The sequence below is a fragment of the Streptomyces sp. CNZ287 genome, assembly GCF_007827615.1.
Genome location: NZ_VISV01000001.1, coordinates 112,704 through 168,884, shown reverse-complemented (window position 1 = coordinate 168,884; position 56,181 = coordinate 112,704). Strand labels below are relative to the sequence as shown.

At 72.6% G+C, this 56,181-nt stretch carries 53 protein-coding genes, 2 tRNA genes and 1 riboswitch (2 of these 56 running past the window's edge); of the genes, 30 read left to right on the top strand and 25 right to left on the bottom strand.

All coding sequences use genetic code 11. The annotated features are described in order from the left end of the window. Window positions 1-53 carry the end of an ATP-dependent DNA helicase gene (locus FB457_RS00770; protein ID WP_145780432.1) on the top strand. The gene continues 3,244 nt to the left of window position 1, outside the view, so only the last 53 of its 3,297 coding nucleotides appear in the window; its start codon lies off the left edge, out of view; it ends in the stop codon at window positions 51-53. Between the two features lie 105 nt (window positions 54-158). After that, complete coding sequence (gene nudC, locus FB457_RS00765) at window positions 159-1,109, top strand: NAD(+) diphosphatase (protein WP_047017928.1); 951 nt, start codon at window positions 159-161, stop codon at window positions 1,107-1,109. A 69-nt stretch (window positions 1,110-1,178) separates the two neighbouring features. Here the strand turns inward: nudC and FB457_RS00760 are convergent, their stop codons facing one another. Continuing rightward, a complete protein-coding gene (locus FB457_RS00760; protein ID WP_047017929.1) occupies window positions 1,179-1,436 on the bottom strand; it encodes a mycoredoxin in 258 nt (85 codons plus the stop codon). 180 nt (window positions 1,437-1,616) lie between these two features. On the opposite strand from FB457_RS00760, the gene FB457_RS00755 reads away from it, so the two are divergent. The 4 genes from FB457_RS00755 (at window position 1,617) to FB457_RS00740 (ending at window position 5,128) form a co-directional block, all read left to right on the top strand. Next, on the top strand, window positions 1,617-3,854 hold the full coding sequence (locus FB457_RS00755) for an ATP-dependent DNA helicase UvrD2 (RefSeq protein WP_486588886.1): 2,238 nt from the start codon (window positions 1,617-1,619) through the stop codon (window positions 3,852-3,854). A 169-nt stretch (window positions 3,855-4,023) separates the two neighbouring features. Then, window positions 4,024-4,338, top strand: coding sequence for a hypothetical protein (locus FB457_RS00750; protein WP_047017931.1), 315 nt, complete (start codon window positions 4,024-4,026; stop codon window positions 4,336-4,338). A 158-nt stretch (window positions 4,339-4,496) separates the two neighbouring features. Then, a complete protein-coding gene (locus FB457_RS00745) occupies window positions 4,497-4,820 on the top strand; it encodes a WhiB family transcriptional regulator (protein WP_276314995.1) in 324 nt (107 codons plus the stop codon). After that, the gene (locus FB457_RS00740; RefSeq protein WP_047017932.1) at window positions 4,817-5,128 is read left to right on the top strand and encodes a hypothetical protein; all 312 of its coding nucleotides are present in this window, start codon (window positions 4,817-4,819) and stop codon (window positions 5,126-5,128) included. Before FB457_RS00745 ends, FB457_RS00740 begins: the two co-directional genes overlap by 4 nt. A gap of 72 nt (window positions 5,129-5,200) precedes the next feature. Here the strand turns inward: FB457_RS00740 and FB457_RS00735 are convergent, their stop codons facing one another. Continuing rightward, complete coding sequence (locus FB457_RS00735; RefSeq protein WP_047020355.1) at window positions 5,201-6,601, bottom strand: ABC1 kinase family protein; 1,401 nt, start codon at window positions 6,599-6,601, stop codon at window positions 5,201-5,203. Further along, entirely contained in the window at window positions 6,594-7,889 is a 1,296-nt protein-coding gene (locus tag FB457_RS00730; protein ID WP_145780430.1) for a ThiF family adenylyltransferase, read from the bottom strand. The genes FB457_RS00735 and FB457_RS00730 overlap by 8 nt, the downstream gene beginning before the upstream one ends. 168 nt (window positions 7,890-8,057) lie before the next feature. Between FB457_RS00730 and FB457_RS00725 the strand changes: the two genes are divergently transcribed. Then, window positions 8,058-8,642: a M48 metallopeptidase family protein gene (locus tag FB457_RS00725; protein ID WP_078898434.1), complete on the top strand. Its 585-nt coding sequence runs from the start codon at window positions 8,058-8,060 to the stop codon at window positions 8,640-8,642. A 306-nt stretch (window positions 8,643-8,948) separates the two neighbouring features. Here FB457_RS00725 and FB457_RS00715 read toward each other — a convergent pair whose 3' ends face one another. Continuing rightward, the gene (locus FB457_RS00715; protein ID WP_047017935.1) at window positions 8,949-9,479 is read right to left on the bottom strand and encodes an NUDIX hydrolase; all 531 of its coding nucleotides are present in this window, start codon (window positions 9,477-9,479) and stop codon (window positions 8,949-8,951) included. Then, window positions 9,476-11,011, bottom strand: coding sequence for a zinc-dependent metalloprotease (locus FB457_RS00710; protein WP_145780427.1), 1,536 nt, complete (start codon window positions 11,009-11,011; stop codon window positions 9,476-9,478). Before FB457_RS00710 ends, FB457_RS00715 begins: the two co-directional genes overlap by 4 nt. A 175-nt stretch (window positions 11,012-11,186) precedes the next feature. Here FB457_RS00710 and FB457_RS00705 point away from each other — a divergent pair, with 175 nt between their 5' ends. From FB457_RS00705 to FB457_RS00695, 3 genes are all read left to right on the top strand, one after another. Then, complete coding sequence (locus tag FB457_RS00705; protein ID WP_047017937.1) at window positions 11,187-12,332, top strand: SDR family oxidoreductase; 1,146 nt, start codon at window positions 11,187-11,189, stop codon at window positions 12,330-12,332. Between the two features lie 115 nt (window positions 12,333-12,447). After that, complete coding sequence (locus FB457_RS00700; protein WP_145780425.1) at window positions 12,448-12,927, top strand: molybdenum cofactor biosynthesis protein MoaE; 480 nt, start codon at window positions 12,448-12,450, stop codon at window positions 12,925-12,927. Window positions 12,928-13,197: 270 nt separating this feature from the next. After that, window positions 13,198-14,292 carry a YlbL family protein gene (locus tag FB457_RS00695; RefSeq protein WP_047017939.1) on the top strand — a complete coding sequence of 365 codons (1,095 nt, stop codon included), beginning with the start codon at window positions 13,198-13,200 and terminating at the stop codon, window positions 14,290-14,292. Between the two features lie 75 nt (window positions 14,293-14,367). Here the strand turns inward: FB457_RS00695 and FB457_RS00690 are convergent, their stop codons facing one another. Next, window positions 14,368-14,967, bottom strand: coding sequence for a PPA1309 family protein (locus FB457_RS00690; protein WP_047017940.1), 600 nt, complete (start codon window positions 14,965-14,967; stop codon window positions 14,368-14,370). Window positions 14,968-15,114: 147 nt separating this feature from the next. Here FB457_RS00690 and FB457_RS00685 point away from each other — a divergent pair, with 147 nt between their 5' ends. The 3 genes from FB457_RS00685 (at window position 15,115) to FB457_RS00675 (ending at window position 20,454) form a co-directional block, all read left to right on the top strand. Next, entirely contained in the window at window positions 15,115-18,102 is a 2,988-nt protein-coding gene (locus FB457_RS00685; protein WP_186461919.1) for a UPF0182 family protein, read from the top strand. 100 nt (window positions 18,103-18,202) lie between these two features. Beyond that, window positions 18,203-18,276: transfer RNA gene (locus tag FB457_RS00680), tRNA-Met, on the top strand. Window positions 18,277-18,651: 375 nt separating this feature from the next. Further along, on the top strand, window positions 18,652-20,454 hold the full coding sequence (locus FB457_RS00675) for a tetratricopeptide repeat protein (protein WP_047017942.1): 1,803 nt from the start codon (window positions 18,652-18,654) through the stop codon (window positions 20,452-20,454). Between the two features lie 182 nt (window positions 20,455-20,636). Here the strand turns inward: FB457_RS00675 and FB457_RS00670 are convergent. From FB457_RS00670 to hisN, 4 genes are all read right to left on the bottom strand, one after another. Then, a tRNA-Met gene (locus FB457_RS00670) sits at window positions 20,637-20,713 on the bottom strand. A 46-nt stretch (window positions 20,714-20,759) separates the two neighbouring features. Then, window positions 20,760-21,182 carry a Fur family transcriptional regulator gene (locus tag FB457_RS00665; RefSeq protein ID WP_047017943.1) on the bottom strand — a complete coding sequence of 141 codons (423 nt, stop codon included), beginning with the start codon at window positions 21,180-21,182 and terminating at the stop codon, window positions 20,760-20,762. Between the two features lie 220 nt (window positions 21,183-21,402). Further along, complete coding sequence (locus FB457_RS00660) at window positions 21,403-21,813, bottom strand: CBS domain-containing protein (protein ID WP_047017944.1); 411 nt, start codon at window positions 21,811-21,813, stop codon at window positions 21,403-21,405. A gap of 187 nt (window positions 21,814-22,000) precedes the next feature. After that, window positions 22,001-22,795: a histidinol-phosphatase gene (hisN, locus tag FB457_RS00655; protein ID WP_047017945.1), complete on the bottom strand. Its 795-nt coding sequence runs from the start codon at window positions 22,793-22,795 to the stop codon at window positions 22,001-22,003. Between the two features lie 139 nt (window positions 22,796-22,934). Between hisN and FB457_RS00650 the strand changes: the two genes are divergently transcribed. Further along, window positions 22,935-23,567: a TetR/AcrR family transcriptional regulator gene (locus FB457_RS00650; protein ID WP_078898435.1), complete on the top strand. Its 633-nt coding sequence runs from the start codon at window positions 22,935-22,937 to the stop codon at window positions 23,565-23,567. Here the strand turns inward: FB457_RS00650 and FB457_RS00645 are convergent. From FB457_RS00645 to FB457_RS00630, 4 genes are all read right to left on the bottom strand, one after another. Next, the gene (locus FB457_RS00645) at window positions 23,533-23,856 is read right to left on the bottom strand and encodes a DMT family transporter (protein ID WP_047017947.1); all 324 of its coding nucleotides are present in this window, start codon (window positions 23,854-23,856) and stop codon (window positions 23,533-23,535) included. The genes FB457_RS00650 and FB457_RS00645 overlap by 35 nt on opposite strands. Window positions 23,857-23,964: 108 nt before the next feature. After that, window positions 23,965-24,972 carry a ribosome small subunit-dependent GTPase A gene (rsgA, locus tag FB457_RS00640; protein WP_047017948.1) on the bottom strand — a complete coding sequence of 336 codons (1,008 nt, stop codon included), beginning with the start codon at window positions 24,970-24,972 and terminating at the stop codon, window positions 23,965-23,967. 8 nt (window positions 24,973-24,980) lie between these two features. Continuing rightward, entirely contained in the window at window positions 24,981-26,372 is a 1,392-nt protein-coding gene (gene aroA / locus FB457_RS00635) for a 3-phosphoshikimate 1-carboxyvinyltransferase (protein ID WP_047017949.1), read from the bottom strand. Window positions 26,373-26,492: 120 nt separating this feature from the next. Further along, complete coding sequence (locus FB457_RS00630; RefSeq protein ID WP_047017950.1) at window positions 26,493-27,206, bottom strand: M50 family metallopeptidase; 714 nt, start codon at window positions 27,204-27,206, stop codon at window positions 26,493-26,495. An 82-nt stretch (window positions 27,207-27,288) separates the two neighbouring features. On the opposite strand from FB457_RS00630, the gene FB457_RS00625 reads away from it, so the two are divergent. Continuing rightward, a complete protein-coding gene (locus tag FB457_RS00625) occupies window positions 27,289-28,110 on the top strand; it encodes an SOS response-associated peptidase (protein WP_047017951.1) in 822 nt (273 codons plus the stop codon). Window positions 28,111-28,191: 81 nt separating this feature from the next. On the opposite strand, the gene FB457_RS00620 is transcribed toward FB457_RS00625, so the two are convergent. Further along, window positions 28,192-28,824, bottom strand: coding sequence for an alpha/beta hydrolase family protein (locus tag FB457_RS00620; RefSeq protein ID WP_047020356.1), 633 nt, complete (start codon window positions 28,822-28,824; stop codon window positions 28,192-28,194). Window positions 28,825-29,171: 347 nt separating this feature from the next. Here FB457_RS00620 and FB457_RS00615 point away from each other — a divergent pair, with 347 nt between their 5' ends. The 7 genes from FB457_RS00615 (at window position 29,172) to FB457_RS00585 (ending at window position 35,779) form a co-directional block, all read left to right on the top strand. Continuing rightward, entirely contained in the window at window positions 29,172-29,855 is a 684-nt protein-coding gene (locus FB457_RS00615) for a sigma-70 family RNA polymerase sigma factor (protein WP_145780835.1), read from the top strand. Beyond that, on the top strand, window positions 29,852-30,193 hold the full coding sequence (gene rsrA, locus FB457_RS00610) for a mycothiol system anti-sigma-R factor (protein ID WP_047017952.1): 342 nt from the start codon (window positions 29,852-29,854) through the stop codon (window positions 30,191-30,193). Before FB457_RS00615 ends, rsrA begins: the two co-directional genes overlap by 4 nt. A 105-nt stretch (window positions 30,194-30,298) precedes the next feature. Beyond that, window positions 30,299-31,678: an HD-GYP domain-containing protein gene (locus FB457_RS00605; protein ID WP_486588918.1), complete on the top strand. Its 1,380-nt coding sequence runs from the start codon at window positions 30,299-30,301 to the stop codon at window positions 31,676-31,678. Continuing rightward, window positions 31,675-32,988: an HD domain-containing protein gene (locus FB457_RS00600; protein WP_047017953.1), complete on the top strand. Its 1,314-nt coding sequence runs from the start codon at window positions 31,675-31,677 to the stop codon at window positions 32,986-32,988. The genes FB457_RS00605 and FB457_RS00600 overlap by 4 nt, the downstream gene beginning before the upstream one ends. Window positions 32,989-33,152: 164 nt before the next feature. Then, on the top strand, window positions 33,153-34,145 hold the full coding sequence (locus FB457_RS00595; RefSeq protein WP_047017954.1) for a tetratricopeptide repeat protein: 993 nt from the start codon (window positions 33,153-33,155) through the stop codon (window positions 34,143-34,145). 85 nt (window positions 34,146-34,230) lie between these two features. Further along, a complete protein-coding gene (gene def, locus FB457_RS00590; protein WP_145780421.1) occupies window positions 34,231-34,878 on the top strand; it encodes a peptide deformylase in 648 nt (215 codons plus the stop codon). A 166-nt stretch (window positions 34,879-35,044) separates the two neighbouring features. Continuing rightward, a complete protein-coding gene (locus FB457_RS00585; protein WP_047017956.1) occupies window positions 35,045-35,779 on the top strand; it encodes a D-Ala-D-Ala carboxypeptidase family metallohydrolase in 735 nt (244 codons plus the stop codon). Between the two features lie 130 nt (window positions 35,780-35,909). On the opposite strand, the gene FB457_RS00580 is transcribed toward FB457_RS00585, so the two are convergent. From FB457_RS00580 to FB457_RS00555, 6 genes are all read right to left on the bottom strand, one after another. Then, a complete protein-coding gene (locus FB457_RS00580) occupies window positions 35,910-36,929 on the bottom strand; it encodes a ribonucleotide-diphosphate reductase subunit beta (RefSeq protein WP_047017957.1) in 1,020 nt (339 codons plus the stop codon). After that, window positions 36,926-39,349, bottom strand: coding sequence for a ribonucleoside-diphosphate reductase subunit alpha (locus tag FB457_RS00575; protein ID WP_145780420.1), 2,424 nt, complete (start codon window positions 39,347-39,349; stop codon window positions 36,926-36,928). Before FB457_RS00575 ends, FB457_RS00580 begins: the two co-directional genes overlap by 4 nt. A 124-nt stretch (window positions 39,350-39,473) precedes the next feature. Further along, window positions 39,474-39,620: riboswitch (cobalamin riboswitch) on the bottom strand. Between the two features lie 58 nt (window positions 39,621-39,678). Beyond that, complete coding sequence (locus FB457_RS00570) at window positions 39,679-40,197, bottom strand: GNAT family N-acetyltransferase (protein WP_047017959.1); 519 nt, start codon at window positions 40,195-40,197, stop codon at window positions 39,679-39,681. A gap of 94 nt (window positions 40,198-40,291) precedes the next feature. Then, window positions 40,292-40,495: a YbdD/YjiX family protein gene (locus FB457_RS00565; RefSeq protein ID WP_047017960.1), complete on the bottom strand. Its 204-nt coding sequence runs from the start codon at window positions 40,493-40,495 to the stop codon at window positions 40,292-40,294. Further along, window positions 40,492-42,714, bottom strand: coding sequence for a carbon starvation CstA family protein (locus FB457_RS00560; RefSeq protein ID WP_173534881.1), 2,223 nt, complete (start codon window positions 42,712-42,714; stop codon window positions 40,492-40,494). The genes FB457_RS00565 and FB457_RS00560 overlap by 4 nt, the downstream gene beginning before the upstream one ends. A 183-nt stretch (window positions 42,715-42,897) precedes the next feature. Next, window positions 42,898-43,704, bottom strand: a complete 807-nt coding sequence (locus FB457_RS00555) for a GntR family transcriptional regulator (protein WP_173534882.1) — start codon at window positions 43,702-43,704, stop codon at window positions 42,898-42,900. Between the two features lie 317 nt (window positions 43,705-44,021). Between FB457_RS00555 and FB457_RS00550 the strand changes: the two genes are divergently transcribed. The 5 genes from FB457_RS00550 (at window position 44,022) to FB457_RS00530 (ending at window position 50,001) form a co-directional block, all read left to right on the top strand. Continuing rightward, on the top strand, window positions 44,022-45,308 hold the full coding sequence (locus tag FB457_RS00550) for an extracellular solute-binding protein (RefSeq protein ID WP_047017962.1): 1,287 nt from the start codon (window positions 44,022-44,024) through the stop codon (window positions 45,306-45,308). Window positions 45,309-45,398: 90 nt separating this feature from the next. Beyond that, complete coding sequence (locus FB457_RS00545) at window positions 45,399-46,382, top strand: ABC transporter permease subunit (RefSeq protein ID WP_145780417.1); 984 nt, start codon at window positions 45,399-45,401, stop codon at window positions 46,380-46,382. After that, window positions 46,379-47,209 carry a carbohydrate ABC transporter permease gene (locus FB457_RS00540; protein ID WP_047017964.1) on the top strand — a complete coding sequence of 277 codons (831 nt, stop codon included), beginning with the start codon at window positions 46,379-46,381 and terminating at the stop codon, window positions 47,207-47,209. The genes FB457_RS00545 and FB457_RS00540 overlap by 4 nt, the downstream gene beginning before the upstream one ends. A 122-nt stretch (window positions 47,210-47,331) precedes the next feature. Beyond that, the gene (locus FB457_RS00535; RefSeq protein WP_145780414.1) at window positions 47,332-48,903 is read left to right on the top strand and encodes a glycoside hydrolase family 3 N-terminal domain-containing protein; all 1,572 of its coding nucleotides are present in this window, start codon (window positions 47,332-47,334) and stop codon (window positions 48,901-48,903) included. Between the two features lie 48 nt (window positions 48,904-48,951). After that, complete coding sequence (locus tag FB457_RS00530; RefSeq protein WP_047017966.1) at window positions 48,952-50,001, top strand: SIS domain-containing protein; 1,050 nt, start codon at window positions 48,952-48,954, stop codon at window positions 49,999-50,001. Window positions 50,002-50,070: 69 nt separating this feature from the next. On the opposite strand, the gene FB457_RS00525 is transcribed toward FB457_RS00530, so the two are convergent. After that, window positions 50,071-50,823: an SDR family oxidoreductase gene (locus tag FB457_RS00525; protein WP_047017967.1), complete on the bottom strand. Its 753-nt coding sequence runs from the start codon at window positions 50,821-50,823 to the stop codon at window positions 50,071-50,073. A 79-nt stretch (window positions 50,824-50,902) separates the two neighbouring features. Here FB457_RS00525 and FB457_RS00520 point away from each other — a divergent pair, with 79 nt between their 5' ends. Both FB457_RS00520 and FB457_RS00515 read left to right on the top strand, forming a co-directional pair. After that, window positions 50,903-51,535 carry a TetR/AcrR family transcriptional regulator gene (locus FB457_RS00520; protein ID WP_145780412.1) on the top strand — a complete coding sequence of 211 codons (633 nt, stop codon included), beginning with the start codon at window positions 50,903-50,905 and terminating at the stop codon, window positions 51,533-51,535. Between the two features lie 326 nt (window positions 51,536-51,861). Continuing rightward, on the top strand, window positions 51,862-53,343 hold the full coding sequence (locus FB457_RS00515; protein WP_047017969.1) for a PAS domain-containing sensor histidine kinase: 1,482 nt from the start codon (window positions 51,862-51,864) through the stop codon (window positions 53,341-53,343). Between the two features lie 208 nt (window positions 53,344-53,551). Here FB457_RS00515 and FB457_RS00510 read toward each other — a convergent pair whose 3' ends face one another. Together FB457_RS00510 and FB457_RS00505 are read right to left on the bottom strand one after the other, a co-directional pair. Further along, window positions 53,552-53,809, bottom strand: a complete 258-nt coding sequence (locus tag FB457_RS00510; RefSeq protein ID WP_018835069.1) for a WhiB family transcriptional regulator — start codon at window positions 53,807-53,809, stop codon at window positions 53,552-53,554. Window positions 53,810-54,126: 317 nt separating this feature from the next. Continuing rightward, the gene (locus FB457_RS00505; protein ID WP_047017970.1) at window positions 54,127-55,095 is read right to left on the bottom strand and encodes a diacylglycerol/lipid kinase family protein; all 969 of its coding nucleotides are present in this window, start codon (window positions 55,093-55,095) and stop codon (window positions 54,127-54,129) included. Between the two features lie 80 nt (window positions 55,096-55,175). Here FB457_RS00505 and FB457_RS00500 point away from each other — a divergent pair, with 80 nt between their 5' ends. Next, entirely contained in the window at window positions 55,176-55,841 is a 666-nt protein-coding gene (locus FB457_RS00500; RefSeq protein WP_047017971.1) for a hypothetical protein, read from the top strand. 172 nt (window positions 55,842-56,013) lie between these two features. On the opposite strand, the gene FB457_RS00495 is transcribed toward FB457_RS00500, so the two are convergent. Further along, window positions 56,014-56,181, bottom strand: the 3' portion of a protein-coding gene (locus tag FB457_RS00495; RefSeq protein WP_234380170.1) for a SigB/SigF/SigG family RNA polymerase sigma factor. 672 nt of this gene lie beyond the right edge of the window; 168 of the gene's 840 nt are visible here — the last part of the coding sequence; its start codon lies beyond the right edge, outside the window; it ends in the stop codon at window positions 56,014-56,016.

The following is a 56,181-nucleotide window of genomic DNA, read 5'->3' as shown; positions in this document are numbered from 1 at the left end:
CACTCCCGGGAAGAGCGGAGCTTGAGGCCCTGCTGTCCGGCCGGACGGATTAGGCTCGGGGGCATGAGCACCACCCCCGGCAGCGTCGCCGACCCTTCGGCGTGCGTGCGGGACGAGCGCGCGGGGGCCGTGTGCGGCGCGGCGGAAGGGAAGCAGCAGTGACCACGGGCATCGAGCGGGCGGCCTCCCGGCCGGTCTCCTTCACGGCGGACAGCGGCGTCGACCGCGCCGCCCACCACCGCATCGACGAGGCGTGGCTGGCCGCGGCCTGGAGCCACCCGACGACCCGGGTCTTCGTGGTCTGCGAGGGCCAGGTGCTCATCGACGACACCCCCGACGGCGGCACGGCGCTGGTCACGACGCCCGCCTTCGAGGCCCCGCCGACCGAGCAGCACCGCTACTTCCTCGGCACCGACGCCCGCGGCGTGCGCTACTTCGCGCTGCAGAAGGACTCGCTGCCCGGCCGCATGGACGACACCGCGCGCCCCGCGGGGCTGCGCGAGGCGGGGCTGCTGCTGTCGGAGCAGGACGCCGGGCTGATGGTCCACGCCGTCGCGCTGGAGAACTGGCAGCGGCTGCACCGCTTCTGCTCGCGCTGCGGCGAGCGCACGGTCATCGCCGCCGCGGGCCACATCCGCCGCTGCCCGGCGTGCGGCGCGGAGCACTACCCCCGGACGGACCCCGCCGTGATCATGGCCGTGACGGACCCGGAGGACCGGATCCTGCTGGGCCGCCAGGTGCACTGGCCGGAGGGGCGCTTCTCGACGCTCGCGGGCTTCGTCGAGCCCGGCGAGTCGCTGGAGCACGCCGTGCGGCGGGAGGTCTTCGAGGAGGCGGGGGTGGTGGTCGGCGACGTGGAGTACGTGGCCAGCCAGCCGTGGCCGTTCCCCTCGAGCCTCATGGTGGGCTTTCTCGCGCGGGCGGCGGACGCCAAGGGCGCGGAGATCCGGGTGGACGGCGAGGAACTGCACGAGGCGCGCTGGTTCTCCCGCGACGAGTTGGGCGCGGCCTACGAGTCGGGCGAGGTGCTGCCGCCGTACGGCATCTCGATCGCGGGGCGGCTGATCGAGCTGTGGTACGGCTCGGACCTGCCGCGGCGGCCGGGCTGACGGCCGCCGCTGCGGGACCCGCGGGTGCTGCCGGGTGCCGGGCTCCCCGCCCGGCGCCGGCGGCCGCGGTCAGGCGCCGAGGGCGGCCTTGACCTGGGCCAGCGAAGGGTTCGGCATGGCGACGGACTCGCCGCCCTGCCGCGGCACCACGACGACGGTCGGCACGAGCTGATTGCCGTTGTTCACGCTCTCGACGTAGGCGGCGGAGTCCGGGTCCTGCTCGATGTTGACCTCCTCGAACGGGATGCCCTCGCGGTCCATCTGGCTCTTCAGCCGACGGCAGTAGCCGCACCAGGTGGTGCTGTACATCGTGACGGTGCCCGCCATGTCGCTGCGCTCCTTTGGGGGGTCGGCCGGGTCGCGGCGTGATCTGTTCCGGAAGGTGAACGTACCCGGGGACGCCGCCATTCCCGTAGTCCCGGCCGCCGTCTGTGGATAACCGGGCCCTCAACAGGGGCCTGTGGACAACCGGCACACCGGTCCCTGCGGACCTGGCAGCATGGCGGGGTGACAGCAGCACCGCAGCCCCCGTCGTCCCCGCAGCCCTCCCTCTCCCCGGAGCCCACGGAGTTCCCCGCCGTCCCGGGCTCGGCGGACGCGGTGCTGGCGGGGCTCGACCCGGAGCAGCGCGAGGTGGCGACGGCGCTGCGCGGCCCGGTGTGCGTGCTGGCCGGCGCGGGCACGGGCAAGACCCGCGCGATCACCCACCGCATCGCGTACGGGGTGCGGGCTGGCGTGCTCCAGCCGGCCAGCGTGCTGGCCGTCACGTTCACGAACCGGGCGGCCGGCGAGATGCGCGGCCGGCTGCGCCAGCTCGGCGCCCCGGGCGTGCAGGCGCGGACGTTCCACTCCGCCGCCCTGCGGCAGTTGCAGTACTTCTGGCCGCGCGCCGTCGGCGGCGAGCTGCCGCGGCTGCTGGAGCGCAAGGTCCAGTTGGTGGCGGAGGCCGCGGCGCGCACCCGCGTCCGCCTCGATCGCAACGAGCTGCGGGACGTCACCGGCGAGCTGGAGTGGGCGAAGGTCACCCAGACCGCCCCCGAGGACTACGCCGCGGCGCTCGCCAAGACCGGCCGCGACGCCCCGCGCGACCCGGCCGAGATCACCGGGATCTACCGGGGGTACGAGCAGTTGAAGCGCGACCGCGGCGTCATCGACTTCGAGGACGTGCTGCTGCTCACCGTGGGCGTGCTCCAGGACCGTCCGGACATCGCCGAGCAGGTGCACCGGCAGTACCAGCACTTCGTCGTCGACGAGTACCAGGACGTCAGCCCCCTCCAGCAGCGGCTCCTCGAACTGTGGCTCGGCGGCCGTGACAACCTGTGCGTCGTCGGCGACGCCAGCCAGACGATCTACTCCTTCACCGGCGCCACCCCCGACCACCTGCTGGACTTCCGCACCAGGCACCCGGACGCCACCGTCGTCAAGCTCGTCAGGGACTACCGCTCCACACCCCAGGTCGTCCACCTGGCCAACGGCGTGCTCTCCCAGGCCACGGGACGGGCCGCCGCCGCCCGGCTGGAGCTGGTCGCGCAGCGCGACGCGGGCCCGGAGCCGGCGTTCGCGGAGTACGCGGACGAGCCCGCCGAGGCCGAGGGCACCGCCCGGCACGTCCGCCGGCTCATCGACGCGGGCGTGGCGCCCAGCTCCATCGCCGTGCTCTACCGGATCAACGCCCAGTCGGAGGTCTACGAGCAGGCGCTCGCCGACCGCTCCGTGCCGTACCAGATGCGGGGCGCCGAGCGGTTCTTCGAGCGCCCCGAGGTGCGCGAGGCGGGGGTCAAGCTGCGCGGGGCGGCGGTGGCCGGCAAGAACGACGCGATGCTCGACGAGGCCGGCCGGGACGGCGACCTGGCAGCGCAGGTGCGGGCCGTGCTGGGGACGATGGGCTGGTCCCCGGAGGCGCCGGCCGGCTCGGGCGCGGCGCGGGACCGCTGGGAGTCGCTGGCCGCGCTGGTGCGGCTGGCCGAGGACTTCGCGCGGGCCCGGCCGGGAGCGGCGCTGGGGGATCTGGTCGAGGAAGTGGCGGAGCGCGCGGCGGCGCAGCACGCGCCGACGGTCGAGGGTGTGACGCTCGCCTCACTGCACGCCGCGAAGGGCCTGGAGTGGGACGCGGTGTTCCTGGTGGGGCTCACCGAGGGCATGCTGCCGATCACGTACGCCAAGACGCCCGAGCAGATCGAGGAGGAGCGCCGGCTGCTCTACGTCGGCATCACCCGGGCCCGGGTACACCTGTCGCTGTCCTGGGCGCTGTCCCGCTCGCCGGGCGGGCGGGCCTCGCGGGGCCCGAGCCGCTTCCTCACCGGGCTGCGGCCGGGCTCGGGGCGCGGGGGCGCCGCCGGGACGGTGTCGCAGGGCGGCGTGGAGCGCGGCCGTGCGGAGCGGGGCGCGGCAGCCCGGCGCCGGCGCCGCGGCCCGGTGCGCTGCCGGGTCTGCGGGCGGACGCTGACGGACGCCGGCGAGATCAAGCTGATGCGCTGCGAGGACTGCCCCTCGGACATGGACGAGGGGCTGTACGAGCGGCTGCGCGACTGGCGCGCGGTCCAGGCGCAGCGACTGGGACAGCCCGCGTACTGCGTCTTCACCGACAAGACCCTGATCGCCATCGCCGAGGCCGCACCGGTCAACGAGCAGGAACTGTCGGTCATTTCGGGTGTGGGCAAGCGCAAGCTCGACCGATATGGCACCGATGTCCTGGATCTCTGTGCCGGCCGGGAGCCTTCGGGTGAGCCCGCCGAGGAGCCCTGACGGGACCCGGCAAAAAAGTCCCCGAAAAATGGTTTGCGATCGCCGGGAGTAGCCTCATAGCCTTCCGGCACGGAAGAACAGCTCTTCACGGAGCCGGTGATTCCGTGTTGTACTAGGAGACCTTGGACCGGCTCGCCGGTCCGACGAGACCAGAGAGGAGGAGAAACCCATGATCAGCATCACGAAACTTGACGGTCGTGCTGCCGACGGTCGCGAGGTCGTCTCCTCCTGCCTGCTCGCCCTCTCCAAGTTCCAGGTCCCCGCCACCGGTGTGTCCGGTGTCCGTGGCGGTCTGGGTGTCCGTGACGAGCGACCGACCAAGGCACTCCTGGTAGCAGCGGCGCAGGCTCCGGCCTATGCGGCGGCGGCAGCGGGTGCCGACCTCCAGCAGGAGTGGGCCAATGGCGCCTTCGCAGGCGGCATTGCGGCCACGACGCACATGCGGGCCTTCCGCGGGCCTGAACCCTGGAAAGAACCATCTTGATCGACTCGATCGAGACGGCACCTTCCAGGGCCGCGGAACCCGAACCGGGATCCGCGGCCCTTTTGATTTGCCCAACGCAGAAGTTGATCAAGACGACGAGCAAGGACGGAACCGTGTCCCTCCCCGTGCACACCCCGCACAGGCCCACGCCCGACCCCGTGCCCGGCACCACCGACCTGGAGGTCCCCTTGACCACCCAGCTCACCGCTCTCACCGAGCTCGACGAGCGCATCGACGCGCTCGGCGACCTCGTACCCTGCCGCAGCTACGACCCCGAAGTGTTCTTCGCGGAGACTCCGGCGGACGTCGAGTACGCCAAGTCCCTCTGCCAGACCTGTCCCGTCCGTGAGGCCTGCCTCGCGGGTGCGAAGGAGCGCCGCGAGCCGTGGGGCGTCTGGGGCGGCGAGCTGTTCGTCCAGGGCGTGGTGGTGCCGCGCAAGCGGCCGCGTGGGCGTCCGCGGAAGAACCCGGTCGTGGCATGAACGCCCACGGCACGATCGACCGTCCACGCGCACACGCACCGGCAGAGCAGGAAACGACGATGAGCCCGTCCACCGACCACCCCGCAGCACGTCACGAAGCAGGCGCCTACGACGAGCGCCAGAACAGGAACCTTCAGATGCAACTCATGCCAGAAGCCCTTGCCCGGGCCCAGTATCGGGACCGGGTAGAGGCCGCCGAGCAGGAACGCAGGGCCCTGCGCCTCATCGCCGCCCGGCGGATGCAGCGCCGGGCCGAGCGCGCACACATGCGCGCCCGGCGCGCGCTGGCCATGGCGGTCATGCAGTAACGGCCGCGGACAGGGCCCGGGTCGCGGCCGGCCGGCGGCGACCACGGCTCCGGCCGCCGGCGGCCGGCCCGGTCAGGCGGTCGCCGTCGCCGGGTCCTCCGTCGCCGAACCCTCGTGGGGGTCGTCCTCCGGACGACCCCCTTCGGCGTACTCGGCGAAGCCCGGCAGCCACTCCGTCAGCTCCTCGCGCATGCGCACCTGCGCACCGAGCTGGCAGAGCACGCCGATGGTGCTGAGCGTCACCCGGTGTATGAGCAGATACGACGGCGGCAGGTTGAGCTGCCGGCCCAACTGGTGCGCGGGGTTGCGGGGATCGGCGATCCGGGCCGCCTGCGTCCGCATCCACTCGCGGCTGAAGGCGAACTCCGCGACCGCGGCCGGCTCGATGATCGGCAGCAGGTAGTCGATCACCGCTTCCGGGTCGAGAGCGACGTCCGGCTTCACGAACCCCTGCTCGCGCAGCAGCTCGTAGACCTCGTCCGCCTCGCCTTCGAGCGTCATCCCGAGCGCGATGCCGATCTCCTCCGGCAGTCCGCCCGGCAGCCGGTCCACCGTGCCGAAGTCCATCACCCCGAGCCGCCACTCCTCCGGCTCGCCCTCCTTCACCAGCCGGAAGTTGCCCGGGTGCGGATCCGCGTGCAGCAGACCCGTGCGCGCCGTACCGGCGAAGAGGAACCGCGCCAGCAACTGGCCCACCCGGTCCCGCTCCGCCCGCGAGCCGTTCGCTATCAGCTCCGAGACCGGCACCCCGTCCAGCCACTCGGTGACCAGCACCTGGTCCGCCTGGTGCACCACGTCCGGCACCAGCACATCCGGGTCGTCCGCGAACTCCTCCGCGTACGCGCTCTGGGCCCGGGCCTCCAGCCCGTAGTCCAGTTCCTCCGACACCCGGTCCCGCAGCTCCTGGATGAGCGGCTTGATGTCCAGCCCCGGCACCAGCGGCCCCAACAGCCGGGCGAAGCGGCCCAACTGCGCCAGGTCGGACAGCAACGCCTTGCCCGCGCCCGGATACTGCACCTTGACCGCCACCTCGCGGCCGTCGTGCCACACCGCCCGGTGCACCTGCCCGATCGACGCCGCCGCCGCGGGCGTGTCCTCGAACTCCAGGAAGAGATCGCGCCAGTCCGGGCCCAGCCGCTCCGCCAGCGCACCGTGCACCGTGCGCACCGGCATCGGCGGCGCCGCCTCCTGCAGCTTGGTGAGGGCCGCGCGGTACGGCCCCGCGATCTCCTCCGGCAGCGCGGACTCGAAGACGGACAGCGCCTGCCCGAACTTCATCGCCCCGCCCTTCAGCTCTCCCAGCGTCTTGAACAACTGCTCGGCGGTGCGCTGCTGGAGCTCCCGGGCGACCAGCTCCGCCGGCCGGCCGCCGAGCCGCTTGCCCAGCCCCCAGGTGGCCCGCCCGGCGAAGCCCACCGGCAGCGAGGCCAACCTGGCCGTACGCGTGATCGCCTTGCGCGGAAGGTCAGACATGGGCCACTCCCGTATCCCGGTCAGCGGCTGCCGCCGCACCGCACCCGCACCTCGGGTGTGGATCGAGCTTCGTCAACTCCCAGGCCAGGCCCGGCAGCGCGAACTCCAGCCGGGCCCCCGTACAGACCGGCAGGCGCCCGTCGAGAAAAGTAAGCGCGTGGGCCGCCGTCAGCCCTGCCACCATTGTCGCCAACGCCACATCGCACGCGGCAACCCCCTCCCGATCACCTCCGGCCCGCCACTGGGCGAGCATCCGCGGCCACTCCGGCTCCGCCTCCGTCCGGGCCGCCGCGAGGCAGCCCGCGCACGCAGAACCACCCGGCAGCACGAGCGGTCCCACCACCCCCGTGCCCTCCAGCACCCCCGCGTACACGTACGGAATGCCCGCTTCGCGGTACCGCCGCGCGACCTCCGGATCCGGCGCGTACGCCGCCAGCCCGTCCCGCGGCGCCAGCACCACGAGCGACACCGCACCGCCCGGTCGCCCGCCCCGCGCCGCCGGCCACGGCCCGGCCCGCCGCACCGCGCCCACGGCCGCGTCACCGCGCCGCCGGCCGACGTCCCCCGCACCCGCACCGCCCGGCGCCACGTCCCAGGGCTCGACGCAGCCGCCGTCGACCACCTCCACCCCGCCGACGCCCGCGGCGGAGAGCAGCGCCGCCACCGAAGCCCCCACCCGCCCGGCACCGCGCACCACCACCCGCAGCCCCCGCCGCGCCCTCAGCCGCGCCTCCGCGGCCCCGGGCTCCGGATGCACCACGGACAGCGACGCCTGGTCCGCCCGCAACCGCGCCGGTATCACCCCGCCCCGCCGCCGGCCCCCGGGCGGCGACACCCGGCCGGCCCGGGAAGCGGACGCCGGAGGGCCGGACGGCGACGGGCCGGACGACGGCGGGCGGTCCCGCGGCAGCACGACCGCCGGTGCGGCGTGCACTACCGGCGGACCGGCGTCCGCGGAACGGTGGATGCGACGTGGACGGCCCGTGGAGGTCGGGTGGTCGTCCCGGGGAGTTCCCGTGTCATTCGGCGGGGGCGGACCGTCGTCGATCAGCCCGGCCCGCGTCAATCGGGCGACCAGCGTGTCGACCGACCGGGGGGAGAGGCCGAACCTGTGTGCCTCACGGCGCAGCGCGTCCAGTCCGCGCGTGCCGTCCAGCCTGCGCAGGAACAGCCCCGTCGCCGAGTCGACCGGGTGGATCGACACCGCATGTGCCCTGGTCACGCCCATCTGCATGGTGTGCCTGTCGCGCCAGCTCCGCCGCAGCGCCGGCTTGATCATCGGATGCATCGCGCCCCCTCGTTCCTCCGTCACTCTGCCAGCAGCCCGCCCCACTGCGTCATGAGTTATCCACAGGTGCCGGAAAAAGTATTACGAATTGGCCGCGACCTCTGCGGCGGCGCCGCACGCCTGCTCCTGGTCGGGACTTTCTCCGCCCTGACCAGGTAACGTCATGCCGTGCCCGCTGACCCAGAGCACATCCCGGGACGGCCGAAACCGTCGAGAGCGGTCGAGGTCAGACGCAGCACGCGCAGGCGCAGGACCGTTTCCGCATATCGCGAGGGCGACCGCACCGTCGTGCTGATCCCCGCCCGCATGAGCGAGGCGGAGGAGCAGCGCTGGGTCACGGTCATGCTCGACAAGCTGCAGGCCCAGGAGAACCGGCGGATGCCGGGCGACGCCGAGCTGGCCGACCGGGCCCAGCGGCTCTCCGCGCAGTACCTCGAAGGACGGGCCCGGCCCAGCAGCGTGCGCTGGGTCACCAACCAGAACACCCGCTGGGGCTCCTGCACCCCCGCCGAGGGCACGATCCGCCTCTCGCACCGGCTGAAGGGCATGCCGGAGTACGTCATCGACTACGTGCTGATCCACGAGCTGGCCCACCTGCTCGTGCCGGGACACGGCCCCCGCTTCTGGGACCTCGTCGGCGCCTACCCCCGCACCGAGCGGGCCCGTGGCTACCTGGAGGGCGTCGTCGCCGGCGAGAGCCTGCCGTTCATCCCGCGCCCCACACCGACCACCCCGCCACCGGCCAGGGACTAGATGAATGAGTCCGATCTCCCGCCTGCGGCTGGGGGTACCGCCCACGTGCGCGCAGCGCGCTGTGGGGGAGGAGCCCGGCACGCACGCTCGCCGCGTTGTCGGGATCGGCCGAAGAGGCCCCCTATGCGGTCGGCCCTCCGCCTTGCGATCGCACGCACCAGACTCCCCCTACGCCCCGGGGGGGGGCGTGGGCGGTGCCCCCGCCCCGCCCGCCCTCCGGGCGAACGACGCGAGATCGGACTCATTCATCTAGCCGGCCCGGCCCTCGGGCCCGCAGCTCCCCGGCCCTCCGCTCTGCCCCCGCCGTCAGGCCAGCCGCGCCCGGGTGCGTTCCATCAGCAGCGCCACCGACTCGTCGGCGACGCCGGCCACCGCGTCGTACCCGTACCAGCGCAGATCCAGCGACTCCTCGCTGATCGCCGGCACCGCCCCCTCGGGGGCCAGCGCCACGTACTGCACGTCCAGGTGCCAGGCGCACGGCGTGTGGTGCAGGTCGAGGCCGACGGGGCCGCCGGGCAGCAGCGTGAGTCCCGCCACGCCCGACTCCTCGTGCGCCTCCCGCAGCGCCGCCGCGGCCAGCGTCGCGTCCTCGGGCTCGCAGTGGCCGCCCGTCTGCAGCCACATGTTCAGCTTGCGGTGAAGAGTCAGCAGCACCCGCTCATGCGCCGTGTCGACGATCAGCGCGCTGGCCGTCATATGCCCATCCGCGCACGGCTTCCACATCCCGTCGGGATGCGCCGCCAGAAACTCCAGATACCTGAGGCGGAGCGCGTCCTGATCGCCGTCAGGCGCGCTCCACTCCTTCAGTACGCGCTCGGCGTCGTCCCGCAGCGTCACTTGCCCCCGTCGCCCTTGTCGTCGCCCTTGCCGTTGCCGTTGCCGCTGCCGCCGTCCTGCCCGTCCGGGCCGCCCTTCCCGTCCGGCGCGTCCTTCCCGCCGGAGTCACCGGATTCGGCGTCGCCCCCCGAGCCCAGCAGCTTCTCCAGCTCCGAGAAGTCAGCCTGCTCGCTGTGCACGAACCCGTCCGGGTCGTCCAGGTCGCCCGCCGTCGGCAGCATGTCGGGGTGCGCCCACAGCGCGTCCCGCCCGTCGACCCCGCGCGCGTCCGCCAGCGACGCCCACAGCCGCGAGGCGTCCCGCAGCCGCCGCGGCCGCAGCTCCAGGCCGATGAGCGTCGCGAACGTCTGCTCCGCCGGGCCGCCCGTGGCGCGCCTGCGGCGCAGCGCCTCGCGCAGCGAGTTCAGCGACGGGGCGTCCAGGTGCGGCTCCGCGGCCGCGTGCACGACCGCGTCCACCCAGCCCTCGACCAGCGCGAGCGCCGTCTCCAGCCGGGCCAGCGCCGCCTTCTGCTCCGGCGTGTCCTCCGGCTGGAACATGCCCTGCTGCAGCGCCTCCTGCAACTGCTCGGGCCGCTCGATGTCGACCTGGCCGACCAGGTCCTCCAGCTTGGACGTGTCGACCTTGATGCCGCGCGCGTAGCCCTCGACGGCGCCGAAGAGGTGCGAGCGCAGCCACGGCACGTGCGCGAAGAGCCGCTGGTGCGCCGCCTCGCGCAGTGCCAGGTACAGCCGGACCTCGTCCTGCGGCACGCCCAGGCCCTCGCTGAACCGCTTGATGTTCACCGGCAGCAGGGCCGCCTTGCCCGCGGGACCGAGCGGCAGCCCGATGTCGGTGGAGCCGACGACCTCGCCGGCCAGCACCCCCACCGCGTGCCCGATCTGGGTGCCGAACATGGCTCCCCCCATCGAGCGCATCATGCCGATGAGCGGGCCGGCCATGGCCTGCATCTCCTCCGGCAGCACACCGCCCATCGCGGCGCCCACGCGCTCGGCGACCGGGTCGACCAGTTCCTTCCACACCGGAAGCGTCGCCTCGACCCACTCCGCGCGGCTCCAGGCCAGCGCTGCGCCCGAGCCGGAGGGCAGCGACGTCGCGCCGTCCAGCCACAGGTCGGCAAGGCGCACGGACTCCTCGACCGCCTTCCGCTCGGCGGCCCCGACGCTGGCGTCCTTGGACTCTCCCCCAGAGCCTCCGGCCTGGGAGGTGCCCTCAGCGGCGCCCTGGGCGACGGTCTGCCGGGCGATGTCCTTGGCCATGTCCCAGTTGACCGGCCCGCCCTCGTAGCTCAGCATCTGGCCGAGCTGCTGGAAGGCCGCGCCCAGATCCTGCGGGCCCATGGCGCCGCCCTGGCCGCCGAGGGAGCCGAAGATGGCCGCGAACGGGTTCTGCGGGTCGCTCCCGGCGCCCCCGAAGCCGAACGGGTCCCGGCCGCTCCGGTCGCCGTCCCCCTTGCGGGCACCCTTGTCGTCGCCCTCGCCGTCGTCGTCCGGCTCCTTCGGGGGGCCGAATCCGAATGGGGTGTCACTCACGGTTTCCTCGGCTCGTCGGGCCGCCTGCACCGGGCCGGCGGCGTACGCCCTCCACTACCTCCACCCTATGCCGCTTCGTATGCCTGCACGATGTCCTGGCGCCCGCCGCCACCGCCGCGGGTGCGGCTGGGGCAGGATGGATGGAACTACTGCACACAACCACTGGAGCCGCTCGGTGAGTTCCCCGGAACCGAACGTTCGCGCAGCGCGAAAGGCCGCCGATGGGGGCGCGGCCGACGAGCCCGCCCCGGGCGCGTGGCGCCCCGTCGTCGCCGTCACCGGGGCGGCGGCCGGCATCGGCGCCCTTGTCACGGAGCGGCTGGCGGCCTCCGACGAGGTCAAGCAGGTCGTCGCCATCGACGAACGCCGCGGCGAGCTGCCCGAGGCCCATTGGCACGTGCTGGACGTGCGGGACCCCGCGATCGCCGACAAGCTGCGGGGCACGGACGTCGTCGTGCACCTCGCCCTCGACCTGGACCTGGAGACCGACGCCACCGCCCGGACGGCGTACAACGTACGCGGTACGCAGACGGTGCTCACCGCCGCCGCCGCGGCGGGCGTGCGCCGGGTCGTCCTGTGCACCTCCGCCATGGTCTACGGGGCGCTGCCCGACAACCCCGTCCCGCTCGCCGAGGACGCCGAACTGCGCGCCACCGAGGAGGCCACCGGCGTCGGCGACCTGCTGGAGATGGAGCGCCTGGGCCGCCGCGCGCCCCGCGCGCACCCCGGGCTCAACGTCACGGTCGTGCGCCCGGCGGCCGTCGTCGGCGGCGTCGACACCCCGCTGACCAGGTACTTCGAGTCGCCCCGGCTGCTGGTCGTCAAGGGCACCCGGCCGTGCTGGCAGTTCTGCCACATCGACGATCTGGCCGCCGCGCTGGAGTTCGCGGCGCTGGAGAAGGCCGAGGGGGAGCTGGCGGTCGGCTGCGACGGCTGGCTGGAGCAGGAGGAGGTCGAGGAGCTGACCGGCATCCGGCGCATGGAGCTGCCGTCCGCCGTCGCGCTCGGCGCCGCCTCCCGGCTGCACCGCCTCGGGCTCACCCCGTCGCCGGCCGGTGACCTGGCGTACACGATGTACCCGTGGGTCGTCAGCGGCAGCAGGCTGCACGACGCGGGCTGGCGCCCGCAGCACACCAACGAGGAGGTCCTCGCCGAGCTGCTGGCGGAGGTCTCCGGCCGGCACACCGTCGCGGGCCGCCGGCTGGGCCGCAAGGACGCCGCCGCGGCGGGCGCCGCGGGTGCGGCCGGGGCGACGGTCGCGCTGCTGGGCACGGCCGCGGTCGTGCGCCGGGTGCGCAAGGCGCGGCGCGGCAAGATCTGAGCCGGCGCGGCGGCGGAGCGTCGCGTACGGACCGCGCCCCGGCCCTTACGCGCGCCGGCCGCCGCCGACCGTCGTGCGGGGGCGCGCCGGCGGTCCCGTGCGGCAGGATGGACGGATGGCAGACACCCCGCAGCACCCGGGCGAGCAGGCCGCAGCAGACCCCGTACGGCTCGTCGCGATCCGTGAGCAGCCGCTCTCGCTCGACGAGGTCTTCGCCGCCGTGGGCGACCCCGCCGCGGGCGGCACGGCGCTCTTCGTCGGCACGGTCCGTGACCACGACCGGCAGGCGGCGTCCGAGCGCGTCCAGGACGTGACCGCGCTCGGGTACTCGTCCCATCCGACCGCCGAGGCCGAGATGCGCCGGATCGCGGAGAAGGTCGCGGCCGACTATCCGGTGCGGGCGCTGGCCGTCGTCCACCGCGTGGGGGAACTGGCCGTGGGAGATCTCGCCGTCGTCGTCGCCGTCTCCTGCCCGCACCGCGGGGAGGCGTTCGACGCCTGCCGTAGCCTGGTCGACACCCTGAAGCGCGAAGTTCCCATCTGGAAACACCAGAAGTTCACAGACGGGACGGAGGAATGGGTAGGCGCTGGCTGAGGTTGTCGAGTTGCGTAACTTTCGGGCCCGCGTGAGCGTTGGCTTAACGGAAAGACCTCACGTCAGCTAGGAGCACGGGATGGCAGCGATAGCCTGGTTGGTCATACCCCTCGCATCGGCCGGGGGAGCCGCGATATGGGCAAGCTGGGCAACGCGCACCCGCAGGGTGGGCGACAGCACGGAGCTCGCGGGGTACGCCCGCTTCCGGGAAGCCATGGAGCGTAGCCACTCACGTTCCGGGGCCGCTTGAGCGTCCCGTACTGTCGTTCTATGCCACGCCGCACGGCGACGCTGCTCGCCTCCACCGTGACGCTGCTCGCCATCCTCGTCGCCGGGGTCTTCATCCCCGTTCCGTACGCAGAGATGTCGCCCGGGCCCACGGTGAACACCCTCGGGGGCCACGACGGCGAGCCCGTCCTGCAGATAGAGGACCGCAAGACGTATCCGACGAGCGGCAACCTCAACATGACGACGGTCCGCGTCACCGGCGCCGACTACAAGATGAACCTCGTCGAGGCGGTCTACGGCTGGCTCTCGCCCGACGACGCGGTGGTGCCGCACGAGTCGCTGTACCCCGACGACAGCACCGCCGAGGAAGTCGACCAGCAGAACGCCGAGCAGTTCACCGCCTCGCAGGAGAGCGCCAAGGTCGCCGCGCTCGACGAGTTGGGCATCCCCTTCACCACGCGCGTGATCGTGGCCTCCGTGGTAGCGGGCGGTGCCGCGCAGGGCACCCTGCACGCCGGTGACGTGATCAAGGCCGTCGACGGCGAGCCCGTCGACGGGCCGAGCGATGTGGTCAAGCTGGTCACCAGCCGCAAGCCGGGGGAGAAGGTCACGTTCCGCATCGTCCCCGCGGACAAGGCCGAGAAGGCCGAGAAGAACGGCGAGGACCCCCGCAGGCTGCCGGGTGAGGAGATCACCGTCACCACCAGGGAGTCCGAACAGGAGCCCGGCAAGGCCATGGTGGGCATCACGGCGGGCACCGCGCACACCTTCCCGTTCGAGATCGACATCAAGCTCGCCGACGTCGGCGGCCCCAGCGCGGGGCTGATGTTCGCGCTCGGCATCGTCGACAAGCTCACCAAGGGCGACCTCACGGGCGGCGAGTTCGTCGCCGGCACCGGCACGATCGACACCGAGAGCCGGGTCGGGCCGATCGGCGGCATCCACATGAAGACCGTCGGCGCCCGCGACCAGGGTGCGAAGTTCTTCCTCACGCCCGCGGCGAACTGCGCCACGGCCGCGCGGGACGTCCCCGACGGGCTCACGCTCATCGAGATCCGGACGATGTCCGACGCGATGGACGCGCTGAAGGACATCCGCGACGGCAATCTGGACCAGCTCGACGAGTGCAAGGAGTAGTTGGGCGCGTACGGAGCGCGCGGAACGGGTAACGGCAGGCCACCCCGGAGGAGGCGGCCGGCCGTCACGGCGGGGTCAGTCGAACGTCGCCGCCAGCGCCCGGGCGAGCCCCGGCACCAGATCCGGCCCCGTGAGCACCTCCGTGGGCGCGTCCTTGGAGCGCAGCCGCACCGCGGCCTCCCGGCTGCCGTCGCGCAGTACGCCGACCGTCATCCGGACCTCCTCGCGCCGCGGATGCCCGGCGACCCAGGCGGCGAGCCCCTCCTCGTCGAGATCGTCCGGGACTTCGGCCTCCGCCGCCGGCGGGAGCATCAGCCGCTCGACCGTGAGCGCGCAGCCACCGACCGCGTCGGGCCAGGCGATGGTGCCGAGGAACTCGTCGAGCGGCTGCCCGGTGGGCAGTTCCTGCTGCTCGATCGGCGTGTACGAGACCTGCGCGGCCGGCCCCGCGGCGGACTCGGCGGCGGTGCCGTCGCCGGCGCCCTGACCTGCGTCGAGGTTCAGCCGCTCGGCGAGGTCCGGCTCCTGCGCGCGCAGCCGCGCGGTGTCGACGAGGGCGAAGAGCCGGGGCGGCCGGTCCCAGCCGAAACCGGCCGCGTACTCGTCAAGCTCCAGGACCGCGCGAGTCAGCGGGTCGGCTGCCAGGGGTGGACCGCCGGTGGGAGAGTTGGACATGTTTGCAATCCTGCCTCATCGGTCTCTGCCACCCCCCGGCGGGAACTGAGTAAAGCTTTAGTAAGTTGCCACATTGGGCCCCTGTGCCGCGGGGGCCGTATGACATGACGTTCACGTCTCGATCGAGGTGCCACCTTGGCTTTCCAGATGCCGGACCGCGGCGGGGGCCCCACCGGGCCACGGATCAGTGTGGGCAGGCCGTCCCGGCGAGTACGAACACTGCTGATGACCCTGGGTGCGCTCGCCATCCTGGGGATCATCTTCGTCATGTTCGCCGGCTTCTGGACGGACTGGCTCTGGTACCGCTCCGTCGGTTATTCGTCGGTCTTCACCACCCGGTTGTGGACCAAGGTGGGGCTGTTCTTCGTCTTCGGCCTGCTGATGGCGTTCGCCGTGGGCTTCAACATCTGGCTGGCCCACCGGCTCAGGCCGCCGCTCAGCGCGATGTCGCTGGAGCAGGAGAGCCTCGACCGTTACCGGATGAACCTGGCGCCGTACAAGAAGTGGGTGCTGCTCGGCATCGCCACGCTGGTGGGCCTCATCGCCGGCGCCTCCGCGACCGGGCAGTGGCGCACCTGGCTGCTGTGGGTCAACGGCCAGTCGTTCGGCGAGAAGGACCCGCAGTTCCACAAGGACATCTCCTTCTTCGCGTTCGACCTGCCGTGGTACCGCTTCCTGCTCGGCTTCGGCTTCGCCACGGTCGTGCTGTGCACCATCGCCGCCGCGCTCACGCACTACCTCTACGGCGGCCTGCGGATCTCCAGCCCGGGCGCGCGCGCGACGTCCGCGGCGACCGGCCATCTCGCGGTGCTGCTCGGCACCTTCGTGGCGCTGAAGGCGGTGGCCTACTGGTTCGACCGCTACAGCCTGGCGACCAAGACCAGCGGCCTGAAAACCACCGACGGCTGGACAGGGCTGCGCTACGTCGACGCGAACGCGTATCTGCCCGCGAAGACGATCCTCTTCGTCATCGCGATCATCTGCGCGGTGCTCTTCTTCGCCACGCTGTGGCGGCGCACCTGGCAGTTGCCGCTCATCGGCCTCGGCCTGATGGTGCTCTCGGCGATCCTGATCGGCGGGCTGTACCCGGCGATCGTGCAGAAGTTCCAGGTGCAGCCGAACGAGCAGGCCAAGGAGACGCCGTTCATCAAGAAGAACATCGACGCGACGCGCAAGGCGTACGACATCGATGGCTCCCAGGTGACGGAGTACTCGGGCCAGGCGCCCAAGGACATCACCAACGAGCAGCTGCGCAGCGCCGTCGACAGCACGGCGAGCGTCCGGCTGCTCGACCCGAGCGTGGTCTCGCCGACGTACCAGCAGCAGCAGCAGGTCCGCGGCTACTACCAGTTCCCGGGCACGCTGGACGTCGACCGGTACGAGGACGAGGACGGCGACTCGCAGGACACCGTCGTCGGCCTGCGTGAGATCAACGTGAACGGCATCCCGGAGAAGGGCTGGATCAACAGCCACTTCCGGTACACCCACGGCTACGGCGTCGTCGCGGCCAAGGGCACCGAGGTCACCGAGGACGGCGACCCGGCGTACACGGAGAAGGACCTGCCGCCCGAGGGCGAGCTGGGCGACTACGAGCCCCGCATCTACTACGGCGAGCAGACCCGCGACTACTCGATCGTGGGCGGCCCGCAGGACGAGGTCGACTACGCCGACGAATCCGGCGAGAAGACGTACCGCTACAAGGGCGACAGCGGCGTCGACCTGTCCAACCCGATCAACAGGGCCGCGTACGCGCTGACGTTCAGCGAGCCGCAGATCATGTACTCCGGTGCGATCGGCGACGGCTCGCAGATCATCTACAACCGCACCCCGAAGGAGCGGGTGGAGGCCGTCGCGCCGTGGCTGACGATCGACGGCGACCCGTATCCGGCGGTGGTCGACGGCCGGATCACCTGGATCGTCGACGCCTACACCACCAGCAACGGCTACCCGTACTCGACCAGGACCACCCTGGGCGACACGACGGCCGACTCGCTGACGGACGACCAGCGTTCGGTGGTCGCGCAGCAGAACCAGGTCAACTACATCCGCAACTCGGTGAAGGCCACCGTCGACGCGTACGACGGCAGCGTGGACCTCTACGAGTGGGACACCGAGGACCCCGTCCTCAAGACCTGGATGAAGGCGTTCCCCGACACGGTCAAGCCGCGTGGGGAGATCAGCGACGCGCTCATGGACCACCTGCGCTACCCGCAGGACCTGTTCAAGGTCCAGCGCGAACTGCTGACGCAGTACCACGTCACCGGCTCCAAGCAGTTCTACTCCGGCAGTGAGCAGTGGGAGATCCCGGACGACCCGACCACCAAGGTCGAGTCCTCGGTGCCGCCCTACTACCTGAGCATGAAGATGCCGGACCAGGACTCGCGGTCGTTCTCGCTGACGACCACGTTCACGCCGCGCAACCGGAACAACCTGGGCGCGTACATGGCCGTGGGCGCGGACGCGCGCAGCGACGACTTCGGGCAGATCAGAATCCTGAAGCTGCCACCCAACAGTCCGGTGCCGGGGCCGAAGCTCGTGCAGTCCAGATTCAACTCCAACGCCACGATCGCCGACCAGATCAACATCCTTCAGAGAGGCGATTCGGAAGTCATCTACGGCAACCTGCTGACGGTGCCGTTGGAGGGCGGACTGATCTACATCGAGCCGGTGTACGTGCAAGGCACCGGCACCGGCTACCCGTTGCTGCGCAAGGTGCTGGTCACGTACGGCGATCAGACGGCCTTCGAGGACACGCTGCCCAAGGCGCTGAACGTCGTCTTCGGGGTGGAGGAAGCGACACCACCCGAGGACACGGGCGAGGAGCCGCCACCGGAGGAGCCACCACCGGCCGGCGGTAGCCTCCAGGACGCCGTGGAGGACGCTCAGAAGGCCTACGAGGACGGTCAGCAGGCGCTCCAGGACCAGGACTGGGAGGCGTACGGCAAGGCCCAGGACGACCTGGAGGAGGCGCTCCAGCGGATCGAGGACGCCGAGCAGCAGGCCGGCGCGAACGGCGACGGAGCCGGTGAGGGAGCCGGTGAGGGAGCCGGCGACGGCGGAGCCGACGGAGCCGGTGACGGCGGAGGCGGCAGCGATGCCGGTGATGCCGGTGACGGCGGCGGCAGCGGGGCCTAGCGCGGCCGTGGCCCGCCGGACGTGACGTCCGGCGGGCCACGGGCCGCGAGGACAGGCGGCGTTGGGACCCCCGGCAGCGTGATAGCCTTACGGCACACGACGCGGGGTGGAGCAGCTCGGTAGCTCGCTGGGCTCATAACCCAGAGGTCGCAGGTTCAAATCCTGTCCCCGCTACGCGAGATCGAGGCCCGGAGTCCATCGGACTCCGGGCCTCGACGTGTTCCTGCCGCGTGATCCGTGTGCACCGTGGGGGCGGTGTGGTGAGGGGGACGGATGCATCGTGTGTGTGTTTCTGAGGTCATTGTTTTGAGGGGTGTCGGCGTGACAAGGTTTGTTCAGTCGTTGTGTCGGGAAGTCGACAAACCGCTGAAGTGACCTTCCTGGCTGCGGTATACCAGGTGTACGCGGGTTGCAGGTGGTGCGACGATGGACCTCATGGGGGACGAGGCAAGGGTGTTGGACGCCCGTAAGACAGGGGGCACCGGCGGACAGGAGCGCAAGGCTCCCGCCGCCGGTGAGCCGAGCGCTGCGCGCGGCCAGGATCCGGCCGTGGCGCGGCTCAGCGCGGAGGGCGCCGCCCTGCTGCGCAAGGGGGACCTGGACGGCGCGGAGCCGGTGCTGCGCGCGGCGACCGCCGAGGGCGACCGGGCCGCGGCGAACAACCTGGGCGTGCTGCTCTACCAGCGCGGCCAGGTGCACGAGGCGGCCGGCTGGTGGCGCATCGCCGCGGTCGGCGGCTCGCCCGCCGCCGCGCACGCGCTGGGGCGCTACTACCGGGAGAACGGCGACGAGCCCGGCGCCGAGTACTGGCTGCGCCAGTCCGCCGAGGCCGGCCATGCGCTGGGCGCCTACGCCCTCGCCGACCTGCTGGAGCACCGCAGCGACGTGGGCGCGGAGCGCTGGTTCCGGATCGCCGCCGACAAGGGGCACCGCGAGGCGGCGTACCGCCTCGCGCGCATCCTGGACACCGGCACCCGGGCCAGGTCCGGCAGCGGCGTCGAGACCGGTACGCGGCTGACGCCCCCGGCGGCGCCGGGCGCGGTGAGCCTCGTCCGCGGCGGGCCCGGGGCCGGCGACGACCCGGTCGCCGAGGCCGAGCAGTGGTACCGGCAGGCCGCCGCGCGCGGGCACGTGCGCGCCGCCCTGCACCTCGGCACGCTCCTGGAGGAGCGCGGCGAGTCGCAGGAGGCCGGCCGGTGGTACGTGATCTCCGCGCGGGGCGGCGAGCCGCGGGCGGCCTGCGCGCTGGGCTTCCTGCTGCGCGACGCGGGGGACGACGCCAGCGCGGCCGTGTGGTGGCGCCAGGCGGCCAGGGACGGCGACGGCAACGCGGCGAACGCGCTCGGCGCGCTCTACGCCGACCGCGGCGAGCCGCAGGAGGCGGAGCGGTGGTACCGGGCGGCGCTCGGTGCGGGCGACGTCAACGGCGCGTACAACCTGGCGCTGCTGTGCGCCGGGGAGAACCGGGTCGAGCAGGCCGAGCAGTGGTACCGGCAGGCCGCGTACACGGGTCACTGCGAGGCGGCCAACGCGCTGGCCGTGCTGCTGCTGCAGCGCGGCGACGCCGCGGGCGCCGAGCCGTGGTTCTCGAAGGCCGCGGAGGCGGGCAGCGTCGACGCGGCGTTCAACCTCGGGATCATCCACGCGGGCCGGGACGACGAGACGGGCGCGCGGCAGTGGTACGAGCGTGCCGCGTCGGCCGGGCACGTGGAGGCCGCGCTGCAGGTCGGCATCGCGCTGCTGCGCGAGGGCGAGGAGAAGGACGCCGAGCACCGGCTGCGGACGGCCGCCGAGGGCGGCAGCGCCGAGGGGGCGTTCCGGCTGGCGGCGCTGCTGGACGACCGGCGGCCAGGGGCCGGAGCGGGGCCGGGGCCGGACGCCGCGGGCTCGCGCGGTGCGCGGGCGTGGGGCGGCCCGGGCCCCGCGGGTACGGCGGGCGGCTCGGACGCCGACGCAGCCGAGTGCGAGCGGTGGTACGAGCAGGCCGCGCGGCAGGGGCACCGGCGTGCCCAGGTGCGGCTGGGCATGCGCGCGGCCGCCCGGGGCGACACGGAGGCCGCGGGCCGGTGGTACCGGGCCGCGGCGGAGGCCGGCAGCCGCAACGGCGCGTTCAACCTGGGCCTGCTGCTGGCCCGGGAGGGCAGCGTGCCGGAGGCGGCGATCTGGTGGCGCCGGGCGGCGGAGCACGGCCACGGCCGCGCGGCGCTGCGGCTGGCGCTGCTGGCGGCCCGGCGGGGCGACCTGCCGGAGAGCCAGCACTGGTCGTCGCGCGCGGTGGAGCTGGGCCCCGCGGAGGTCGCGGAGCGCGCCGCCCGGCTGCGGGACGCGCTCGCGCAGGAGCTGACCGCCTGAGGAGCGGCCCGGGTGGTCCCCGGCCGCCGCCGAGGGGCGCGTAACGCCGCGGGTCGGCCCGGCAGGGCCTCGTACGGTCGGAAGCGGCCGGTGGCACACAGCCGCCGGCCGCTTCTGCGTGGTGTTCGCCCGCGCACAGACAACGACGGAGGCCCGGACCATGTGGTCCGGGCCTCCGTCAGTGGTAGCGGGGACAGGATTTGAACCTGCGACCTCTGGGTTATGAGCCCAGCGAGCTACCGAGCTGCTCCACCCCGCGTCGGTGAAACCAACACTACCCCTGGCGCATCGACCAGTGCAAATTACTAAGCGCTGCGCTCCGCGCAGTCCGGGCAGACGCCGCGATACGTGACCTCCGCGCCGGAGACCCGGAAGCCGAAACGCTCGGCCTCGGGCAGCGTCGACAGCAGGTCGCCCTCCGGGCGCACGTCGCGGATCGAGCCGCAGCGGCTGCAGACCAGGTGCTGGTGCGCACTGTGGGCGTTCGGGTCGTACCGCTTGGCGCGGCCGTCCGTGCTGACCTCGAGCACTTCACCGAGGGCGACCAGCTCGCCCAGCGTGTTGTAGACGGTCGCCCGCGAGATCTCCGGGAGCCGGGCGGTGGCACGCGCGAGTACTTCGTCGGCCGTGTAGTGCACGTGGTCGCCGTCCAGAACCTCGGCCACGACTCGCCGCTGTGCGGTGAGCCGGAAGCCACGGCCGCGCAGTCGCTCCAGGAGGTCGCTCATGCATTCAGGGTAGCAGCGCACCGCTCTATGGCCAGAACCCATACGAACTTCATAGGGATCTTGACTTGGACTATGTCTAATGTAGGCTCGCTGCCAGACTGCGGTGATCGGTTCCGGGTTCGTGCTCCAGGCCCTGCGCGGGCGCGGACCGGTTGCCGTGCACGGACAGAGGGGTCGGGATGCCGGTCGGGCTCCCGGCCCCTCTGACGCGTCGGGTGCGCTACGCGAGGGCTGTCTCGCGGCGCTCCGATGCCTGCCGCGCGGGGGTCCAGCAGCGGATGATGTCGCGTACCGACACGACGCCCACCGGCTCCGCGTCGTCGAGGACGATGAGATGGCGGAAGTTGCCGTGCGTCATGGCGTCGGCGGCGTCGTCGAGGGTCCAGCCGGGTGCGGCGAAGACGACGTCCGTGGTCGTGTGATCGTCGGCTTTCTCGGTGTCCGGGTCCTGGCCCGCGCCGACGGAGTTGAGGATGTCGCGCTCGGTCAGGATGCCGAGCCCGCTGGTGTCGGGGTCGAAGACGATCGCCGCGCCGACGCGCCGCGCCGACATCAGCCGGGCGGCCTGGCGGAGTGTGTGTGCGGGGCCGATGGTGAGGACCACCGTGCTCATGGCGTCGCGGACGAGCATGGGGTGGAGCCACCTCCTAGGCGTACGAACGGGCCCTTGCGCGACCTGTGAAGGGTTTCACAAGTTCACAAGGTCTGTCAGTGCCCAGACTGGCACGCTCAGGAGAGCGCAACAAGGGGCGGGAGATGCCCGGCCGCCGGCCCTCGCGCCTCCGGGCGCGGGTTTGGCCGGCGGTCCCGATGTGCGGCTACGGGCCGAGATACTTCAGCAGTTCCTGGTGGAGCAGCCCGTTGGACGCCGCGGCGTTGCCGCTGTGCGGTCCGGGCTCACCGTCGAGACCGGTGAACGAGCCGCCCGCCTCCGCCACGATCGCCGCGCACGCCGCCATGTCCCACAGCGACAGCTCCGGCTCCGCGCAGATGTCCACCGTCCCCTCGGCGACCATCATGTACGGCCAGAAGTCCCCGTACCCCCGGCTGCGCCAGCAGTCGCGGGTGAGGTGCAGGAAGCCGTCGAGCCGGCCGCGCTCGTCCCAGCCGTGCAGCGAGGAGTACGCGAACGAGGCGTCCTCGATGCGCTGGACGCCCGACACCCGCAGCGGGCTCGCCTTCGCCAGGCTGCGGCCGGTGTACGCGCCCCCGCCCTGCACCGCCCACCACCGGCGGCCGAGGGCCGGCGCCGACACCACGCCGACGACCGGCTGGTTGCCCTCGGGGCCCGGCGCCATCAGCGCGATGAGCGTCGCCCAGACGGGCACGCCGCGGACGTAGTTCTTCGTGCCGTCGATGGGGTCGATGATCCAGCGCCGCGGGCCCGTGCCCTCGGTGCCGTACTCCTCGCCCATCACGGCATCGCGTGGCCGGGCGCGGCGCAGTGAGGAGCGGATCAGCTCCTCCGCCGATCTGTCCGCCTCCGACACCGGAGTCAGGTCAGGCTTCGTCTCGACCTTCAGGTCGAGGGCCTTGAACCGCTCCATCGTGGTGGCGTCGGCGGCGTCCGCCAGGACGTGGGCGAGACGCAGATCATCATGAAAACCGGCCATGCAACGAACAGTAACCCCAAAGGTGCGCCGCCAACCTTCGCCCGCGCGCGTGGCGGGCCTCCGAGCCCCCCGTACGGACCCTTGACAGCACCTGGCGGTGCGTCAATTCTGAGCGCACGGTCGCCCTCTGGAGGCCAGGATGCCCACAGCGCGAGAGGCACTTCTCGACGCCGCCTTCGCGGCGCTCAGGAGCCGGCCCTGGGCGGCGGTGCGGATGGTCGACGTCGCCGCCGCGGCCGGGGTGTCCCGCCAGACCCTCTACAACGAGTTCGGCAGCAAGGAGGGCCTCGCGCAGGCCCTCGTCAGACGCGAGGTCGACGGCTATCTCGCGGGCGTGGAACGGACGCTGGCGGGCGCCCGCAGATCCGGTGCCGACGCCGGTGGCAGGCTGCTCGCCCTGGTGGCCTGGACCCTGCGCGCCGCGCGCGGCAACCCGCTGGTGCGCGCCGCGCTCACCGGCTGCTGGGGCGAGCAACTGCCGACCCCGGCGCGGCGCGTGCCCGCCAGGGGCGGGACGCCGGGCGCACGGCGCCGGGACCCGTCCGTGGAGACGCCGGCGGAGCTGGTCGAGGAGGTGCGCGACCGGGTACTGAAGGCGCTGGAGGAGCAGTTGCCGGGGACCCTCGGCGAACGCCGCCGGGTCTGCGAGGCGGTGACCCGGCTGACGCTGTCCTACGTGGTCGCGCCCGCGGCCCGGGGCGAGGACGTGGAGCGTACGGTGCGCGGGCTGCTGGCGCTCAGTGCGCCGAGCCGGACAACTGCAGGCCGATGACGCCGACGATCACCAGCGAGATGGAGACGAGCTTCAGCGTGGAGACCATGTCGCCGAGGAAGGCCATGCCGTAGATCGCGGTGCCCGCGGCACCGATGCCCGTCCACACCGCGTACGCCGGGCCGACGTCGAGCTTCTTCAGCGACAGCGTCAGCAGGCCGAAGCTGCCGAGCGCGAAGACGCAGAAGGCGACCGTCGGCCAGAGCCGGGTGAAGCCGTGGGAGAGCTTGAGGCAGACGGCGAAGCCGGTTTCGAGGATTCCGGCCACGACGACCAGCAGCCACGCCATCGTGTAGTGCCTCCCGTTCGGTTGACGCTCCTGCGATTATGCCCAACACGCCTCCGCGGGGGCGACGGACCTGCCGAAACGCTCCGGCGGCCCGCGGCCCGGCCGCGGTCAGTCCCCTTCCCGGCGCTCGCGGGTGGCGAGAAGGCGGCGCAGCGAGGCCAGCCGGGCGGGATCGGCGTGGCCCCCGGCGACCCAGGCGTCCAGCGCGCAGTCCGGCTCGTCGTGGCTGCAGTTGCGCGGGCAGTCCGCCGTCCCGGGCTCCAGGTCGGGGAAGGCGTGGATGACGCGCGAGGGATCCACGTGCGCCAGGCCGAACGACCGCACGCCCGGGGTGTCGATGACCCAGCCCTTGTCGTCGGGCAGCGGCAGGGCGAGCGCGGACGTGGTGGTGTGCCGGCCGCGGCCGGTGACGACGTTCACCTCGCCGGTGGCCCGCTGGCGCTCCGGCACGAGCGCGTTGACCAGGGTGGTCTTGCCGACGCCGCTGTGGCCGACGAAGGCGGTCACGCGGTCGGTGAGCAGGTCCAGCACGCGGGCGGCGCCCTCGCCGGTGGCCAGCTCGTCGCGGTTGCAGGCGACGGCCCGGACGCCCAGCGGCGCGTACGACTCCAGCAGCTCGTCCGCGGGCGCCAGGTCCGACTTCGTGAGCACGAGCAGCGGGTCGAGCCCGCCGTCGTACGCGGCGACCAGGCAGCGGTCCACCAGCCGCGGCCGCGGCGGCGGGTCGGCGAGTGCGGTCACGATGGCCAACTGGTCGGCGTTGGCGACGACCACGCGCTCGTACGGATCGTCGTCGTCCGCCGTGCGGCGCAGCACCGACCTGCGCTCCTCGACGCGGACGATGCGCGCCAGCGTCCCGGGGTCCCCGGAGACGTCCCCGACAACGGCGACGCGGTCCCCGACGACGATGCCCTTGCGGCCCAGCTCGCGGGCCTTCATGGCGGTGATGGTGCGCTCCCGGACGAGGCAGGTGATGCGGCCGCGGTCGACGGTGAGGACGAGGCCCTCGGCGGCGTCCTCGTGCTTGGGGCGGTTGCGGCTGCGGGGGCGGCTGCCCCGGCGGTCCGGGCGTACGCGGACGTCGTCCTCGTCGGGGTTCTTGCCGTAGCGCCGCATCGCGCGGGTCAGTCTCTCGGGTCCTGGGCGGCGGGCGCGCCGGCCGCGGGCCCGGTGTCCGTCCCGGCGAGCAGGCCGGCCCACATCCGGGGGAAGTCGGGCAGGGTCTTGGCGGTCGTCTCCACGTTCTCCACCTGCACCCCCTTCACCAGCAGGCCCAGGACCGCGCCCGCGGTGGCCATCCGGTGGTCGTCGTACGTGTGGAAGACGCCGCCGTGCAGCGCGCGGGGGCGGATCTCCAGGCCGTCCGCGGTCTCGGTGACGTCGCCCCCCAGCCCGTTGATCTCCCGGGTGAGGGCGGCGAGCCGGTCCGTCTCGTGCAGCCGCAGATGGCCGACGCCGCGCAGCCGGGACGGCGAGCCCGCGAGCGCCGCCACCGCGGCGATGCCGGGCGTCAGCTCGCCGACCTCGGAGAGGTCGATGTCGATGCCGCGGACGCCGCCCGCCGAGGAGGCACCGGTGAAGACGAGGTCCGTGCGGTCCCCCGTGGTCACCAGCTCGCAGGAGCCGCCCATCTCCGTGAAGATCTCGCGCAGCGCGTCCCCGGGCTGCGTGGTCCGCCGGGGCCAGTCGCGAATCGTCACCCGGCCGCCGGTGACGAGCGCGGCGGCCAGGAACGGCTGGGCGTTCGACAGGTCCGGCTCCACCGTCAGGTCCCGCCCGCGCAGGCCGCCCGGCGCCACCCGCCACACGTGCGGCTCGCCGCCGTCCTCCGGCGCGTCCACCTCGGCGCCGGCCCCCCGCAGCATCTCCACGGTCATCCGGATGTGCGGCAGCGAGGGCAGCCGGGCGCCCGTGTGCCGCAGCTCCACGCCCTTGTCGAAGCGCGGCGCGGACAGCAGCAGCGCGCTGACGAACTGGGAGGACGAGGAGGCGTCGACCTCGACAGGACCGCCCCGCAGCGTCCCCTCCCCGTACACCGTCAGCGGCAGGGCGCCGGGGCTGCCCTGCGCGGTGTCGTCGATCCTGGCGCCGAGGGCGCGCAGCGCGTCGATCACGCCGTGCAGCGGGCGCTCGTGGCTGCGCGGGTCGCCGTCGAAGCGGACCGGGCCGTCGGCCAGGGCGGCGACGGGCGGCAGGAAGCGCATGACCGTGCCCGCGTTGCCCACGTCCACCGCGGCGTCGCCCCGCAGGCCGCCGCCGGGGGTGACGCGCCACTCCTCGGTGCCGTCCGGGCCCACGCCCTCCTCCATGCCGACACCGAGGGCCCGCAGGCCGCCCGCCATCAGCGCGCTGTCGCGCGAACGCAGCGGCCGGCGCAGCCGGCCGGGCCCGGAGGCGAGCGCGGCGAGCACCAGCGCCCGGTTCGTGACCGACTTCGATCCGGGCACGGTGACGGCCGCCGTCACCGGACCTGCGGCGGTCGGCGCGGGCCAGGGGCTGCTCTGCGAAGCGGTCATGGCACTCACCCTATGCGGGCGGGACCGCCGCTCGCAGGGTTCGCCCGCCGCCTGTGGACAACCGGCGGGTTGCGGACGGCGGCGACGGGGTCGCGGACGGGAGCGGGGGCGCCGGGCGGATCAGAGGTCGAGCAGCCAGCGGGCGCCGCCGGCGAGGGCGCAGAGCGCGACGACGTAGAACAGGAAGACCCACAGCCCGGCGGGGGTGTGCGTCAGCCGCCCCAACTGGTCGGCGTCGGACTGCGGCGCCTCGCCGCGGCGCCGCTTGCGCTGCAGCTCGAAGACCGGCCGCACGCCGCCGAGCAGCAGGAACCACACGGCCCCGTACGCGAACGCCGCCTGCACGTCGGGCTCGGTCAGCCAGGAGACGAGGAAGAACGCGGCCCCGGTCAGGACGACGGTCACCACCCCGTACGCGTTCCTGATCATCAGCAGCATCGCCGCGAGCAGGGCGATCGCGCCCCACAGTGCCGCCGTGATGCGCCCGTCGGCCAGCAGCCAGGCACCGGCGAGGCCGAGCAGCGGCGGTGCGGTGTAGCCGGAGGCGGCGGTGAGGACCATGCCGAGTCCGGAGGGCTTGCCGCGGCTGACGGTCAGGCCCGAGGTGTCGGAGTGCAGGCGTATGCCCTCCAGGCGGCGGCCGGTCAGCACGGCGACGAGGCCGTGGCCGCCCTCGTGCGCGATGGTGACGGCGTTGCGCGCCACCCGCCATATGCCCCAGGGCAGCACGACGGAGAGCGCCACCAGCCCCGTCACCACGACCAGCCACTCCGAGGGGTCCGGCTGGGTGCCGACGACGCGGTCCCACAGCTCGCCGAGGCTGGTTCCTTCCATGTGCCCTCCAGGTGCTCGGACGAGCAGGGTAGCCAAGGCACCGTGTGCGGCCTGTCAGAGGGGCGTGGCAGTCTTGTCACCCATGTGCGGACGGTACGCGGCGAGCAGGAAACCCGAGGACCTCGTCCACCTCTTCGAGGTGGAGAAGTGGGACGCGGAGGAGACGCTCGCGCCCGACTACAACGTGGCGCCCACCAAGAACGTGTACGCGGTGCTGGAGCGCCCGGAGCGGGACTCGGACGACCCCCGGCCCGTGCGCCAGTTGCGGGCGCTGCGCTGGGGCCTCGTGCCGTCCTGGGCGAAGAACCCGGACCTGGGCGTGAAGATGATCAACGCCAGGGCCGAGACCGTGCACGAGAAGCCGGCCTACCGCCGCGCCTTCGCCTCCCGGCGCTGCCTGCTGCCGGCCGACGGCTACTTCGAGTGGCTGACGTTCAAGGGCGAGCGGCAGTTGGAGGAGCAGGGGAAGAAGAAGCGGCCCCGCAAGCAGCCGTACTTCGTCACCCCGGCCGACGGCTCGGTCTTCGCGATGGCGGGGCTCTTCGAGTTCTGGCGGGACAAGACGCTGCCGGACGACGACCCGCGCGCGTGGTGGGTGACGTGCACGGTGGTCACGACGGAGGCGGAGACCACGGAGCTGGCCGGCGGTTCCGCGGGGGAGTCGGGGCCGCACACCCTCGCCGAGATCCACCCGCGGATGCCGCTGATGCTCACCCCGGACCGCTGGGACGCCTGGCTCGACCCGGCCAACAAGGACCCGGAGGCCCTGCGCGAGCTGCTGACCCCGCCCCCGCCGGGGCTGCTGCGGGCGTTCCCGGTGTCGACGAAGGTGAGCGACGTGCGCAACAACGGCGCGGAGCTGGTGGAGGAGATAGCCGCGCCGGAGGAGGAGACCCTGTTCTAGGGTCCGCGTTCCGGGCCTCAGGGCCGGCTGACCGCCACGGCGCTCCGCGGGGCGGCGGTGGCGCGGGTACCGGGTGCGACTTCAGTGCAGGCCGGCGAGCCAGTCCGCCGCGGCGGCGGTGATCGTGGCGGCGGTCCCGGCCTCGTCGGGCGGCGCGCTCCTGGCCACGGCGAAGCCGTGGTCCGCGTACGGCACGGGCACCACGTCGACCTCGGCCGGGAACTCCGCGGGCACGCCGAACGGGTCGCGCTCGCCCTGCACCACGCGCGTCGGCACCCCGGCGTCCAGCAGCTCCGCCAGCCGCGACTTCTCCGGCTTGCCCGGCGGGTGCAGCGGGAAGGCCAGGGCGAGCACCGCCAGGGCGCCGAGGTCCCGGGCGGTACGGCACGCGACCCGGGCGCCGGCGCTCCGGCCGCCCGCGACGACCGGCAGCCCGGGCTTCTCCAGGGCGGGCCAGAGCGCCGTCCAGCCGGCGTCGAGGGTCTTGGGCGCGGGCGCCAGCTTGCGTCCCGCGACCCGCCACGGCTGCTCGACGAGCGCGACGGTGACCCCCTCGGCGGGCAGCGCGCCGGCCAGCGCCCGCAGATCACGGGCCTCGATGCCGCCGCCGGCGCCGTGGCTCAGCGCGAGCACGAGGCGCGGCCGGGCGGCCCGGTGCCAGGTGATCCGGGCGTCACCGGGCGGGGTGGCGACGGTCTGGGTGGTGGGCTTCACCCGCCACAATCTAGGCGAGCGGCCCGCGCCCCCGGTGCTCCGGCACAGGCGACGCCGCAGATCCGTGCCCTCCCGCGCCCGCGGCACTTCGTACGCGTCCGGGCAGGCCCGGGCCCGTACCCGGCGGATGTCACGCGGTCCGCCCGGGGAATGCGGCATCGGCGGCGAGCGTTCTCAGCGGTATACGTCACGCGATCGTCGAAGGGAAACGCATGACCGGGGTCGCATGCCCGTCGCGTCCGCAGCCGGAGGCAGCGGAGAAGTACTGGGCGGCGGATGTGCACGTACGTCGTCTATCCTCCGAACCGTACGGGGCCACGGGAGGCTCCACCACGGTGCTGGAGGAGGTGGGTCTCGTCACTGGGACCGACACGGGGAAGGGCGGGGCGGCCGAGGAGCCGGAGACGCCCGAGGAGACGTCCGCCGAGCGGAACGCACGCTTCGAGCGTGACGCGCTCCAGTTCCTCGACCAGATGTACTCGGCCGCGCTGCGCATGACGCGCAATCCCGCCGACGCGGAGGACCTGGTGCAGGAGACCTATGCCAAGGCGTACGCGTCCTTCCACCAGTTCCGCGAGGGCACGAACCTGAAGGCGTGGCTCTACCGCATCCTGACCAACACGTTCATCAACTCGTACCGCAAGAAGCAGCGTGAGCCGCAGCGCAGTGCCGCCGAGGAGATCGAGGACTGGCAGCTCGCCCGGGCCGAGTCGCACATGTCGACCGGCCTGCGCTCCGCCGAGGCCCAGGCGCTGGACCACCTGCCGGACTCGGACGTGAAGGAGGCCCTCCAGGCGATTCCGGAGGAGTTCCGGATCGCGGTCTATCTGGCGGACGTCGAGGGCTTTGCCTACAAGGAGATCGCGGACATCATGGGGACACCGATCGGTACGGTCATGTCCCGGCTGCACCGCGGTCGCCGCCAGCTGCGCGGTCTCCTGGAGGACTACGCGCAGGAGCGCGGCCTGATGCCGGCGGGTGCCGGTCCTGAGTCGGCCGGGTCGCACACGGGAAAGGGTTCGGGATCATGAGCTGCGGAGAGCCGCACGAGACGGATTGCTCAGAGGTCCTCGACCACCTCTACGAGTACCTCGACAAGGAGATGCCGGAAGGCGACTGCGCGAAGTTCCAGGTGCACTTCGACGAATGCAGCCCTTGTCTGGAGAAGTACGGCCTGGAGCAGGCCGTGAAGAAGCTCGTCAAGCGCTGCTGCGGGCAGGACGACGTACCGGCGGATCTGCGCGCGAAGGTGATGGGCCGCATCGACACCATCAGGTCCGGCGACGAGGTACCGGATCAGCCGGTGCTCGACGGCGGGGACGAGGGCCGCCCCACGTCACTCGAAGGTGCGAATCCACCCGCCTCGTAGTGTTCTTTTACGGAACTGCGCCCCCTTCGGCCGTAGGTGCCGTCCTATGCTCCCCAACTCGTACGGAGTACAGCCGGGACGAGGAGCGTGGGGCGCATGGGGCAGGTGGCGCAGGTCTCTGCGGCCGGGCGCGGCTGTCTGCTGTGCGCACTCCTCGCCACCGCTGCGTGCGCCGCTCCCGCGCTGCTGCCCGGGGCCGCGACCCCCTGGGCGGCGCTGGCCCTGCTGGCCGTCGTCTACGCGGCCGGTGAACACCTCTGGCGCGTCCCGCCGCTGGCCGGACGGGTGCCCGACGGTATCGGCGCGTTCTTCCCGATCCTCCTTGCAGGAGCGTTTCTGCTGCCGCCCTCCGCGGCGGCCCTCGTCCCCCTTCCGGGCGCGCTGACCGCCCGGATCGCCGAGCAGCCCGCCGCCCCGCGGCGGCTGTGGCGGGCCGCGGAACTCGCGCTCGCCGGCTGGGCGGCCGCGTACGCCGCCGGGCGCATGCCCGGGGACGCCAGACTCGGCGAGGCCGGGATCCCCGAGCTGCTGCCCGCCGCGCTCGCCGCGGTCGCGGCCTTCTGGACCGTCCTCACCTGCCTGGCCGCCCTGATGCAGGCCGCCGCCGAGCGCCGTTCCCCCCGCGCCGCGCTCGCCGGCGCGCCCGCGGCGGCGGGCACGTACCTCGTGCACGGGCTCGCCGGACTGATGATGGCCATGCTCTGGCACAGCCCGCACGGGCCCGCCAGCGGGCTGCTCGTGCTGCTGCCGATGGCCATCTCCTGCTGGGCGTTCGCCCAGGCCAACCGCGAACGGGCGGCGCACCAGGCGACGATCCGCGCGCTGGTGCAGGCCGTCGACATCAAGGACCGCTACACCCGCGGGCACAGCGAGCGGGTCGGCCGCGCGTCGGTGCTCATCGCGCGCGAGCTGGGCATGGACGAGCGGCGGCAGGAGGTCCTGCGGTTCGCCGGGATCCTGCACGACGTGGGCAAGCTCGGTGTGCCGACGCGCATCCTGCGCAAGGACGGGCCGCTGACGCCGGAGGAGCGGCGGGTCATCGAGCTGCACCCGGAGTACGGGCACGAGATCGTCCGCGGCATCGGCTTCCTGGAGGAGGTGCGCTCGGCGATCCTCCACCACCACGAGCGGATGGACGGCGGCGGTTACCCGTACGGGCTCACCGGCGAGGCGATTCCGGAATACGCCCGGGTGGTGGCGGTCGCCGACGCCTTCGACGCCATGACGTCGACCCGCTCCTACCGGCGCGCCCGCGAGGTGCCCGCCGCGCTCGCGGAGCTGCGGCGGTGTGCGGGTGCGCAGTTCGACCCCCGGATGGTGCGCGCGCTGGCCGGTGCGATCGGGCGCCGCGGCTGGCACGCCGAGGTCACCGCGGACGAGCCGGCCGCCGTCCCCGCGCCGCTGCGCGGCGGGGCCGGGGAGCGGCGCGGGGACGGCGCGGCGGGCGGTACGGCGGACGTCGTACGCAGTGGTGGCGCCCCGTGAGCGGATCGGTTCGCCGCGCCCGGCACCGGACCCCGCCGGAGGTGCGCGTGGCGGTCGGGGCCGCGGGGGCGGCGACCGCGGCCGGGTTCTGCTGGACGCTCACGCACGGGCTCGCCCAGCCCGAGGCCGCGCTCGCCTTCGGCCTCCTCATCGTGCTCGGCGAGGTGGCGGGCGACCACCGCGCGTGCGCCCCCGCGCGCATCCCCGCGCCGTTGGCGACCGCCGGCGCGCTCGGGTACGCGCTGCTCTGCATTCCGGCGGACGCGGCGGGCGGCGCGGTCCTGGAGATCGCCGCCGTGTCCTTCACCGCCACCGTCGTCGGCGCCGTCCCGCACGTCGCCCGGGGCCGCGGCCCCACCGCCGAACACCTGGTCCGCCGGGTCCTCGGCACCGCCTTCGCCGCCGCCTGCTGCCGCCCCCTGTGCGCCGGCGCCCCCCGCGACGGCGACGGCGGCCCCGTCGCGGGCCTCGCCGCGGGCCCCGGCTACGTCCTGGCGCTGCTCGGCGTCCTCGCCCTCACCGCGCTCTGCGACGCCGTGCTCGCGGCCTGCCTCGCCCGGGCCCGCACCGGCTGGCCGTACGGCCCTCTGCTCCGCGACGAGCTGCGCGCCCTGCCCGGCGTCGGCTCCGCGATGTGCGCGACCGGCGTCGTCATCGCGCTGGCCGCGCAGGTGGCCGGGCCCTGGGCGCTGCCCGTGCTGAGCCTGCCCCTGCTGCTCACCCAGGTCTCGTTCCGCCGCTACGCCGCGGTACGCCGCACGTACCGCCAGACCATCGCCTCCCTGGCCCGCGCGACCGAGGTGGCCGGCTACCACAGCCAGGGCCATGCCCACCGCGTCGCCGCCCTCAGCCGGGCGATCGGCCGGGTACGGGGGCTCTCCGAGCGGGAGCTGGACGTGCTGGAGCAGGCCGCGCTCATGCACGACCTCGGCAAGCTCTCCCTGGCCGACCCGGTGCCGCCCGGCGGCGACGGGACCGTGCCGCCCGGCGCCGAGAGTCTCGCCGACCGGCGGCGCGTCGCCCTGCTCGGCGGCGCGGTGGTGCGGCAGACCGGGGTGGCCGCCGAGGTCGCCGTCGTCGTGGAGCGGCAGGCGGAGCCGTACCGTGACCAGCCGGTCGCGGCCCGTATCGTGCGCGTGGCGGCCGCATACGACGTGCTGGTGGCGGGGAACGCGAAGGGTGAGGGCGCGGTCGCCGCCGGGCCGCTGGCGGCCCTGGAGCGGCTCCGGCTGGCCACTGCGGACGAGTACGACCCGGTGGTGGTGGACGCGCTGCGGGAGGTGCTGGCAAGTGGCGTGTGCGCGAACTGACCGGTAAGAAGCGGGTGTACGGCACCGCGTGGTTGGATGCGGGCATAGCCCGGCACCCGAGCGGACAGGAAGTTGCGGGGAGCAACGGCGCCCCCCGGGAGAGCACGCCGTGCGGACGGGCCGCACAGTGGTCATCCTGGAGTCAAAGACGGCAGGCAGGAATCGTGAGGATCTTCGGTAGAACACGGCATCGGCCCTCCGCCTCGTGGCGGCAGGCGACCGACCGCGCGTTCACGTTGATCGGCGACGGCCGGTACGACGACGCGGGCGCGCTGCTCACCCGTGCCGCGGGCCTGGAGCCCTGGCTGTCGGAGTCGTGGTTCAACCTTGCGCTGCTGCACAAGTTCCGGCACGACTGGGAGCAGGCGCGCGCCGCGGGCCTGCGGGCCGTCGCGCTGCTCGACCGCGAGACGGGCGCGCCCGACTGGTGGAACGTCGGCATCGCCGCCACCGCCCTCCAGGACTGGCCGCTGGCGCGGCGGGCCTGGCAGGCGTACGGCCTGAGCGTGCCCGGCGGCGCCGCGCACCAGGGGGCCACCGACCCACCGGAGGACATGGACCTGGGCAGCGCCGCGGTGCGGCTGTCGCCCGAGGGCGAGGCGGAGGTCGTCTGGGGCCGCCGTCTCGACCCGGCGCGGATCGAGGTGCAGAGCATCCCGCTGCCGTCGTCGGGGCGGCGCTGGGGCGAGGTCGTGCTGCACGACGGGGTGCCGCACGGCGAGCGGGCGACGCTGGCGGGGCCCTCGTACCCGGTCTTCGACGAGATAGAGCTGTGGGCGCCCTCGCCGGTGCCGACGTGGGTGGTGCTGCTGGAGGCCGCCACCGAGGCGGACCGGGACGCCGTCGAGCTGCTGGCGGCCGAGGCGGGGTACGCGGCCGAGGACTGGTCGTCGTCGGTGCGGCTGCTCTGCCGTACCTGCTCGGAGAGCTGCATGCCCAGCGCCGAGGGCTCGCTGCAGGCGACCCTCGACCCGCACGACCACAGCGAGCCGGGCCAGCCGGGCCCGCTGGTGCACCGCACCGAGGACGGGCTGTGGGTCCCGGAGCGCGAGTGCGGGATAGCCGCGCCCGCGTCCCTGGTGCGCGGGCTGCTGGAGAGCTGGGCGGCGGACAGCCCGGACACCCGGGACTGGCGGGATCTGGAGGAAGTCGTCTGAGGCTGTCGGAACCTGGCCGTACCCTGGACTCCGGTCTTTTCACAGAAGCTCGTGAGGGCGGGAACCAGGAAGGCGTACGGCGAGCATGACGCAGCAGGCGGAGCAGGAGCAGGCGGGGCGGGAAGCGGAGTCGCCGGACGTGTTCATCGACGACGTGAAGGACGCGGAGGCGCGCGAGCGGGCGGCCCGCGAGCGGGGCACGGCCCGGCCGATCACGGTGGTCGGCAATCCGGTGCTGCACCGCGAGTGCCGGGACGTGACGGAGTTCGACGACGCGCTGCGGCGGCTCGTGGACGACATGTTCGCCAGCCAGCGGGCCGCGGAGGGCGTGGGCCTGGCGGCCAACCAGATCGGGGTCGACCTCAAGGTCTTCGTCTACGACTGCCCGGACGACGACGGCGTGCGGCACGTGGGCGCCGTGTGCAACCCCGTGCTGGAGGAGCTGCCCGCCGACCGCCGGCAGCTCGACGACGGCAACGAGGGCTGCCTGTCCGTCCCCGGCGCGTACATGTCGCTGGCCCGCCCCGACTACGCGGTGGTGAGCGGCCGCGACCTCGACGGCAACCCCCTCCGGGTGGCCGGCACGGGCTACTTCGCCCGTTGCCTGCAGCACGAGACGGACCACCTCTACGGGCGGCTCTACATCGACCGGCTCTCCAAGCGCGAGCGCAAGGACGTCATGGAGCAGATGGCCGAGAACACCCCGCGGTACGAGACCGTCCCCAACGACTGACGCGCCCGGCCTGCCCGGATCCGCCGCCCGCGGGCCGTGACCGCCGCCTCTTGCGCGGCGGTTACGGCAGTGGTCCAGTCCACTGGCGCCATGGCGGTGCGTTGACCGTGCGCCCTGCGCACGCGAGGCTCGGAGCCCCCCATTCGTACGGACGCACGGAGGCCCCATGCTCAGACGTACGGTCAGACTCATCCTCAGCATCGCCATGATCGCGGCGGCAGGTGTCGTCGGCACGGTCGCGACCGCCGGCACCGCGCAGGCGGACTCGTGCTACACCTGGAACCGCACGCTCTCGGAAGGCATGTCCGGCTCCGACGTCACCCAGTTGCAGATCCGGGTGGCGGGACACGTGACGTCCGGTGAAATCCTCGCCATCGACGGCAACTTCGGCCCCCGCACCAAGGCCGCCGTCGCCAAGTTCCAGAGTGCGTACGGGCTCAGCTCGGACGGCGTCGCGGGCACCAACACATTCAACAAGATCTACAGCCTGCAGGACGCCGACTGCACGCCGATTCACTTCACCTACGGCGAACTGAACAAGTGCAACTCCACCTGGGGCGGTGGCGCGGTCTCCGCGGCGACGGCCAAGGAGAACGCCAAGCGCACCATGTGGAAGCTGGAGGCGATGCGGCACGCCCTCGGTGACGTCCCGATCAACATCAGCAGCGGCTTCCGCTCCGTCTCGTGCAACAACGCGGTCGGCGGCGCCTCCAACAGCCAGCATCTGTACGGCACGGCGGCCGACCTCGTCGGCTCCCCGTCGTTCTGCCGGCTGGCCCAGCAGGCGCGTACCCACGGCTTCGGCGGGATCCTCGGTCCCGGCTACCCGGGCCACAACGACCACACGCACGTGGACGGCCGGTCCTCGCGCTACTGGTCGGCTCCCTCCTGCGGCATCTGACCGCGGGCGGCGCAGCAGCACAAGCGGCGCGGCAACGCCGCCGCAGCAGCAAGCGGCCGCCGGCCGGACCCGCCCCCCGCGGTCGGTTCCGGCCGGCGCCGCGGCTCATCTGCCGTCCGGCAGGCGGCGCTCAGAACTCGTCGTCGAACCCGACCGAGCCCTCCACGGCCACCTGGTACGCGGACGGGCGCCGCTCGAAGAAGTTCGTCAGCTCCTGCACGTCCTGCAACTCCATGAACGCGAAGGGGTTCTGCGACCCGTACACGGGCGCGAAGCCCAGCCGGGCCAGCCGCTGGTCCGCCACGCATTCCAGATACGCGCGCATCGAGTCGGTGTTCATCCCCGGCAGGCCGTCGCCGCACAGGTCCCGCGCGAACTGCAGCTCCGCGCGCACCGCCTCGTCGAGCATGTCGCGCACCTGCCGCCCCAGCTCCTCGTCGAAGAGCCCCGGCTCCTCCTCGCGGACCGTGTCGACCACGGAGAACGCGAAGTCCATGTGCATGCTCTCGTCGCGGAACACCCAGTTCGTGCCCGTCGCAAGCCCGTGCAGCAGACCGCGGGAGCGCAGCCAGTAGACGTACGCGAACGCGCCGTAGAAGAACAGTCCCTCGATGCAGGCGGCGAAGCAGATGAGGTTGAGCAGGAAGCGGCGGCGGTCCTCCCTGGTCTCCAGCCGCTCGATGTTCTCCACGGAGTCCATCCAGCGGAAGCAGAACTGCGCCTTCTCGCGGATCGACGGGATGTTCTCGACGGCGGCGAACGCCGCGGCCCGCTCGTCCGGGTCGGGGAGGTAGGTGTCGAGCAGCGTCAGATAGAACTGGACGTGCACGGCCTCCTCGAAGAGCTGGCGGGAGAGGTAGAGGCGGGCCTCCGGCGAGTTGATGTGCTTGTAGAGCGTGAGCACCAGGTTGTTCGCCACGATCGAGTCGCCGGTGGCGAAGAACGCCACCAGCCGGCCGATGAGGTGCTGTTCGCCCGGCGAGAGCTTCGCGAGGTCGGAGACGTCGGAGTGGAGGTCGACCTCCTCGACGGTCCAGGTGTTCTTGATCGCGTCCCGGTAGCGCTCGTAGAAGTCCGGGTAGCGCATGGGGCGCAGGGTCAGCTCGAAGCCGGGGTCGAGCAGGTTCTTGGCTCCGGTGGCGGTGGTCACTGGCAGGCCTCGCAGGTCTCGGGGTTCTCCAGGGAGCAGGCGACGGCATCGTCGGCGTGCGGCTGCTGGACGGGCAGGGGTACGGGGGCGGCGCCGGCGGGCGCGGCGGCGCGGGCCGAGCGGGCGATCCGGGTGGCCGGGCGGGAGCGCAGGTAGTACGTCGTCTTCAGCCCGGACTTCCAGGCGTAGGCGTACATCGAGCTGAGCTTGCCGATGGTCGGCGCGGCCATGAAGAGGTTGAGCGACTGGGCCTGGTCGAGGTAGGGCGTACGGGCCGCGGCCATGTCGATCAGCGCGCGCTGCGGCATCTCCCACGCCGTGCGGTAGAGCGCCCGGACCTCCTCGGGGATCCAGGTCAGCTCCTGTACGGACCCGTCGTGCTCGCGCAGCGCCTCGCGGGTCTGCGCGTCCCACACCCCGAGCGCCTTCAGCTCGGCTACCAGGTAGGAGTTGACCTGGAGGAACTCGCCGCTCAGCGTCTCGCGCTTGAAGAGGTTGGAGACCTGCGGCTCGATGCACTCGTAGACGCCGGCGATGGAGGCGATCGTCGCGGTCGGCGCGATGGCCAGCAGCAGCGAGTTCCGCAGGCCCGTCTCCGCGATCCGGGCGCGGAGCGCGGTCCAGCGCTCCGGCCAGACCGCGCCGGCCTCGGGGTAGTGGTCGGGGTGGAGCACGCCGCGGGCGGCGCGGGTGCGGGACCAGGCCGGGTGCGCGCCGTGCCGCTCGGCGAGGTCGGCGGAGGCGGCGTACGCGGCGAGCATGATGCGCTCGGCGATACGGGTGGACAGCGCCCGCGCCGCCGGGGAGTCGAACGGCAGCCGCAGCCGGAAGAAGACGTCCTGGAGGCCCATCACGCCCAGGCCCACGGGCCGCCAGCGGGAGTTGGACGCCGCGGCCTGCTCGGTGGGGTAGAAGTTGATGTCCACGACGCGGTCGAGGAACGTCACGGCCGTACGGACGGTGGCGTCCAGCTTCTCCCAGTCCATCGCCCCTTCCCAGCCGCCGGCGGTGTCGACGAGATGGGCGGCGAGGTTGACCGAGCCGAGGTTGCACACCGCGGTCTCGCCGTCGTCCGAGACCTCCAGGATCTCGGTGCAGAGGTTCGAGGAGTGCACGACGGCGCCGGGCTCCGCGGTCTGGTTGGCGGTGCGGTTGGCGGCGTCCTTGAAGGTCATCCAGCCGTTGCCGGTCTGCGCGAGGGTACGCATCATCCGGCCGTACAACTGCCGCGCGGGGATCTGCCTGACGTATCGCCCATCGGCCTCCGCGCGGGCGTACGCCGCGTCGAACCCGGCGCCGTACAGGTCGGTCAGCTCGGGCACGTCGGCGGGCGAGAAGAGCGACCAGGGGCCGTCGGCCTCGACGCGGCGCATGAACTCGTCCGGGATCCAGTGCGCGAGGTTGAGGTTGTGGGTGCGGCGGGCCTCCTCGCCGGTGTTGTCCCGCAGCTCCAGGAACTCCTCGACGTCGGCGTGCCAGGGCTCCAGGTAGACGCAGGCGGCGCCCTTGCGCTTGCCGCCCTGGTTCACGGCGGCGACGGAGGCGTCCAGGGTGCGCAGGAACGGGACGATGCCGTTGGAGTGGCCGTTGGTGCCGCGGATCAGCGAGCCGCGGGAGCGGACCCGGGTGAAGGGGATGCCGATGCCGCCGGAGTGCTTGGAGAGCCGGGCGACCTGGTGGTAGCGCTCGTAGATCGAGTCCAGCTCGTCGAGCGGGGAGTCCAGCAGGTAGCAGGACGACATCTGCGGGTGGCGGGTGCCGGAGTTGAAGAGGGTGGGGGAGGAGGGCAGGTAGCCGAGGCGGCTCATCAGCCCGTACAGCTCGGCCACTTCGGCGACGTCCGCGTCGGAGTCGCCGGCGGCCAGCCCGCAGGCGACGCGGAGGAAGAAGTGCTGGGGGGTCTCGATGACCGCGCGCTCGGTGGGGTGGCGCAGCAGATAGCGGGTGGAGACCGTACGCAGGCCGAAGTAGCCGAACAGGTCGTCGCGGCCCTCGGCCACGGCCTCGTCGACCAGCGCGTCGAGGCGGGCGGCGTGCCGCCGGACGAACGCGGCGGTGGCGTCGGCGACGATGCCCTCGCGGTGGCCCACGGCGATCGCGGCGGAGAAGCTCGTGGCGCCCTGGCCCGCGGCCTCCTCGGCGACGGCCCGGGTGAGCAGCCGGGCGGCCAGCTTCGAGTACTCCGGCTCCTCGGCGATGAGCGCCGCCGCGGCGTCGGTGGCCAGCTCCCGCAACTCCGCCTCGCCGGAGCCCGGGTGCCGTCCGCGCAGCGCGTCGGCGGCGACCCGGGCGGGGTCGGTGGCGGGGAGGTCGGCGGTGAGCTCGGCGAGGGTGCGGGTGAGCGCGGCGGCCGGGCCGTCGCCGGCACGGGGGGTGGCGGAGGCGGGCCCCGTAGGCGCGGCCGGTGGTGCGATCGTCAAGATGCTGCTCTCCCTCGCTCGGCGGGGGCCGCGCGGGAGAGGCTGCGGTACGGGCGCAGGCGGGCATGCCAGACTCCGTCGAGGCAACCCGTGTGCGTCCGCGAGCCCAATCCACGAGACCCGGACGTCATCGATCGCTGCCGCAGGTTTTCGGGCTCACGACATACGGACCCGCCGGCGCGTGGCAGGCATGCCCGTACATCGCTCACCGTTGCGGGACAGCTCCGGACTTCCACCGGATTCCCCTGCGTCGGCAGCTAGGACGAGCATACATCTAGTGGCTTGCTGTGGAAGCACCCCCATATGTTGTGTCGTCTCTCGGTCGGGCGTCAGAGGTCCGCGACGAAGGCCCAGAGCGGCAGATCCGGCAGCGGCAGCCAGTCGCGCGCCGGGGTGCGGACGAACCCCAGCCGCTCGTACAGCCGGTGGGCCGTGCCCATCTGCGGGGTGCTGGACAGCACCACCCGGTGCGCCCCCAGCTCCCGCGAGCGGTCCAGACAGGCCCGTACGAGCGCCTCGCCCACGCCCCGGCCGCGCGCCTCCCGGGCCACCGCCAGCATCCGGAACTCGCCCTCGCCGGGACCGCTCAGCTCCGCGAACGGCGACCCCGCCGTCACGAACGTCACACTGCCCAGCACGTCCCCGCCGACCGCGCGGGCGTCCCCCTCGACCGCGACCAGCACCTCGGCGCGCTCCGCCGCCGCCCGGCGGTGCACGTCCCGCAGCTCGTGCACGTACGCGTCGTCCTCGCCGAACGTCAGCAGCCCGTCCGCCAGATACGCCTCGGCGACCAGCTCGCCCGCCCGCTCGTACTCCTCCGGCCGCACCGGCCGCACCGTGAAGTCCATACCCCGAGTCTGCCCTGCCCCACCGACAACGGGCCGCCGCCCCCGGAAGCCGGGGACGGCGGCCCGTACGTCTGCGGCCCGTGCCGCACCGCGCTCAGCAGCAGCGGAAGCCCTTGCGCGGGTCGTCGCCCGCGTCCGTGCGCATCCGCTCGAACTCGCGCCGGGTGGGCACCTTCGCGTCGGGGTCGTGTCCGCGCAGGTGCTCGACGTAGCGCTCGTACGCCGTGTCGCCGATCACCTCGCGGACGTACCACCAGACCTTGCGCCCGGCCGCCGCCAGCGCGGCCGTCCCGGTCACGAGCCCCCTCCGTCCCGCGCACCGCCGCCGGCACCCGGTCCTGTGCCCGGCTTGAACCCGCCGCCGCTGCCCAGCCCCGCCGCGGCCAGCTCCTCCTTCTCCTCCTTGGTCGCGATCAGTTGCGCCGGTGCCACGTACGACGACTCGTGGTACGGCTCCTCGTGGCTGACGACGGACTCCGGGTTGCGCAGCGACTTCACGCACACCCGGGCCGCGTCCAGGATCACGACGACCACCAGCAGCGCGAAGACCGCGGACAGCACCCCGTCGACGGTCGTGTTGGTGACGATCGTCTCGGCGTCCTCCAGCTCCTGCCCGGACAGCTTGCCGGAGTCGATGCCCTCCTGCGCCACGTCGCCCTGGGCGAAGAAGCCGACCCGCGGGTCGTCGGAGAAGACCTTCTGCCAGCTCGCGGTGAGCGTGACCACCGCGACCCAGATCAGCGGGATGCCCGTCACCCACGCCCACTTCAGCCGCCCCGACTTGATCAGCAGCGTGGTGCAGATCGTCAGCGCGACCGCGCCGAGCAACTGGTTGGTGATGCCGAAGAGCGGGAAGAGCTGGTTGATGCCGCCGAGGGGGTCGTTGACGCCGACCCAGAGGAAGTAGCCCCACAGGCCCACGACGACCGCGCTGGTGGCGATGAGCCCCGGCCACCAGCTCACGCGCTTGAGCGGCTTGTAGACGTTGCCGAGGGTGTCCTGGAGCATGAAGCGGCCCACCCGGGTGCCCGCGTCCAGCGCGGTGAGGATGAAGAGCGCCTCGAACATGATCGCGAAGTGATACCAGAACGCTTTCAGACTGTCCCCGGTCACGTCGGAGAAGATCTCCGAGACGCCGATGGCGAACGTCGGTGCGCCGCCGGTACGGGATAGCAGCGTCGACTCCTCGACGGAGTCGGCCGCCGCCTGCAGTGCCGCGGGCGTGATCTCGTACCCGAAGCCCTGGATCGCCTCCGACGCCGACTGCGCGGTGTCGCCGATCACCGTGGGCGCGGAGTTCATCGCGAAGTACAGTCCCGGGTCCAGCACACAGGCGGCGATCATCGCCACGATCGCGACGGAGGACTCCATCAGCATGGAGCCGTAGCCGATCATCCGGATCTGCGTCTCCTTCTGCACCATCTTGGGCGTGGTGCCGGAGGAGATGAGGGAGTGGAAGCCGGACAGGGCGCCGCAGGCGATGGTGATGAAGACGAACGGGAAGAGCGAGCCGGCGAAGACCGGTCCGGTACCCTCGCCCGCGAAGTCGGTGACGCCGTCCATCTTCAGCGTCGGCGCGGCCACGACCACGCCGATGAAGAGCAGCGCGATGGTGCCGAGCTTCATGAACGTCGACAGGTAGTCGCGCGGCGCGAGCAGCATCCACACCGGCAGCACCGAGGCGATGAAGGCGTAGATGACCATCCAGATGACCAGCGACTCCTTGCTCAGCGTGAACGTGTCCGCGAGCGAGGACTCGGCCACCCAGCGGCCCGCGACCAGCGCGAGCAGCAGCAGGGCGATGCCGATCAGCGACACCTCCGCGACCCGTCCCGGACGGATCATCCGCAGGTAGAAGCCCATGAACAGGGCGATCGGGACCGTCATGCCGATGGAGAACGTGCCCCAGGGGGACTCCGCCAGCGCGTTGACGATGACCAGCGCCAGCACCGCCAGCAGGATGATCATGATCGCGAAGACCGCGAGCAGCGCGGCGGCGCCGCCGAACGGGCCGATCTCCTCGCGCGCCATCTGGCCGAGCGAGCGGCCGTTGCGGCGGGTGGAGAAGAAGAGCACCACCATGTCCTGGACCGCGCCCGCGAAGATCACGCCCGCGACGATCCAGATCGTGCCCGGCAGGAAGCCCATCTGCGCCGCCAGCACCGGGCCGACGAGCGGGCCCGCGCCGGAGATCGCGGCGAAGTGGTGGCCGAGGAGGACCCGGCGGTCGGTGGGCTGGAAGTCGATGCCGTTGTCGAGCCGTTCCGCGGGGGTGGCGCGCGTCTTGTCGGCCTTGAGCACGCGGTAGGCGATGAACTTCGAGTAGAAGCGGTAGCCGATGGCGTACGAGCCGAGGGCCGCCGCCACCATCCAGGCCGCCGAGACCTCCTCGCCCCGGGAGAGCGCCAGCATGGTCCAGCCGATGGCGCCCACCAGGGCCACGACGGTCCACAGGATGACGCTCTTCGGTTCCAGACGTGGCTTTTTCGGCACGTCCGGGGGTGCTTGCACAGTCATGGCGGCTCCGTCCCCTGAGCTCTCAACTCTTGCAATGCGCTCGAAATGTAGAGCAGGGGCAGGCCGCCGTCACTAGGGCGATCAGTCGCTATCCGATCACGAAAGCCCCGTCCGGGGCCCTGCGGCCGGGGCAGAGCGCGGCGGCGGCCCGGCGCCGGGCCGGGAACGCCGCCGCGCGGCCGCTCAGCCCACCGGGCGGCGGAGGCGGGCGACGAACTTGTAGCGGTCGCCGCGGTAGACCGAGCGGACCCACTCCACCGGCTCGCCGTGGGTGTCGACGGAGTGGCGCGAGAGCATCAGCATCGGCAGGCCCGTGTCCGTGCCCAGCAGGCCCGCCTCGCGCGGCGTGGCCAGCGAGGTCTCGATGGTCTCCTCGGCCTCGGCCAGGTGGACGTCGTAGACCTCGGCGAGCGCGGTGTAGAGCGAGGAGTGCTTGACCAGGCTGCGGCGCAGCGCCGGGAAGCGCTTCGCGGACAGGTGGGTGGTCTCGATGGCCATCGGCTCGCCGTTGGCCAGGCGCAGCCGCTCGATGCGCAGCACCCGCCCGCCGGGGGTGATGTCGAGCCGCTCGGCGAGCTGGTCGCCGGCGGTGACGTAGCCGATGTCCAGCAGTTGCGAGGTGGGTTCGAGGCCCTGGGCGCGCATGTCCTCGGTGTACGAGGTCAGTTGGAGTGCCTGCGAGACCTTGGGCTTGGCCACGAACGTGCCCTTGCCCTGGATCCGCTCCAGCCGACCCTCGACGACCAGCTCCTGCAGCGCCTGGCGCACGGTCGTACGGGAGGTGTCGAACTCGGAGGCGAGCGTGCGCTCCGGCGGCACCGGGGTGCCGGGAGGCAGGGTCTCGGTCATCTCCAGCAAATGCCGCTTGAGCCGGTAGTACTTGGGCACGCGGGTGGTCCGCCCGGTGCTGCCCCCGGCACGTCCCGGCTCGTCGGCTGCCGGTACCGTCGCAGCCGACGTTCCCTCGGCCGGTCCGGCGTTCGTCCTCATGACTCCTCCGTCTGGTAGCGGCTCACATCCTGGCACGGCTCGTCACCCGTCGGTGCACTCGCGGGGTGACGGGATAGCTCACATGTCGGTCCGGTAACGGAAGCCGAACCGGCAGGCCGCACACCCTTGACACCCTCATTGGTCTAGGCCAGGCTTCGTTCCACGATTGGTCCAGACCAAGACCGTCAACCTGGTCTAAACCATTAAAGACCACAAGTCCACTCCACGGGCAGGGTCCGGGAGCAAGGACTTTTCGGTGGCGAATCGCTGGCGAAAGACGGCTGGGGGGCGTGGGCCGGCATGTTGAGGAGGGTGACGTGAAGCGCACGGCGGTAGCGGTGCTGGCGGCGGCTGGCCTGGTGGCAAGCCTCGCCGCCTGCGGTTCTGACGATGGTGACGAAGCGGGCGACAAGGGCGGTGGCGCCAAGTCGTTCAAGGGCGAGACGCTCACCTTCTGGGCCATGGACGGCTCGACCCCTGACGACTGGCTGAAGGACGTCGAGGCCGAGTTCGAGAAGAAGACGGGCGCCAAGCTCGAATACAAGGTGCAGCAGTGGAACGGCATCCAGCAGAAGCTGACCACCGCGCTCTCCGAGGAGAGCCCGCCGGACGTGGTCGAGGTCGGCAACACCCAGACCCCCGCCTACGCGGCGACCGGCGGTCTGGCCGACCTGACCGAGCTGAAGGAGGAGATCGGCACCGAGTGGACCGAGTCCCTCAACGAGTCGTCGGTCTACGAGGGCGCGCAGTACGCGGTGCCGTGGTTCTTCGCCAACCGCGTGGTGATGTACAACAAGTCGATCTTCAAGGAAGCCGGCATCACGGAGATCCCCAAGACCCGTGACGACCTCTTCGCGGCGTTCGACAAGATCGAGAAGAACACCGACGCCGAGCCGATCTACATGCCCGGCCAGAACTGGTACTTCTTCGACGGCCTGCTCATCGGCCAGGACGCCGAGCTGGTGAAGCAGGACGGCGACAAGTGGGTCTCCAACCTCTCCGACCCCAAGGTCGGGGCCGCCATGGAGATCTACAAGCAGTACGCCGACTACTCCACGGCGCCCAAGGACAAGGACGAGGCCACCCCGCAGCAGGGCGAGGTCTTCGGCAAGGGCAAGACCGGCGCGATCATCGGCATGGGCTGGGAGTCCGGCATCGCCGTCGAGGCGAGCAAGGACAAGAACTTCGAGAAGGAGATCGGCTACTTCACCATCCCCGGTGAGACCGCCGACACCCCCGAGAGCGTCTTCCTCGGCGGCTCCAACCTGGCCGTCGCCGCGGGCAGCGAGAAGCAGGAGCTCGCCCAGGAGTTCCTGAGGATCGTGCTCTCCGACAAGCACGAGGGCGCCCTCGCGGCCGCCAACGGCGTGATCCCCAACAAGGACTCGCTGCTGTCGAAGCTGGAGGGCAACGAGGCGGCCGAGGCCGCGGCGCCCGCCGCCGCCGTCGGCGGCACCACGCCGCTCATCCCGGAGTGGGGCGCGGTGGAGAACACCCCCAACCCCATCAAGTCGTACATGACCGCCTACCTCAACGGTGACTCCCACGAGGAGGCCGCGAAGTCGGTCGAGGACGACCTGAACGAGCGCCTGGCGCAGGAGTAAGCCTCACCGGGCGGGCGGGACCGGGTACGACCCGGCCCCGCCCGCACCCGCGGGTCCGAAACCACCTCGTCCCGAAGAGATCGCCGCATCATGACTGTGCAGATACCGAGGCCGGCCGAGAAGGCCAAAGGCCGCGCCCGTACGACACCACCCCCACCGCCCGGACGCCACCGCAAGGCCCAGGGCTCCGCCGGCGCCCTCCCGTACCTGCTGCTGCTGCCCGCGCTGGTGCTCACCGCGGTGCTGCTCGGCTGGCCGCTGATCAAGAACGGCGTCCTGTCGTTCCAGCAACTCGGTATGAAGGAGCTGATCCAGCACCTCACCGTATGGAACGGCGTCGACAACTACGCCGACGCCCTCGGCGGCGAGGACTTCTGGCGCGTCACGCTCCGGACGATCGTCTTCACCGCGGTCAACGTCGCGCTCATCATGCTGCTCGGCACCCTGGTCGGGCTGCTGCTCGCCCGGCTCGGCCGCAAGATGCGGCTCACCCTGCTGATGGCGCTCGTGCTCGCCTGGGCGATGCCCATCATCGCGGCCACCACCGTCTACCAGTGGCTGTTCGCGGAGCGCTACGGGGTCGTCAACTGGATCCTGGACAAGCTCGGCTGGCACTCGATGGCCGACTACTCCTGGACCAGCAGCCAGTTCTCCACCTTCTTCGTGATCACGGTGATGCTCGTCTGGACGTCGGTCCCGTTCGTGGCGATCAACCTCTACGCCGCCACGACCACGATCGCCAGGGAACTGTACGAGGCGGCCGGGCTCGACGGCGCCGGCGCGTGGCGCACGTTCACCTCGGTGACCTTCCCGTTCATCAGGCCGTTCCTGCTCGCCACCACGTTCCTGGAGATCATCTGGATCTTCAAGGCGTTCCCGCACGTCTACGCGATCAACGGCGGCGGCCCCGACCGGCTCACCGAGACGCTCCCCGTCTACGCCTTCGTCGAGGGCGTCGGCAACCAGCACTACGGCATGGGCGCGGCCATCTCCGTACTCACCATCCTGGTCCTGATGGGGCTGACGTCGTACTACATCCGCTTGCTCATGAAGCAGGAGAGGGAAGACTCGTGAGGCGCTCGCTCTTCGGCCGCTTCTGGCCCAACGCGACGGCCGTGGTGCTGTTCGTCATCTTCCTCTTCCCCGTGTACTGGATGTTCGCCACGTCACTCAAGCCGACCGGCGACATCATCAGCGAGGACCCGGTCTGGTTCCCCCTGGACCCGACGTTCGAGCACTACCGCACGGCCTTCGACGCCGACAACTTCTGGAACTTCTGGAAGAACTCGCTCACGGTGACCCTGCTGGCGGTCGGCTTCTCGCTGCTCGTCGCGCTGCTGGCGTCCTTCGCCATCGCGCGGATGCGCTTCCGGGGCCGTACCGGCCTCATCCTGGTCTTCATGTTCGCGCAGATGGCGCCCTGGGAGGTCATGGTCATCTCGGTGTACATGCTGGTGCGCGACGCCGACATGCTGAACAGCCTGGTGCCGCTCACGCTCTTCTACACCGTGATGGTGCTGCCGCTCACCATCCTGACCCTGCGCAACTTCGTGGCCGCGGTGCCCAAGGACCTGGAGGAGGCGGCCATGGTCGACGGCGCCACCCGGGTCCAGGCGTTCCGCAAGGTGATCTTCCCGCTGCTGGCGCCCGGCCTCATGGCCACCTCGCTCTTCGGCTTCATCACCGCCTGGAACGAGTTCCCGATGGTGCTGGTCCTCAACAAGGAGGCCGAGGCGCAGACCCTGCCGCTGTGGCTGTCCCAGTTCCAGACCCAGTTCGGCGACGACTGGGGCGCCACCATGGCCGCCGCGTCGCTCTTCGCCCTGCCCATCCTGCTGCTCTTCCTGTACCTGCAGCGGAAGGTCACCGCCGGCCTCACCGCCGGTGCCGTGAAGGGGTAGGACCTGTCTCCCCGGTCCCGCCTGCGGCGGGCGAACGACGGGACCGGAGAGACAGGTCCTCCCGTACCACCTCGTAAGCTGCGGCGGAACCACCCGCCGCGGGAAGGGACAGCACGACGGCCATGACGACACTCGCAGGGAGCACCGACACCCTGACCCGGGACGCCCTCGCCGTACTGCAGCCGAGCTTCCTGGGCACGACGCCCCCGGACTGGGTACTGCGCCGCCTCGACGAGGGCCTGACCGGCGTCGGGCTCTTCGGCCGCAACATCGAGAACCCCGAGCAGGTCGCCCGGCTCACCGCGCGGCTGCGCGCCGCCCGGCCCGACGTGCTGGTGGCGATGGACGAGGAGGGCGGCGACGTCACCCGGCTCGAGGTGCGCACCGGCTCCTCGTTCCCCGGCAACCTCGCCCTCGGCGCGGTCGACGACCCCGGGCTGACCCGCGCCGTCGCCCGCGAGCTGGGCCGCCGGCTCGCCGAGGTCGGCGTCAACCTCGACTGGGCGCCGTCCGCCGACGTCAACTCCAACCCCGACAACCCGGTGATCGGCGCGCGTTCCTTCGGCGCCGACCCCGCGCTCGTCGCCCGGCACACCGCCGCGTACATCGAGGGCCTCCAGGACGCGGGCGTCAGCGCCTGCGCCAAGCACTTCCCCGGCCACGGCGACACCAACGTCGACTCGCACCACGCCATGCCGCGCATCGACGTCCCCGTCGACGTGCTGCGCGAGCGCGAGCTGGTGCCGTTCCGGGCCGCGGTCGCGGCCGGCACCAAGGCCGTGATGAGCGCGCACATCCTGCTGCCCGCGCTCCGCACCGACGTGCCCGCGACCGTGAGCCCCGCGGTGCTCACCGGCCTGCTGCGCGCCCCCGTCGCCGACGGCGGGCTCGGCTTCACCGGCCTCATCATCACGGACGCGCTGGAGATGCAGGCCATCGCCGCGACGTACGGCATCGAGGGCGGTGCGGTACGGGCCGTCGCCGCCGGCGCCGATGCGATGTGCATCGGCGCCCGCGGCGACGAGGAGATCGTGCTGCGCACCCGCGACGCCCTGGTGGCCGCGGTGCGCGGCGGGGACCTGCCCGAGGAGCGGCTCGCCGATGCCGCTGCCCGGGTACGGGCGCTGGCGGCCTGGTCGGCGTCCGCGGCCCCCGGCGCGGCGGAGGGGATCGCGCCGGACCCCGGCATCGGCCAGGCCGCGGCCCGCCGGGCGCTGCGCGTCACGGGGGCCGCGGGCTACGAGCCGCCGGCCGGTCCGGTGTACGTCGCCGGCTTCACGCCGGTGGCCAGCATCGCGGTGGGGCAGGAGACCCCGTGGGGCGTCGGCGCGGAACTGGAGCGCGCGCTGCCCGGCACCGAGTCCGCGGTCTTCGACGGCTCGTCGCTGGGCGCCGACGGCGGCGGAGGCGGCAAGGCGGCGAGCCGGGAGGGTTTGTCGGCGCTGACCGCAAATGTGCTCGCGGCAGCGGGTGATCGTAGGATCGTCGCAGTGGTGCGCGACGTCCACCGCCACCCCTGGATGGCGGACGCGCTCGACGCCCTGCTCGCCGCCCGTCCCGACACCGCCGTGGTGGAGATGGGTGTGCCGCAGGCGCCGCCGCGCGGGGCGCCGCACATCGCGACACACGGTGCCGCCCGCGTCTGCGGACGCGCCGCCGCGGAGGTCATCACCGGCAAGGGCGCCGGGGCCTGACCGCCACCCGCCCGTACCACCTGACACCGCATTACGGAGGCACCCCGCATGACTGCCGCCCAGCCGGGCCGGATCATGGCCGGCGAGATGGCCGAACAGCCCGAGGCCCTGCGCCGCATCCTGGCGCACGGCGCCCCGGAGATCCGCAGGGTCGCCGAGGCGATCGCGGCCCGCTCGCCGCGCTTCGTCCTGCTGACCGCGCGCGGTACGTCGGACAACGCCGCGCTGTACGCCAAGTACCTGCTGGAGGTCCGGCTCGGGCTGCCGTGCGGGCTGACCTCGATGTCGACCACCACGGCGTACGAGGCCAAGCCCGACCTCACCGACGTGCTGGTGATCACCGTCAGCCAGTCCGGCGGCTCGCCCGACCTCGTCGCCTCCACCCGCGCCGCCCGCGAGGCCGGCGCCCTCACGCTGGCGGTGACCAACAACCCGGACTCGCCGCTGGCCGGCGTCAGCGAGTACCACATCGACGTCCAGGCGGGCCCGGAGAAGGCGCTGCCGGCGACCAAGACGTACACCGCCTCGCTGCTGGCGCTCTACCTCTTCGTCGAGGGCATGCGCGGCGGGCGGGGCGAGGCCGCCGCGGTGCTGCCGGAGCTGGCCGAGCAGATCCTCGCCCGGCAGGACGAGGTGAAGGCCCTGGCGCAGCGCTACCGCTTCGCCGAGCGGATGGTCCTCACCTCGCGCGGCTTCGGCTATCCGACGGCCAAGGAGGCGGCGCTGAAGCTGATGGAGACGTCGTACATCCCGGCGCTCTCCTACTCCGGCGCGGACCTGCTGCACGGCCCGCTGGCGATGGTCGACAACGTCTCGCCGGTCATCGCCATCGTCACCGACGGCCGGGGCGGCGAGGCGCTGCAGCCGGTGCTCGACCGGCTGCGGGACCGCGGCGCCGACCTCGTCGTCATCGGCCCGCAGGCGCAGGTCGACGCCGCCGCGGGGGGCTTCGCGCTGCCCACGGCGGGGGTGGCGGAGGAGGTGCAGCCGATCCTGGAGATCCTGCCGCTGCAACTGCTCGCGTACGAGGTCACCATCGCCCGCGGCCAGGACCCGGACGCCCCCCGCTCGCTGGCGAAGGTCACCGAGACCCGCTGATCGCCTGATCCGGAACGGGCCGCGGCCCCGGCTCTCCTGCGGAGCCGGGGCCGCGGCCCGTAGCACGTGCTACAGCAGTACGCCGCCGGAGACGTCGACGTACGTGCCCGTGAGCACCTTGGCGTCGCCGGAGACCAGATAGGCCACCGTGTCCGCGACCTCGCTGACGTCCGGGATCCGGCCGAGCGGCGACATCGCCGCCATGCCCGCCTTCGCGTCGTCGTTGTCGCGCAGCCAGGCCGCGTTCATGTCGGTGTCCAGGGCGCCGGGCGCGACCGCGTTGACGGTGATGCCCCGCTCGCCCACGGACTTCGACAGGAACTTGGTGAAGGCGTCGACCGCGCTCTTCGTCATCGTGTACGCCAGCAGCGTCGGCATCAGCGCCGCGTGCGTGGCCACCGTGGAGACGTTGACGATGCGCCCGCCGTCGCGCAGCCGGGACAGCCCCAGCTTGGTGACGAAGAACGGCGCCTTGGTGTTCACCGCGAACAGCCGGTCGAACTCGGCCTCGTCGGTGTCCTCGATGAGCGCCTGCAGCGCCACCCCCGCGTTGTTGACGAGGATGTCGAGCCCGTCCGCGTGCCGGTCGAACTCCGCCCACAGCGCCGCCGCGTCACCCGGCACGCCCAGTTCGGCCCTGATCGCGAACGCCTCGCCGCCGGCCGCCTCGATCGCGGCGACGGTCTCCTTCGCCGCCGCCTCGTTGCTGCCGTAGTGCACGGCGACCCGCGCGCCGTCCCGCCCCAGCCGCTCCGCGATCGCCCTGCCGATCCCGCGGCTCGCGCCCGTGACCAGTGCCGTCTTGCCAGTGAGCGCGCCCATGGCGGCGCCCCCTTTCTGTAAAGGTCGCTACAGAAAGGACCGTATCACATTATCTAGCGGGCGCTATAGAATTGTTTCCATGGCCACCAAGCAGCGCGGGCGCCCCCGCTCCTTCAACCGCGACGAAGCGCTGGAGAAGGCCCTGTACGCCTTCTGGCAGCACGGCTACGAGGCCACCTCCGTCGCCGACCTCACCCGCGTCCTCGGCATCGGCGCGCCCAGCCTGTACGCCGCCTTCGGGGACAAGAAGGCGCTCTTCGACGCCGCCGTCGAGGCGTACGCGACGACCGACAACGGCACGTTCATCGACCGCGCGCTGGCCGAGGAGCCCACCGCCGTCGCCGCCTTCAGCCGCATCCTGCGCGAGGCCGCCGTCGGGTACACCGCGCCGGACCACCCCCGCGGCTGCATGGTGCTCAGCGTCGGCGTGAGCGCCACCACCCCCGAGGTGGTGACCAAGATGCGCGAGCTGCGCGCCCTGAACCTCGCCGCCATGACCGCGCGCGTCCAGGCCGACGTGACCGCGGGCGTGCTGCCGCCCGGGACCGACACGGAGAAGCTCGCGAGCTACGCCGGAGCCGTCCTCCAGGGCATGTCCGCGCAGGCCAGGGACGGTGCCGACCGGGAGCTGCTGATGCGGGTGGCGGAGGTCGCCGCGGCGGGCTTCGCGGCGTCGGCGGAGGGCGGCCAAGTCGGCGCGTCCGGGGCGTAGACAGCCGGGAGTGGTCTAGTCCACAATGCTTGTCAGGCTTCCGCCCCTTCCGCACGACGGGGCGGAACGAGGCCCGAGGCGTTCTCTGCCCTGACTGCGTCCCGGCCTCCTCACCGGCTGCGACGCCGCGGGGCCGCACACTTCGCGGCGCGCGCACCGGTGCTTGGCTCCGGGCCGTGGTGCCGGACGGGTTGAGGGTCCCGGTCCAGGCACCGCGGCCCGAAGTGCGTTCCGGCCCGCGGCCCGCACCGCCGGCGCCGGCGGCTTCGCCGCGGCGGGCTTCGGGTGCTTCGCGGCCCCGCCGGTAGGCTCCAGGTGTGCCGTCCATGAACGAACTCGTCCGCCGGCACACGGCGCTGAGCGAGACCGACCTGGAGTGGCTGCACCTCCTCGTATCGGAGTGGCAGTTGCTCGCCGACCTGTCCTTCGCCGACCTCGTGCTCTGGGTCCCGACCGTCGACGGCGCCCGTTACGTCTCCGTGGCGCAGATGCGCCCGAACACCGGCCCCACCTCGTACCAGGACGACATGGTCGGCCACACCGTCCCGCGCGGCCGGCGCCCCATGCTCGACGCGGCCCTCGACGAGGGCCGGATCGTGCGCGAGGGCGACCCGGAGTGGCGCGAGGAGGTGCCCGTACGGATCGAGTCCATCCCCGTGCGCCGGGAGAGCCGTGTCCTGGGCGTCATCGCCCGCAACACCAACCTGCTGACCGTGCGCACCCCCAGCCGGCTGGAGCTGACGTATCTCCAGAGCGCCTCCGACCTCGCGCAGATGATCGCCGCAGGCGCGTTCCCCTACCCCGGGCAGCAGGGCGACACGGAGACCTCGCCGCGCGTCGGCGACGGGCTCATCCGCCTCGACGCGGAGGGCATCGTGCAGTACGCCTCGCCCAACGCGCTCTCCGCCTACCACCGCCTCGGCCAGGCCGCCGACCTCGTCGGCCGGCACCTCGGCCAGGCCACCTCGGAGCTGGCCGTCAGCAAGGAGCCGGTGGACGAGGCGCTGGTCAAGCTCGCCAGCGGGTGGGCGCCGCGGGAGGCTGAGGTGGAGGGCAACGGCGGCGTCATCCAGTTGCGCGCGATCCCGCTGAAGCCGCGCGGGACGCGTATCGGCTCGCTGGTGCTGCTGCGCGACGTCACCGAGATCCGGCGGCGCGAGCGCGAGTTGATGACCAAGGACGCCACGATCCGCGAGATCCACCACCGGGTGAAGAACAACCTGCAGACCGTCGCCGCCCTGCTGCGGCTCCAGTCGCGCCGGCTGGCCGCAGAGGACCCCGACGGGCGGGCGCGGGCGGCGCTGGACGAGGCGGTGCGGCGGGTCGGCTCGATCGCCATCGTGCACGAGACCCTGTCGCAGAACCTGGACGAGACCGTGGAGTTCGACGAGATCGCCGACCGGGTGGTGGCGATGGTGGCGGAGATCAATCCCGGCCGGGTGACGGGACGCCGCACCGGCCGCTTCGGCGTGCTCAAGGCGGAAGTCGCCACGCCGCTGTCCATGGTGCTCACCGAGGTGCTGCAGAACGCCCTGGAACACGGCTTCGGGCCGGGGGAGTCGGGGCGGGTGGAGGTCACCGCGCTGCGCTCCAGCGGGCGGCAGGACAGCCGGCTGCTGGTCACCGTGCAGGACGACGGGCGGGGGCTGCCGGAGGGGTTCGACCCCGCGACGTCCGGGAGCCTCGGGCTGCAGATCGTACGCACGCTGGTCGAGGGGGAGTTGGCGGGCACGTTTTCGATGGCGCGGGCGCCGGAGGGGGGCACGCGGGTGGTGTTCGACATCCCCGTGCAACCCGAAAAGCGCTGATGCGCCGGGGCGTTGCGGGTACGGAGGTGGACGCCGCGGGTTGACGGGCGGGGCCCACGGCGGCATCGGGGCAGCAAAAAGCCCCGGGCCATCCGGCTCCGGGGCTCTGCGGTGACTCGTGGTGCGGCTTTGCGGCTGCTGCGCTGCGACTCGGGGAGAGCGGCGCCGTGGGACCCACGGCGCCTTCGCGCATCCGGGGGGTGTCGGGTCAGGCGCTGGCCCTGCGCGCCCGGTTGCGCGCGGCGCGGCGCTTCATCGCGCGGCGCTCGTCCTCGCTGAGGCCACCCCAGACACCGGAGTCCTGACCGGACTCCAGCGCCCACTGCAGGCACTGCTCCATTACGGGGCAGCGACGGCAGACGGCCTTGGCTTCCTCGATCTGCAGCAGAGCAGGACCGGTGTTGCCGATCGGGAAGAAGAGCTCGGGGTCTTCCTCGCGGCAAACGGCGCTGTGACGCCAGTCCATGACTGCTCCATCTCTTCGCGTTGCTGTCAGTTGCTTGTGAATGTGAACGCTTTCACGAATCCTCCGACAAGTGAAGGGGTCGAACCAGATTTCCGGTGTGACCTTCAACATGTGGAGGGGGCGAGTGCGCCGGAGGTGAGGTCCCCTGAGGGGAGGCGCTCCAGCCGCCATGAAGAGGTTCGCAAACCTCAGCTTCGGATACAACCCCTTCCGGGAAGTTTCTTTGGATTCCTTGGTCTCAGTTGACTAAGGGCCCCACTTCCAGGGGGTGAGGCGCAGCCTAAACGTTCGACTGGAAGGACTTTCGGGCCTTCCACTCACACAATCACACGCAGTGCGCGCCGTACGCCTGTGAAGGTCACGCTCGTACGCAGCCCTAGGTGGTCACCGTCCATCTGGAAGGGCAGTGGGGCCTGTGATTCCAAGGTGAAGTCGGTGAGATCGTGCAGGGACGCCGCGTGCTTGCCGTGCGGCCCGCGCTCCGGCGACGAGGTGAGCAACTGGGTGCCGTAGCGCAGCAGCGACGGCGTGGAGAGCCGGGCGAGTCCGAGCACGTCGAGGGCGGTGTCGAAGGACGCGCCGGGGGTCGCGTAGAGGGGGCGGTTGCCCAGGTAGCTCCACGGCGAGGTGTTGCAGACGAGCGAGAGCACCAGGCCCTCGACGGGGTCCCCGTCCGGGCGCCGCAGCGTGATCGTGCCGTGCCTGCGGTCGCCCTCGCCGAGCCACTGGCGCAGCAACTGCCGTACGTAGAGCGGGTGGGTGGACTTCTTGCCGCGCTCGCGCTTCTGCTCGACGCGGCCGACGACGCCCGCGTCGAACCCCATGCCGGCGCAGAACGTGAACCAGCGCGCCGGCGCGCCCTCGTCGTCGGTGTCCGGGGTGCCGGAGGCGAGCCCGAGGCCGACGGTGCGCTCGCTGCCGGAGTGCATGGCGTCGAGCAGCGCGCCGGTGGCCTCGACCGCGTCGTTGGGCAGGCCGAGGGCGCGGGCGAAGACGTTCGTGGAACCGCCGGGGACGACGGCGAGCCGGGGCAGGTCCCCGGGCGCGGGGCCGCGGTGCAGCAGGCCGTTGACGACCTCGTTGACGGTGCCGTCGCCGCCGAGGGCGACGACGATGTCGACCTCGCCGCTCTCCGCCGCGTGCCGGGCGACGTCGCGGGCGTGGCCCCGGTACTCGGTGGTGACCGTCTCCAGCTTCAGGTCGCTGGCGAGTGCGTGGATCAGCACGTCGCGGGTCCGGGCACTGGTGTCGGTGGCGGCGGGATTCACCACGAGGAGCGCACGCATGGCATGCAGGTTACCTACCGAAAAGTAGAGGGGCCCAGCCCCGGCGTAGCGGGCACCGGGGCCCCAGTAGGCTGGAGAGCATGAGCGGAACGCAGGGCCGGGGCGGGCGGAAGCAGGCGGCCGGGCCCGAGCGGGAGAAGACGGCCGGGGCCGGGCGGAAGCCCGCGCCCGGGAAGAACACCGGGGCCGGCAAGGCCGCGAAGAGCGGCGGGACGGACAAGGGCGCGCCGGCCGCCAAGGGCGCCAAGGCCGCTCAGTCGGGCAAGACGGAGAAGGCGAGCCAGGTCACCGAGGACCCGGCGGTCGGCAAGGCCGCGTCGGACGCGGCCGGGAAGGCCGCCGAGGAGAAGGGGCCACGGCCTCCGCGGGTGACCGTCGCCGCCGTACTGACCGCGGTCGAGGGGATCGTCATCGCCGCCCTCGGGGGCTACGAGCTGGTGCTCGGAATCGTCGGCGAACCGGACAGCACCCGCCAGGCCGTCTTCGGCGGGCTCACCGTACTCGCGCTCGCCGTGCTGCCGCTGGCCGCCGCGCTCGGGCTGTGGCGGCAGCGCCGCTGGAGCCGGGGGCCCTCGATGATCACGCAGATCCTGGCGCTGCCGGTGGCCTTCGCGATGGTGTCGACGGGCGGCACGATGCTGGCGCTGGGGCTCGTGCTGGGCGCGGTCGCGGCGGGGGCGCTCGTGTGCGTGCTCAGCCCGAGCACGGCGGAGGCGCTGGGCGTGGGCCCGAGCCGGACGGCGTAGCCCCGCGGCACGGCGCGGGGGAGGCCCGTACGCGCGCGTACGGGCTCCGGGATGCGGTCCGTACCGCACGAAGAGTCCCCGGCGGTCCCGCAAGGCTCCGGGGATACTCACGGCGCCGGAGAGCGGCGCACGGCGCCTCGCGGGTCACGGCGGGGCGCACGCGCCCCGCCCCTCACTCCTCGACGAGCAGCCGCTCGCGCAACTGCGCCAGCGTCCGCGCCAGCAGCCGGGAGACGTGCATCTGCGAGATGCCGACCTCCTGGGCGATCTGGGACTGGGTCATGTTCCCGAAGAAGCGGAGCAGCAGGATCTTCTTCTCCCGCGGCGGCAGCTCCTCCAG

Excerpts from the sequence above, each read along its gene's own strand:
- rsgA (WP_047017948.1), bottom strand. The coding sequence starts at position 24,972 with ATGCGGCGCTACGGCAAGAACCCCGACGAGGACGACGTCCGCGTACGC.
- aroA (WP_047017949.1), bottom strand. The coding sequence starts at position 26,372 with ATGACCGCTTCGCAGAGCAGCCCCTGGCCCGCGCCGACCGCCGCAGGT.
- FB457_RS00530 (WP_047017966.1), top strand. The coding sequence starts at position 48,952 with ATGACTGCCGCCCAGCCGGGCCGGATCATGGCCGGCGAGATGGCCGAA.
- FB457_RS00560 (WP_173534881.1), bottom strand. The coding sequence starts at position 42,714 with ATGACTGTGCAAGCACCCCCGGACGTGCCGAAAAAGCCACGTCTGGAA.
- FB457_RS00660 (WP_047017944.1), bottom strand. The coding sequence starts at position 21,813 with ATGCTCGTCCGCGACGCCATGAGCACGGTGGTCCTCACCATCGGCCCC.
- FB457_RS00750 (WP_047017931.1), top strand. The coding sequence starts at position 4,024 with ATGATCAGCATCACGAAACTTGACGGTCGTGCTGCCGACGGTCGCGAG.
- FB457_RS00520 (WP_145780412.1), top strand. The coding sequence starts at position 50,903 with ATGGCCACCAAGCAGCGCGGGCGCCCCCGCTCCTTCAACCGCGACGAA.
- hisN (WP_047017945.1), bottom strand. The coding sequence starts at position 22,795 with ATGGCCGGTTTTCATGATGATCTGCGTCTCGCCCACGTCCTGGCGGAC.
- FB457_RS00645 (WP_047017947.1), bottom strand. The coding sequence starts at position 23,856 with ATGGCGTGGCTGCTGGTCGTCGTGGCCGGAATCCTCGAAACCGGCTTC.
- FB457_RS00685 (WP_186461919.1), top strand. The coding sequence starts at position 15,115 with ATGCCGGACCGCGGCGGGGGCCCCACCGGGCCACGGATCAGTGTGGGC.
- FB457_RS00505 (WP_047017970.1), bottom strand. The coding sequence starts at position 55,095 with ATGCGTGCGCTCCTCGTGGTGAATCCCGCCGCCACCGACACCAGTGCC.
- FB457_RS00555 (WP_173534882.1), bottom strand. The coding sequence starts at position 43,704 with ATGAGGACGAACGCCGGACCGGCCGAGGGAACGTCGGCTGCGACGGTA.
- FB457_RS00700 (WP_145780425.1), top strand. The coding sequence starts at position 12,448 with ATGGCAGACACCCCGCAGCACCCGGGCGAGCAGGCCGCAGCAGACCCC.
- def (WP_145780421.1), top strand. The coding sequence starts at position 34,231 with ATGACGCAGCAGGCGGAGCAGGAGCAGGCGGGGCGGGAAGCGGAGTCG.
- FB457_RS00585 (WP_047017956.1), top strand. The coding sequence starts at position 35,045 with ATGCTCAGACGTACGGTCAGACTCATCCTCAGCATCGCCATGATCGCG.
- FB457_RS00695 (WP_047017939.1), top strand. The coding sequence starts at position 13,198 with ATGCCACGCCGCACGGCGACGCTGCTCGCCTCCACCGTGACGCTGCTC.
- FB457_RS00760 (WP_047017929.1), bottom strand. The coding sequence starts at position 1,436 with ATGGCGGGCACCGTCACGATGTACAGCACCACCTGGTGCGGCTACTGC.
- FB457_RS00510 (WP_018835069.1), bottom strand. The coding sequence starts at position 53,809 with ATGGACTGGCGTCACAGCGCCGTTTGCCGCGAGGAAGACCCCGAGCTC.
- FB457_RS00515 (WP_047017969.1), top strand. The coding sequence starts at position 51,862 with ATGAACGAACTCGTCCGCCGGCACACGGCGCTGAGCGAGACCGACCTG.
- FB457_RS00525 (WP_047017967.1), bottom strand. The coding sequence starts at position 50,823 with ATGGGCGCGCTCACTGGCAAGACGGCACTGGTCACGGGCGCGAGCCGC.
- FB457_RS00735 (WP_047020355.1), bottom strand. The coding sequence starts at position 6,601 with ATGTCTGACCTTCCGCGCAAGGCGATCACGCGTACGGCCAGGTTGGCC.
- FB457_RS00545 (WP_145780417.1), top strand. The coding sequence starts at position 45,399 with ATGACTGTGCAGATACCGAGGCCGGCCGAGAAGGCCAAAGGCCGCGCC.
- FB457_RS00630 (WP_047017950.1), bottom strand. The coding sequence starts at position 27,206 with ATGGAAGGAACCAGCCTCGGCGAGCTGTGGGACCGCGTCGTCGGCACC.
- FB457_RS00570 (WP_047017959.1), bottom strand. The coding sequence starts at position 40,197 with ATGGACTTCACGGTGCGGCCGGTGCGGCCGGAGGAGTACGAGCGGGCG.
- FB457_RS00740 (WP_047017932.1), top strand. The coding sequence starts at position 4,817 with ATGAACGCCCACGGCACGATCGACCGTCCACGCGCACACGCACCGGCA.
- rsrA (WP_047017952.1), top strand. The coding sequence starts at position 29,852 with ATGAGCTGCGGAGAGCCGCACGAGACGGATTGCTCAGAGGTCCTCGAC.
- FB457_RS00665 (WP_047017943.1), bottom strand. The coding sequence starts at position 21,182 with ATGAGCGACCTCCTGGAGCGACTGCGCGGCCGTGGCTTCCGGCTCACC.
- FB457_RS00690 (WP_047017940.1), bottom strand. The coding sequence starts at position 14,967 with ATGTCCAACTCTCCCACCGGCGGTCCACCCCTGGCAGCCGACCCGCTG.
- FB457_RS00535 (WP_145780414.1), top strand. The coding sequence starts at position 47,332 with ATGACGACACTCGCAGGGAGCACCGACACCCTGACCCGGGACGCCCTC.
- FB457_RS00500 (WP_047017971.1), top strand. The coding sequence starts at position 55,176 with ATGAGCGGAACGCAGGGCCGGGGCGGGCGGAAGCAGGCGGCCGGGCCC.
- FB457_RS00650 (WP_078898435.1), top strand. The coding sequence starts at position 22,935 with ATGCCCACAGCGCGAGAGGCACTTCTCGACGCCGCCTTCGCGGCGCTC.
- FB457_RS00625 (WP_047017951.1), top strand. The coding sequence starts at position 27,289 with ATGTGCGGACGGTACGCGGCGAGCAGGAAACCCGAGGACCTCGTCCAC.
- FB457_RS00730 (WP_145780430.1), bottom strand. The coding sequence starts at position 7,889 with ATGCATCCGATGATCAAGCCGGCGCTGCGGCGGAGCTGGCGCGACAGG.